The sequence below is a fragment of the Streptomyces sp. TRM68367 genome (genome assembly GCF_014495685.1).
Taxonomy (GTDB): domain Bacteria; phylum Actinomycetota; class Actinomycetes; order Streptomycetales; family Streptomycetaceae; genus Streptomyces.
The window spans coordinates 1-47,165 of record NZ_JACTVI010000064.1 but is presented as its reverse complement, the minus strand read 5'-3'; the positions used below and the strand labels follow the sequence as shown (position 1 = coordinate 47,165).

The window sequence follows — 47,165 nt, the reverse complement described above, 5'->3', positions numbered from 1 at the left end:
ATCACCGTGATGAGCTGCGCGAGCACCCCAACCACTCGTCACACCAGGACCGTTGACCTGCACGAATCACGATGGAACTTCCTCAGTGACCTCGGCGGCTGCTGTGGACGCGGCGGCCAGACCGCCCATGGTGAGCGAGCTAGAGAGCTCTTGGCTGAACCCCACATCGAACAGGAGGGTGGAGGCCAGACCGGCACCGGCCGACCGCGCCACTACCATGAGCCGTCGATGGGTGGCTGCCTCCTGGGTCCAGGAGCGGTCCTGATGGATTTCCGCCGCCATGTTTTCGCGGAGCCGGTTCAGCGCATCGGGCAGGTCGTGGCTCAGGAGCAGCCCTGAGGTCTTCGCTACGACCCTAGTGGCGAATAGGCGGGCGCGGCCATCTCCTGACGGAAATCTCGCGTAGTCCAGCGCCGCGTCGCCCTCGTCGGTCCTCGCGGCGGCTTCTGCCCAGACGCGTAGCCGCTCGTAATAGGTATGGCTATCCGGGCCCTGGTAACGGGGATAGCGGATTCCGTGGGTGATCTTCTCGCGGAACCAACGTGCCCACTTGTTGAGAAGTCCGCCCTGCACCTCCATGGGGATGTCGATCGTGTCGAGGATCTCGCACAGGCGCAGCGCTGCCTCGTTGACACGAGGTGGCGTCGGCTGGTCCATGTCGTCTTGGATCAGCAGGGCGCTCACCACGGCTTGATACCGCAAGTACTGGAACCAGCGGCGCTGTCTGAAGATCCGCCAGAGTAACCAACCGGTACGGGCCGTGCTTGAGCCTGCCCGGCTGATAGTGGTGATGTCAGTCACAACAGAAGGTTAGTGGCTCACTGGTTGCGGTAGTGGCCCACTTCGTCATCGCTGCGGACGCTGGCCGAAAACATCCGGCACATTGACAACGCTGGGGGCTCAGCGGAGGTCGGTGGAGCGGCTTTGGGCTGGAGCTGCTTTGGCGCGAGTGATCATGGCCCCGTAAGCTTCCGGCGCGTCGGGCAGTCTGTGGACCTGTCCGGTAAAGCACGACGTTGGGGCCATGATCTTCGAGGCTCGCGTCAAAGTGGCTGCGTAAAGCCGCGGAGCCGACCGCCCCAGCCACGGAGTAATTGTCAATACCTGTGGTTGCGGTTGCTCATGCTGCGAGGGCCTCGGACGCTCGATCGGCTGGCCGTGCTCGAGGCGGGCTCTCACTCGGCCGACGGCCATGAGGTGGGATGCGTTCACGATCCGCCGCCGTGGTGATCTTTCGGCCGCGTACATCCGCTCATGCCGAGTCTGGGATGTGGACGTGTGAGTCGTAGATCTGCCGGAGCAGGTGGTTGAGGTGTTCGCGATCGGGGTGGGTCAGGGCGCGGAGGAATTGGTCCTGCTCGGTGGCCGCTGTGGCGGCGATCGTGTCGATGAGGGCGTTTCCGACGTCGGTGAGGGCGACAATGCGGCGGCGACGGTCGGTGTCATGGTCCCGGCGCTCGATGAGCCCTCTGGCTGCCAGGGAGTCAAGTACCGCCACGATGTTGCGGGCGTCAATGGCGACAAGTTCGGCAAGGCGTCGTTGGCCCTGCGGTCCATGCTCCGCGATCGTCACCAAGACTACGTACTGGCCTTGGGTCAGGCCATGCCCGGTCAGGAACGCAGCCCAGGACCGCGCCGCCAGCGAACCAAGCCGCGCCAGCAGGAAGCCCGTTCCGCGCTCGAAAGCGGGCCTGTCATTGCCACCGGTCATGGCCGCCATGCTAGTGGATAGACATGTCTCATGTCGTTTGGTAGACATAAATCATGTCTACCGAGCCGCGTCACACGCACGTGCCTATTGCTGATCTCTCGCTTCACGTCGTGGAGACAGGGAATCCGCAGGGCAGGCCGTATCTGTTCCTGCACGGCTGGCCGGAATCGTGGCGGACCTGGGAGGGCGTGATCGGGGTCGCCCACGCCGACGCCCGAATCATCGCCGTCGACCTGCCCGGAATCGGCGAATCGACCGGATCTGTCACTGGCGGATCGAAGCTCCAGCTGGCGGAGGCGGTCCGCGGACTGGTGCAGAGCCTTGGGCTCAGCGATCTCACTCTCGTCGGTCACGACGTCGGCGGTATGGTCGCCTATTCCTATCTCCGGCAGTACGGCGACGTCGGCCGCGTAGTCATCATGAACACGGTCATCCCTGGCGTCGACCCGTGGAATGAGGTACTGCGGAACCCCTACATCTGGCACTTCGGCCTGCATTCCGTGGCGACGCTGCCGGAGACCCTGGTACAAGGCCGTCAGGCCGAATACTTCAACTACTTCTACGACGTACTCTCGGTGGACCCGGCACGGATCTCCCCCGGGTCGCGGGCCGCCCACGCCGCCGCCTACAGCAGCGATGCCGCACTCACCGCTGGGTTCGATCTCTATCGCGCATTTGCCCAAGACGCACAGGACAACACCGCGTTCGCCAAGACCGCACCTGTCGACACGCCACTCCTGTATCTGCGAGGAGACGGCGAAGGCGGCGACATTGCCACCTACGCGCAGGGATTCCGCGACGCCGGGATCCAGAACCTGACGACCGCTGTGTTGACCGACGCCGGCCACTTCGCCCAGGAAGAAGTACCCGCCCAAGTCTGGAAGCTTATCCACGGCTTCGCTGCAAATCCCTCAAAATAGGCTGCGCCATCGACGCAACCGGCGAGTAACTGTTAAGATTTGTAGATCAGTTATGCTCGGTCATGCCGCGGTGAGCTCGGGGCGCTCGACCAGGTGCCCGCGTTCGAAGCGGGCTCCGGCCCGGACGAGCGGGACGAGGTGCGCGCCGTTGACGGCCCGCCAGCGGGCCTGGGCGGCCTCGATCAGCTTGAAGACCATCGCGAGCCCGGCAGCGCGGGAGCCGGCACCCTTGGTGACCTTGGTCCTCAGACGGACGGTGGCGAAGGTCGACTCGATGGGGTTGGTGGTCCGTAGGTGGATCCAGTGCTCCGCCGGGTAGTCGTAGAAGGCCAGCAGTACGGCTTCGTCGTTGGTGATTTTCGCGACGGCCCTGGGGAACTTCATACCGTAGAGCTTGGCGAACGTCCTGATTGCCGTGCTCGCGTGCTCGCGGTCCTCGGCGTTGTAGATGTCCTGGATCGCCATCTTCGCCGCTGGCTGGGCGGACTTCGGCAGGGTGTCGAGGACGTTGGCGGTTTTGTGCACCCAGCACCTCTGTTCGCGTGTGTCGGGGAAGACCTCCCGCAGGGCCTTCCAGAAGCCCAGGGCGCCGTCGCCGACTGCGAGCACTGGGGCGCCAATGCCCCGGCGCGCGCAGTCGCGCATCAACGCCGCCCAGGACTCGGCCGACTCCCGGTAGCCGTCCGCCAGCGCGATGAGCTCCTTGGTGCCGTCGGCACGTACCCCGATCAGGACCAAGACGGCGGCCTTGGCCTCGTCCAGGCGTATGCGCAGGTGGACACCGTCGGCCCACACGTACACGTAGTCGGTGGCCGACAGGTCGCGGTCCATGAACGCGGTGTGGTCGGCTTGCCACTGCGCGGTCAGCCGGGTGACAGTGGCAGGCGACAGCCCGGCCGAGGAACCGAGGAACTGCTCCAGCGCAGGTACGAAGTCGCCGGTGGACAGGCCGTGCAGGTAGAGCAGAGGCAGCACCTCGGCGATCCTCGGGGACTTCCTGGCCCACGGCGGCAGGATCGCGGAGGAGAACCGCTTCCGCTCTCCGGTGACCTCGTCGACGCGCTTGTCGTTGACCCGTGGGGCCCTGACCTCGACCGACCCGGCGGCGGTGGTGACCCTCCGCGCCTGGTGGTAGCCGTTGCGGACCACCAGGCGCAAACCGTTCTCGTCCTTCTCGTCGGCCAAATCGGCGATGTAGGCGTTGACTTCGGCCTCCAGCGCGGCGGCCAGCATCCGGCGGGCGCCTTCCCGGACGATCTCGTCCAGCAGCGAGGCCCCGCCGCTGGTGGTGCCGTCGGCGTCGACTGTAGTGCGCACGAGGCGTGCCTTCCCGGCCGACGCGGCAACGTCGGCCATTCCGGGCTGATCCACAGGTTCTGAGCATTGCTCCCAGCCCCACGACGTACCCCATCTCTGACGGCCAGCGGCTGATTGCTGTGCCGCGCGCGGTGAGCGGAGCGAGCCGCCTTGATGACGTAGAGAAAGTCTGAGCCAACTCGAACTGTGCTACAGCCGGAACGACAGCTCCAGCTCGTCGCCGGGGAGGTGAAACTCCTCCAGGGCGAGAGGCCTCTCTGACTCAGTGAGGGTCACTCGAATGATGTGGAGCATGGGGACCCCGTCGGCAAGGCGTAGCGCTTGGGCCTGGTCCGGTAGGGGCATGCGGGTGCGGACGAACTCCGTGAAGTGGAGTTCGTGGCCCAGGTCCGTGAGTGCCGTGTAGAGCTCTGGCGCCGGCGGTGGGGCTTCCTCCTCGTACTTGGTGTCGATCAGTACCGAGAACGGGATGTATGTGCGGTGGAGTTGGCGGAGGTGGCCGTGATCCGCGGTCTGCAAGGCGTCGTACGTGAACATCGGCTCACCTGGCGGGATGCGGAGTAGGTCCGCCAAGGCTAGGGGGGCGTCGGTGCGGGTGGCTATCGGGGGCTCGGCGTCTGTCCAGCGGATGCCGTCAGCCTCGACGTAGCGACCGTCCGAGGTGCGGCGCACGCCGCGCGGGCGTGTGTGCCTGGGGCGGCTGTGGGGGGAGCGGGCGAAGGTGCCGCGGCCCATGATGGCCTCGACGAGACCGGATGCCCTTAGCTCGCTCAGGCCCTGACGGACTGTAGGGCGCGTCACGCCGAACTGCTTCGCCAACGTCTCCTCGGACGGCAGCGGTTGGCCGGCGGGGAAGGTGCCGTCCATGATGCCCTCGCGCAGGTAGTCGGCGATCTGCCGGTACTTCGGCTGCGTGTTCTTCGGTGGCATGCGGGCCCTCCACGGCCGTCATCACTGCTTCCAGTGCTGGAAGCACATTTTCCAGCACTGGAAGAAGACTCCCCTATGCCGGGCCGGTTGACAACCCGTACTACGGGTGGTCACTCTTGTCTCCGTCACCCGTAGTACGGGTGGTCTAGCAACCCGCAGGATTGGCCTGCGGGTGTCAGAGACGAGGAGATCCGAACAGTGGCAAGCCTTCCGATCGACACCGCGAAGTTCACGGGGATCATCTGTGCCGTTCCCCCGGCTCCGCGGGTCGCCAACCGTGAGACCGGTCAGCTCCGTGTGGATCGCGAGACCGGCAAGACCATGTACCAGGTCGGCCTCTGCCTGATGGCGGGCTCGTCGGCCGACGTCGTGAACGTGAGCGTGGCCGGTGAGCCCGCCGGTGTGCAGCTCGGTATGCCGGTGGCCGTGCGGGACCTGGTCGCCACGCCGTGGGAGAACGAGGGGCGGCACGGGATCGCGTTCCGTGCGGCGGAGATCCGGCCCCTGAGTGCTCCCGCTGGTGCGGCGGGTAAGGGGGCCGCGCAGTGATGGGACTGGCCTCCGCCTCCTCGGCCGGCGTGACCTGGCCGAGTTGGGTTCTGGTGGTGGCCGCAGTGCTGGTGTCGGGTCTGCTTCTGGCGGGCCCGGCCCTGCGCCGCGGTTACCCCGCGGCCTGGTGGCTGTTACTCGGCTTCCCGGTCGTGGCCTTCCGGGTCGTGCAGACCTGGCGGCCCCTGATGGCCGGGTGCGGGCTCGCCGTGAGCCGTCGGCCGGCGCTGACTGTAGTGTCCGGGCTTGTCGGCAGAGGGGCGCCTCCGCCTCAGCCGCGCGTGCCCCGGCGGGGCCTCATACGGCCAACCTCCGGCGGATTCCTCCTGCTCGTGCGGCTGCTGCCGGGCCAGGTTCCGGAGGATTTCGTCAAGGCTGCGCCCGCCATGGCGGAGAACTGGCAGGTGCACGCAGTGCGGGTGACTTCCTGTAGGCCGGGGGTCGTGCGGATCGTCGCCTCGGCGGCCGACCCGTTGGCTGACCCTCGGGTGCCGAAGCAGCGTGGGCCTGGCCAGCTCCTCCGGGTCACCGTGGGTGCCCTGGAGACGGGAGCCGCGTGGGCAGTCGACCTGCGGCGCGTTCCTCACTGGCTGATCGTGGGGGCCACCCGCTCCGGGAAGTCGACGCTCATCAACGCCCTCGTGGCCGGTCTCGCCTCGCAACGCGTCGCTCTCGTCGGGATCGACTGCAAGGGCGGCATGGAGCTGTCCCTCTACGAGCCTCGGTTGTCCGCCCTCGCCACCAACCGAGAGCAAGCGGTCCGGCTGCTGGCGGCCCTCGTGGACCTGACCCTTGACCGAATGACCCTCTGCCGGGCGGCTCGCGTCCGGAACATCTGGGGGCTGACGGACAAGGAACGCCCGGTGCCCGTCGTCGTGATTGTCGACGAGATCGCGGAGCTGTTCCTCGTCGCGAGCAGGAACGAGAAGGACGAAGCGCACGCGGCCGGCACGGCACTAATCCGGCTGGCCCAGCTGGGGGCGGCCCTCGGAGTGTTCCTGGTCGTCGCCGGCCAACGCGTCGGCTCCGACCTGGGGCCCGGAGTCACCGCGCTTCGCGCGCAGTTGGGCGGTCGGGTGTGTCACCGCGTGGCCGACCCCGGTACTGCCGAGATGGCGCTCGGTGATCTCAACCCCGACGCACTGAAGGCCGCACAGGCTATCGCCCCGGAGCAGGCCGGTACGGCCGTACTCGCGTCCGGCGACGGCTGGGAACGCGCCCGGTCCCACCTGGTCACGGAAGCGGAGGCGGAAGCCGTCGCCGCCGAGTACGCGCACCTGACTCCCGTTCTGTCCGAACTGCACGTCGAACCGTGAAAGGGGCCTGCCGTGCTGGTGTCCATGTCGGCCGTGCTGCTGCTCGGCCTGCTGATCTGGTTCCTTCTGCGCATCCGGTACCTCAGGTGGGCCGACGCGCTGATCTGCGGAGCCTTCGGCTTCCTGCTCGCCCGGACCGTGGCCGCGCCCGTGGTTCAGGCCCTCCTCGACGGAGTGAACGGCTTCCTCGGCCAACTCCGCTTCTGATCCGCCCCATCCACGAACAGAGAAGGGGACTCCCTGTGTCCGACTACGTCATCCGCTCCGGTGACCGTGCCGTCTTCCTGGCCGGCCTGCGGGAGCTGGTCGACTTCCTGACCGCCAATCCGGCCGCTGTCGTGCCGCGTCACGCGTCCGTCGTCGTCCTGGTCGACGCCTCCGACTCCGTCGCTCGCCTCGACGGTGTGCGGTCCGTCGCCGCTCCGCTTGGTGTGCCGACCGAGGACATCGGTCGCGGCTACTTCGACGCACGACGCGACTTCGGACCGATCTCGTACGGAGTTGTCGGGATCCCTCCCGAGGAACGGCAGTGATCGCCCGTACGACGGGCTCCCGACGGGGCGCGAAGTCGCCAAACCCGACCCCGCCAGGAACCCACTCCATCCGCCACGTGAGCAGTGAAAGGAGCACTCACACTTTGTCTACCGCGCATCATTCGCGCAAATCCTCGTCGCTCGACTGCGAACTCAGGCAGCGTGACGCGCAGGTCGCGACCTGCGCCGGACGGGAACAGATCGTCCTCGTCGAACTCGACGGAACCGAGCAGTGGCTCTGCCCCGCACATGCGGCGGCCGTCTGGCTCACAGACCCGACGCTTCGCTTCAGCGCCAAGACTCGACCGGAGGGGATCTCAGCCGTGATGGGGCAGGCGTTCGGCGGCGGGGGTGGTCGCCGATGACCACTGCGCTTCCGCAGGGCGTTGCCGCTCTCGTCGGCAGGGCATCGGATCCGGAGTTCACGGCCTGGCGCCGGAACATCATCCGCCTCGGTGGCTGTACCAACCCGATTCACTTGGTCGGCGCGGCAACCGTCTACGACACGACAACCGGCGCAGCCCTCCTCTCCTACGGCTCCGATGTCTATGGAGGGCGGCTGCTCACCGCGTGCGGCAACCGGCGTGCGACGGTCTGCCCGGCCTGTTCGGCTGTGTACCGGGCGGACACGTACCAACTTGTCCGAGCCGGTCTCGTGGGAGGTAAGGAGGTGCCGGAGGCGGTAGGCGGTCACCCCCAGGTGTTCGCCACGCTCACCGCTCCCGGCTTCGGCCCGGTCCACACCCGCCGGGAACGGGATGGGCATGTGCGGGTCTGCCGGCCTCGCCGGATCGAGGAGCGTTGTCCGCACGGGAACCCGGCCGGATGCCGAGACCGGCACCTGGCGGACGATCCCCGTCTCGGGGAACCGGTCTGCCCACGCTGCTACGACTACGCGGGAGCCGTGCTGTGGCATGCGCTCGCCGGTGGGCTCTGGCACCGGTTCGGGTTGGAGCTGCGGCGGGAGGTCGCCCGGCGGGCCGGTTTGACGCGCTCGGAGTTCGGGGACGTCGCCCGGCTCTCATACGCGAAAGTCGCCGAGTATCAGCGGCGGGGACTGATTCACTTCCATGCCGTCATCCGGCTCGACGGTCCGGACGGCCCTGGCTCGGCTCCGCCCGGCTGGGCGACCGTGCCGCTCCTGATGGCCGCGGTACGGGCTGTTGTCGGTCGGGTGCGGCTGAGCGCTCCCGGTGCGGGCGTGGTCGGTCCGCGAGTGCTGCGCTTCGGCACTCAGGTCGATGTACGGCCGGTCACCTCATACGGACGGAGCCCGGGGGAGCGGCCCGCTTTTGCGGGGGCCGTGGCAGGCTACATCGCCAAGTACGCGACCAAGGGGGCGGAGTCCGCCGGCGCGGTGGACGGCCGCATTCATCACGCGCGAGACATGGTCACGCTGCCCGTGCGCTCACACGTGCTGCGCATGATCAGCACGTGTTGGTGGCTCGGCGGCCTGCCGGAGTTCGAGCCGCTCGGGCTGCGCCGCTGGGCCCACATGCTCGGGTACGGCGGCCACTTCTCCACCAAGTCGCGTCGGTACTCGACGACGTTGACCGCGCTCCGGCAGGCCCGTGCCGACCATCGTGCGGAGCAACAGCGGGCCGCCCTCGGCCTGGCCGACTACCCCACGGTCACGATCGGCGAGTGGCGTTACGCCGGGCGCGGCTACTCACCGGAAGCGGCTGTCTTGGCTGCCTCGGTGCGGGAGGGCGGTGGTCTCCATGGCACGTGACAGCCGTGCGAAGTCGGCAGAGCTGCTCACGGTCCGCCAGGTGCTCGACGAACTGGGCGGCGTCTCCCGCCGCACCTTCTACCGCTGGCGGGAACTGCGCCTCGCTCCCGTCTGTATCCGGCTGCCGAACGGGGAGCTGAGAGTTCGCCGTGACGTGCTCGACGAGTGGCTGGAGGAGCGGGCAGAGGGGGCGGCGTCGTGAAGTCGTACAAGGCTTCCGTCTGGAAGCTGTCGGTCAACAAGACCACCAAGAAGCCGACCTACCTCGTGCGCTGGGCGGTCGACGGACAACCGTTCAGCGAGTCGTACAAGACCAAGACACTGGCCGACCGTTTCCGGGCCAAGCTGGTGCGCGCGCTCGACAAGGGCGAGCCGTTCGACACCGTCATCGGTCTGCCCGACTCGCTGCGCGGCGGCAAGGCGGCGCTGTCCTTCCTCGACCTGGCAGTGAGGTACGTGGATGCTCGGTGGGCGGAGGCGTCGGCCAAGCAGCGGGACAGCATGACCGATGCGCTGGCGACGGTCGTTCCCGTTCTGGTGAAGCCGGGGCGGGGGCGGCCCGGTCCCGAGGTGCTGCGGCGTGCGCTGCGGTCGTACATCCTGCCTGTGCCTCGTAGGGAGCGTGAGAGGCCAGAGGAGATCAGTGCGGCGGTGAAGTGGATCGAGAAGGCGTCGCTGCCGGTGGCGGAGTTGCAGGAGATCACCCGTGCGCACGACCTAATCGATGCGCTGAGTCGGCGGCTGGACGGCAAGCCTGCGGCGACGCAGACCTACCGGCGGCGGCGCGCCGTGGTCTTCAACGCGCTTGAGTACGCCATGGAACTGGAGTACCTGCCCTCCAACCCGTTGAGCAGGGTCCGGCGTAAGCGGGGCAAGCGCGCGTTGCAGGAGGTTGACCGCCGGGTGGTCGTCAACCCTCGGCAGGCACGGGAACTGCTGACCGCGCTCACGTACGTGGGTGGCTACGACCGAGCGAGCGGCCGGCGGCTACGGGCGTTCTTCGGGTGCTTGTACTACGCGGCCATGCGACCTGGGGAGGCCCTCGGCCTTCGCCGCTCCGACTGCACGCTTCCGGCGTCAGGCTGGGGCCGCATAGAGCTGGCGGAGACCCGCCCCACGGCAGGTAAGGCGTGGACGGACTCCGGGGAGGCGCACGATCGGCGCGGCCTGAAGCAGCGGTCCCACGGGGAGGTACGGACCGTGCCGATTCCGCCTCCGTTGGTGCGGCTGCTCCGCGAGCACCTGGAGGAGTTCGGCACGGCGAAGGACGGCCGGCTGTTCTCCAGTGAGCGGGGCAACGTGATCGCGGCGTCCTCGTACTCCCGAGCGTGGAAACAGGCGCGAGAACTGGCGCTCGTGCCCGATCAAGTGTCCTCGGTCCTGGCCTTCCGGCCGTACGACCTCCGGCACGCGGGCGTCTCCCAGTGGCTCAACTCCGGAGTGCCGGCGCCGGAAGTCGCCGCTCGTGCGGGCCACTCGGTGGACGTGCTGCTGAAGATCTACGCCAAGTGCATCGACGGCCAGGAGCAGGAGATGAACGACCGCATCATGCAAGGGCTGGGGGAGGGGGACGAACCTACGGACTGACAGCCGACCATGACCGACCGACCCAAGCCCCGGACCGTAAGAGGTCCGGGGCTTCGGCCTGTCCACGGGTGGTCCACAGGGCTACTCTCAAGGTCGGCGAAACGGCATGTGACCAGCGGCGAAGCCCTCCAAGATCAACACGCTATTACAACGTGATCACTGGCAAACATCTGCTTCCGGCGGCATTCGCCTGCACACACAACAAGACCCCGCACTCAGCAAACGCGCTGATGGCGGGGTCTTTAGGCACCTACTACAAGGTGCCCCCGGCAGGATTCGAACCTGCGCACACGGCTCCGGAGGCCGTTGCTCTATCCCCTGAGCTACGGGGGCGGTGTCGGCTGCGTGGTGTTCGCGGCGACGGGTAGAACCCTACCAGTTCCTTCGGGGTGGCCATGAACGGGTTTCCCGCAGGCCGGCTCGTCATATGGCGGGGGTGCGGGGCGCCCGCAGGGGGGAAGTGGGGAAAACCCGGACGCGGTGGCCGGGACGGACCTACTCTCAAGTTGTGCCAGGCGCGTCGGGCCGGGTGCTTGTTGTGGACGACAACAAGGTCATCCGGCAGCTGATCAGGGTCAACCTTGAGCTGGAGGGCATCGAGGTCGTGACCGCAGCCGATGGTGCCGAGTGTCTGGATGTCGTCCATCAGGTGCGGCCGGATGTCGTCACCCTCGATGTCGTCATGCCCCGGCTGGACGGGTTGCGCACCGCCGCCCGGCTGCGTGCGGACCCGCGGACCCGTGATCTTCCCCTCGCCATCGTCAGCGCCTGCACCCAGTACGAGGTCGAGACCGGTGTCGGCGTGGGTGTCGACGCCTTTCTCGCCAAGCCGTTCGAGCCTGCGGAACTCGTAGGGCTTGTGCGGCAGTTGCTGGAGCGGGGGAGCAGCGGGCGGAATGCCGCGGGGCGGGAGGGCGGTGCCAGTGTGTTCGAGGGTGGTGCCGTTGCGTTTGAGGGGGGCTCCAGTGGGGGTTCGGGGGTGTTCTCGGGGCCGGGGCCGGGGCCGGGTCTGGTGCTGGGGCCGAGGAGGCCGAGCGGGCCGGGCGAGCCGGTGGTTGATGGCTCGCGCCTCGGGTTGATGGACGACACCTCTCGTTGATCGCCGGTGCCTGCGGCCGGCCGTCGGCGTCGGCAACTGGTCGTCGGGCCTGCGGCCGGTCGTCGATCCGCCGATGGGGGTCGGCGCTGAGGGTGGAAGGGCCCCGGTCATCGCCGATGGCTGAAGGGCCTCCCGTCGTCCAGCGGATGGCTCTCCGGTCATCGAGCGGTTGAGAAGCAGTCGTACGTCTGCGTCCTGGTCGCCAGCCGCCGTACGGCCGTCCGGTCGAGCGTTCCGCCCGTCGGTCCGCCCCGCTGATCGACCGGCCCGTCTCTCCCCGGCCAGCCGTCCACATCCCGGAACCTCAGCCAAACCGGCTCGCCTACCCACCCCCCTCCTCCCATACGCTTGTCCCGTGACCCCCGTCGAGCTCTCCCGCACCGTGCTGCGCGCGGTGCGTCGTGCTGTCGATGAGGGGGAGCTGAACGTGACCGTGCCGGAGCGGGTCGTGGTCGCGCCGCCGGGGCCCGGGGGGTGCGGGGACTACGCGACCAGCGTCGCTCTTCAGCTCGCCCGCCCGGCCGGGCAGCCGCCGCTGCGTGTGGCCGAGATTCTGCGGCCGCATCTGTCCGGCGCCGACGGCATCAGCGATGTCGTGGTCACCGGACCGGGGTTCCTCAACATCAGCCTGCGTGACGCCGCGGGCGCCTCCGCCGCCCTCGTGGGGGAGATCCTGCGGCGCGGGGGGCGGTACGGCTACACCCAGCAGTTCAGCGGGCAGGTCCTGTGGCTGCGCTGTCCCCGTGAAGTCCGGGCCGTCGTCGTCACAGACGCCGTCGCCCGGATCCTCCGCTCCCAGGGTGCCTTCGTCCGCACCAGCTGCGAGGAGCGGCCTCCCCCGGAGTGGCGGGACGTGCTGGGGGTGCGCCTCGATGCCGACGGCCGGCCCGCCGCATCGGCCGCACCCGACGTCCCCCACGTCGGCGTCCGTCCCGTCCCCGCCCCCGCCGACCCCCTTCCCCTCGGCCGCGACGCCGCCCGCTGGGCCCTGCTCCAGCCCGCCGCGCACGACCGGCCCCGGATCACCGGCGAGCATCTCGTTCAGCGCGAAAGCAACCCCCTCTTCCGCGTCCGGTACGCCCACGCCCGCACCCGCGCCCTCACCCGCAACGCCGTCGACCTGGGCTTCACCGCCGAGCCCGGCGTCCTCGACGCCGGCGCCCTACCGGACGCAGGCGCACCTGAAGCCGCTCCCGCCGCGGCAAGGACCCTGGTCAGCCCTCTGGTCACCGCCCTGGCCGACCACCCCCGCATCCTCCGGTCCGCCGCCACGCACCACGCCCCGGACCGTCTCGCCCGGCACCTCGTCACCGTCGCCGATGCCGTCGTCCCCCTGCTGCCCACCGTCCTCCCGTCCGGGGAGGAGAAACCCTCGGCCGCCCACCGTGCCCGGCTCGCGCTCGCCGAAGCCGCCGGGGCGGTGCTGGCCGGCGGCCTGTCCCTGCTCGGTATCGACGCACCCGACCACCTCTGAGAGAACACAGACAGACCATGAGCCGTTCCGCACACCCCGCCGGGCCCCGTCACGCCGATGTCCTCCCGGAGGGGCGCTCCGCAGCAAGCACAGCCGTGCCCGCCGACCTCAACGCCCTCGACCCGAAGGTGTGGGCCCAGACCGTCGCCCGGAACGAGGACGGCGTCGTGACCGTCGGCGGTGTCGACGTCAAGACGCTCGCCGAGACCCACGGCACCCCGGCCTACTGCCTCGACGAGGCCGACTTCCGGGCCCGTGCCCGCGCCTGGCGCACCGCGTTCGGCGCCGACGCCGACGTGTTCTACGCCGGGAAGGCGTTCCTCTCCCGGGCCGTCGTGCGCTGGCTGCATGAGGAGGGGCTCAACCTCGATGTCTGCTCCGGGGGCGAGCTGGCCACCGCGCTCTCGGCCGGCATGCCGGCCGAGAGCATCGCCTTCCACGGCAACAACAAGTCCGTGGAGGAGATCACCCGGGCCATTGAGAACGGCGTCGGGCGGATCGTGCTCGACTCCTTCCAGGAGATCGTCCGCGTCGCCCACATCGCGCAGTCCCTCGGCAAGCGGCAGCGGGTGCAGATTCGTATCACCGTCGGCGTCGAAGCGCATACGCACGAGTTCATCGCCACCGCTCACGAAGACCAGAAGTTCGGCATCCCGCTCGCGGACGGACAGGCGGCCGAGGCCGTGCGGCGGGCCCTCCAGCTCGACGGGCTCGAACTGATCGGGATCCACTCCCACATCGGGTCGCAGATCTTCGACATGTCCGGGTTCGAGGTCGCCGCGCATCGCGTGGTCGGGCTGCTCAAGGACATCCGGGACGAGCACGGGGTCGAGCTGCCGGAGATCGACCTCGGGGGCGGCCTCGGTATCGCCTACACCAGCGACGACGATCCGCGCGAGCCGTACGAGATCGCCAAGGCCCTGACCGAGATCGTCGGCCGGGAGTGCGAGGCCGCCCGCCTCAGCACCCCGCGCATCTCCGTCGAGCCGGGGCGGGCCATCGTCGGGCCCACCGCCTTCACGCTGTACGAGGTCGGCACCATCAAGCCCCTCGACGGGCTGCGCACCTACGTCTCCGTCGACGGCGGCATGTCGGACAACATCCGCACCGCGCTGTACGACGCCGAGTACAGCGTCGCCCTCGTCTCCCGCACCTCCGACGCCGAGCCCGTGCTGTGCCGCGTCGTCGGCAAGCACTGCGAGAGCGGCGACATCGTCGTAAGGGACGCCTTCCTGCCCGGCGACCTGGCACCGGGTGACCTGATCGCCGTACCGGCGACCGGTGCGTACTGCCGGTCCATGGCCAGCAACTACAACCACGTGCTGCGCCCGCCCGTCGTCGCCGTGCGCGACGGCGAGGCGCGCGTCATCGTCCGCCGCGAGACGGAGGAGGACCTCCTGCGTCTCGACGTGGGGTGAGCAAAGCGAACGGGACGGGGTGGAAGATCTCCTGTCTGCCGCCCTTGAGCCCATGAAATAGATGTCTCACGATCCGGACGAAGGGCAGAAACTCCCGTCCGGTGAGTGAGACTGGTCCAACCGTAGACGGTATGAGGAAACGAGGTCGGATGATGCGTACGCGTCCGCTGAAGGTGGCGCTGCTGGGCTGTGGAGTGGTCGGCTCAGAGGTGGCGCGCATCATGACGACGCACGCCGACGACCTCGCCGCCCGCATCGGGGCCCCGGTGGAGCTGGCCGGGGTCGCCGTGCGGCGGCCCGACAAGGTGCGCGAGGGCATCCCGGCCGAGCTCGTCACCACCGACGCCACCGCCCTCGTCAAACGCGGTGACCTCGATGTCGTGGTGGAGGTCATCGGGGGGATCGAGCCCGCCCGGACCCTGATCACCACCGCCTTCGAGCACGGCGCCTCCGTCGTCTCCGCCAACAAGGCGCTGCTCGCCCAGGACGGGGCCGCCCTGCACGCCGCCGCCGAGGAGCACGACAAGGACCTCTACTACGAGGCCGCCGTCGCCGGTGCCATCCCGCTGATCCGGCCGCTGCGCGAATCTCTCGCCGGGGACAAGGTCAACCGGGTGCTGGGGATCGTCAACGGGACGACCAACTTCATCCTCGACAAGATGGACTCCACGGGGGCGGGGTATCAGGAGGCCCTCGACGAGGCCACCGCCCTGGGGTACGCCGAGGCCGACCCGACCGCCGACGTCGAGGGCTTCGACGCCGCCGCCAAGGCCGCCATCCTCGCGGGGATCGCCTTCCACACGCGCGTGCGGCTCGACGACGTCCACCGCGAGGGCATGACGGAGGTCACCGCCGCCGACTTCGCCTCCGCGAATGAGATGGGCTGCACCATCAAGCTGCTCGCCATCTGCGAGCGGGCCGCGGACGGCTGCTCCGTCACCGCGCGCGTGCATCCGGCCATGATCCCGCTCAGCCACCCGCTGGCCTCCGTGCGCGGCGCCTACAACGCCGTGTTCGTCGAGTCCGACGCCTCCGGGCAGCTGATGTTCTACGGCCCCGGCGCCGGCGGCTCCCCGACCGCCTCCGCCGTCCTCGGCGACCTCGTGGCCGTGTGCCGCAACCGGCTCAGCGGCGCGACCGGGCCCGGCGAGTCGGCGTACGCCGCGCTGCCCGTGTCGCCCATGGGCGACGTCGTGACGCGCTACCACATCAGCCTCGATGTGGCCGACAAACCGGGCGTTCTCGCCCAGGTCGCGACCGTCTTCGCCGAGCACGGTGTCTCGATCGATACGGTTCGCCAGCAGGGGAAGGACGGCGAGGCCTCCCTCGTCGTCGTCACCCACCGTGCGTCCGACGCGGCCCTCGGCGGGACCGTGGAGGCGTTGCGCAAGCTCGACACCGTGCGCGGTGTCGCCAGCATCATGCGGGTTGAAGGAGAGTAACCAGCAATGACCCACCAGTGGCGCGGAATCATAGAGGAGTACCGGGACCGGTTGCCGGTATCCGACACCACGCCGGTCGTGACGCTCCGCGAGGGCGGCACGCCCCTCGTGCCCGCGCAGGTGCTCTCCGAGCGCACGGGCTGCGAGGTGCACCTCAAGGTCGAGGGTGCCAACCCGACCGGGTCCTTCAAGGACCGCGGCATGACCATGGCCATCAGCAAGGCCAAGGAGGAGGGCGCGAAGGCGGTCATCTGCGCCTCCACCGGCAACACGTCGGCCTCGGCCGCCGCGTACGCCGTACGGGCCGGGATGGTCTCCGCCGTCCTCGTGCCGCAGGGCAAGATCGCGCTCGGCAAGATGGGTCAGGCCCTCGTGCACGGCGCGAAGATCCTCCAGGTCGACGGCAACTTCGACGACTGCCTCACGCTCGCGCGCGGGCTGAGCGAGAACTACCCCGTGGCACTGGTCAATTCGGTCAATCCGGTGCGCATCGAGGGGCAGAAGACCGCCTCGTTCGAGATCGTGGACATGCTCGGCGACGCGCCCGACATCCACGTCCTGCCGGTGGGCAACGCGGGCAACATCACCGCCTACTGGCGGGGCTACCAGGAGTACGCCGCCGACGGCGTCGCCACCAGGACCCCCCGCATGTGGGGCTTCCAGGCATCCGGCAGCGCCCCGATCGTGCGCGGCGAGGTCGTCAAGGACCCGTCGACCATCGCCACCGCCATCCGCATCGGCAACCCGGCCTCCTGGCAGTACGCGCTCCAGGCGCGGGACGAGTCCGGCGGCGCCATCGACGAGGTGACGGACCGTGAAATCCTGCGCGCCTACCGGCTGTTGGCCGCTCAGGAGGGCGTCTTCGTCGAGCCCGCCTCCGCCGCGTCCGTGGCCGGTCTGCTGAAGGCCGCCGAGCAGGGCAAGGTCGATCCCGGCCAGCGCATCGTGTGCACCGTCACCGGCAACGGCCTGAAGGACCCGGACTGGGCCGTCGCCGGCGCCCCGCAGCCGGTCACCGTGCCCGTCGACGCGGCCACGGCGGCCGAGCGCCTGGGGCTGGTCTGAGCAAGCCCCGGTCGGGCGCCGGACCAGCGCCGGTGTAACGCGCGCCACGGTCCGGCGTAAGACGGCGCTTACCCGGGGAAGTTCCCTACGGGGGGTGCACAGGGGGCTTACGACACGCATCGTGCGCCTCCTGTGCGCCCTATGTCGCCACTGAACCTTCCTTCGATAGGCTGTACCGAACCCGCCCGCCGCATATGCCGCGGTGCCGCGTCGTCTCCCGGACCGGAAGCGGCCGGGAGAGCGGCCGGGAAAGCGGTCGGCCACCCCGGTCGGCAGCGCCCCCAGGGTCCTCGTACACCATCGGATGTCCATCGAACGTCATTCGACAATCACGCAGCTCAAGGAGAGTCATCGAGCGATGGCCGGTCCAGCGTTCCGCGCCGCCGCCGTCCGGGTGCGCGTCCCCGCCACCAGCGCCAACCTCGGCCCGGGCTTCGACGCCCTCGGCCTCGCGCTGGGCTTGTACGACGACGTGGTCGTCCGGGTGGCCGACTCCGGGCTGCACATCGACATCGCGGGTGAGGGCGGCGAGACGCTCCCACGTGACGAAAACCACCTTCTCGTGCGCTCCCTGCGCACCGCCTTCGATCTGCTGGGCGGACAGCCGCGCGGCCTGGAGATCGTCTGTGCCAACCGCATTCCGCACGGCCGCGGCCTGGGCTCGTCCTCCGCCGCCATCTGCGCCGGAATCGTCGCCGCCCGAGCCGTGACCATAGGCGCCGAGGCGCGGTTCGACGACACCGCGCTGCTCGAACTCGCCACCGAGATCGAGGGCCACCCCGACAACGTCGCGGCCTGTCTGCTGGGCGGATTCACCCTGTCCTGGATGGAGGCCGGCGCCGCCCGGGCGATCAGGATGGAGCCCGCCGATTCCATCGTTCCGGTGGTTTTCGTGCCAGGAAAGCCGGTCCTCACCGAGACCGCGCGCGGCCTGCTCCCGCGCACCGTGCCGCACGTCGACGCCGCCACCAACGCCGGCCGCGCCGCGCTGCTCGTCGAGGCCCTCACCAGGCGCCCAGAGCTGCTGCTGCCGGCCACCGAGGACCGCCTCCACCAGGAGTACCGCGCCCCCGCCATGCCCGAGAGCGCGGCGCTGGTGGAGCGGCTGCGGGCGGACGGCATCCCCGCGGTGATCTCCGGCGCCGGACCCACGGTCATGGCGCTGGCCGACGAGGGCACCGCCGCCAAGGTCGAGGCGCTGGCCGGGGAGGACTGGGCCGCGAACCGGCTGAGCCTGGATGTGCGGGGCGCGAGCGTGCTGCCACTCGCGACCTGACACACGGTTGCCGGATTTGGAGAGGGGGAATGTTTGTTGGATCCGGTAGTGTTAACCTCAAGTCTGCACCCGACCCCACCATGGCGAGGTGCCTCGTGTCCCCGTCCGGGACAGACATTCTTCCGGGAGCTCCCCAAGTCGCACTGTGTTTTGTACGTCGTATGTGAGCAGTACGTCGTACGCCGACACTGAGCGGCCCACCGGGCACGCTCCGGAACAGGTGCGACCACGCCACGTGACACTGGGTGCCACGGCTCAAGGAAGCGCCATCACCAGATATCTCTTCCGCCGTTCAGGCGGACCACCGCCCCGGCGCGGTTCACAGAAAACGGACCGAAGCCGGACAGCACAACCGGTCGCCGAGCCAGACAGGCCGACGTCCGCTCCAGGGAAGGACCCTTCGTGAGCGACACCACCGATCTGATGGGCGCACGTGTCGAGGAGACCGCTGCCGCGCCCGCCACGGACGCCTCCGCGCCTGCCACCGGTGCCGGCTCCCGGCGGCGCCGCGGTACCGGCCTTGAGGGCATGGTGCTGGCCGAGCTGCAGCAGGTCGCATCCGGCCTCGGTATCAGGGGCACCGCGCGCATGCGCAAGAGCCAGCTGATCGAGGTCATCAAGGAGGCGCAGGCCGCCGGAGGCGCGGCCCCCGCCAAGAGCGAGGCCGAGGCCAAGCCGAAGCGCCGCGCCACCTCCCGGACCCGTACGGGCGAGGAGGCCGCCGAGAAGAAGGCGGACGCCGCCCCCGCGAAGGCGAAGGCCACGGCCCCCGCCGACAAGCGGGAGAAGGCCGACAAGGCCGACAGGGCCGCCCAGCAGCAGATCGAGATTCCGGGCCAGCCCGCCAGCGACGACGCGCCCGTCGAGCGCCGTCGGCGCCGCGCCACCGCCGACGCGGGCGCTCCCGCGGCGAGCAGCGCCGAGACGGCCGCCGCCGAGGCCAGGAGTGAGCCCAAGGCCGAGACGCCCGCCCCGCAGCAGGCCCAGCCACAGACGCAGCAGCCGCAGGGCGACGCCAAGTCCGAGGCCGGTGAGGGCGGCGGCGAGGGCCGCCGTCGCGACCGCCGCGAGCGCGGCCGGGACCGGGACCGCGGGGACCGCCGGGGCAAGGGCGAAGACCAGCAGGTCCAGCAGCAGGGTCAGGGCAACCAGCAGCAGGGCCGGCAGCAGGGCGGCCAGAGCGACGGCTACGACGACGAGGCGGGCGGCCGCCGGGGCCGTCGCGGGCGCTACCGCGACCGCCGTGGCCGTCGTGGCCGCGACGACGTGCAGGAGCCGCAGATCACCGAGGACGACGTCCTCATCCCGGTCGCGGGCATCCTGGACATCCTCGACAACTACGCCTTCATCCGCACCTCCGGCTACCTGCCGGGTCCGAACGACGTGTACGTCTCGCTCGCCCAGGTCCGCAAGAACGGCCTGCGCAAGGGTGACCACATCACCGGTGCGGTCCGTCAGCCCAAGGAAGGCGAGCGGCGCGAGAAGTTCAACGCGCTGGTCCGCCTGGACTCCGTCAACGGCATGGCGCCCGAACACGGCCGCGGCCGCCCGGAGTTCAACAAGCTGACGCCGCTGTACCCGCAGGACCGGCTCCGCCTGGAGACCGACCCCGGCGTCCTCACCACCCGCATCATCGACCTGGTCTCGCCGATCGGTAAGGGCCAGCGCGGTCTGATCGTGGCCCCGCCGAAGACCGGTAAGACCATGATCATGCAGGCGGTCGCCAACGCGATCACGCACAACAACCCCGAGTGCCACCTGATGGTCGTCCTGGTCGACGAGCGTCCGGAAGAGGTCACCGACATGCAGCGGTCGGTCAAGGGCGAGGTCATCTCCTCGACCTTCGACCGCCCGGCCGAGGACCACACGACGGTCGCCGAGCTGGCGATCGAGCGGGCGAAGCGGCTGGTGGAGCTCGGGCACGACGTGGTGGTTCTGCTGGACTCCATCACGCGTCTGGGCCGTGCGTACAACCTGGCGGCGCCTGCTTCCGGGCGCATTCTGTCCGGTGGTGTCGACTCGACGGCGCTGTATCCGCCGAAGCGCTTCTTCGGTGCGGCGCGGAACATCGAGGACGGCGGGTCGCTCACCATCCTGGCGACGGCGCTCGTGGACACCGGGTCCCGGATGGACGAGGTGATCTTCGAGGAGTTCAAGGGCACGGGTAACGCCGAGCTCAAGCTCGATCGGAAGCTCGCGGACAAGCGGATCTTCCCGGCGGTGGACGTGGATGCGTCCGGTACGCGTAAGGAAGAGATCCTGATGAGCGGTGAGGAGCTCAACATCGTCTGGAAGCTGCGGAGGGTGCTGCATGCGCTTGATCAGCAGCAGGCGATCGAGTTGCTGCTCGACAAGATGAAGCAGACGAAATCGAACGCCGAGTTCCTGTTGCAGATCCAGAAGACGACGCCGATGCCGGGTAACGGCGACTAAGGGTCGGGCCGGCCGGTTTGTTGTCGGCTGCGGGTTCGTTTGTGGCCTGTCGCGCCCACGCGGCGGAGCCGCAAATCGATACAGTCCCGCGCCCCTGACGGGGCGCTTCGGGGCCGCCTCCTTATCAAGGGGGCGGCCCTTTTCGTTCCCTCTGGGGAGACCTTTGCCACAGGTCGGACACAGAGCGTTGTGCAACCCTCGGCCGAGTTTCTCCGTCTGACAGGGGTAACCGGACGGAACGAGAGCTGAGGAGCACATGGCCGCCGAGAGCACGCCGGGGTCCGGCATATCGGAGGAGCGCGGCAGCAGCGGGCTGCGTCACCGCGGCAAGGGCCGCCGCCGCAAGCCCCGCGGCAAGCGCCGCAAGGGGCTGGTGGTCATGGCCTGGACGGCAGCGGGGATCGTGGTGCTCGGCGGCACCGGGGCCGGGTTCCTGTACTTCAAGCTCAACGGCAACATCAAGAGTGTCAACATCGACCAGGCCCTCGGCACCGACCGGCCCGAGAAGGCCGACAACGGCTCCGAGAACATCCTCGTCCTCGGCTCCGACACCCGTTCCGGCAAGAACAAGAAGCTCGGCGGCGGCATCGACGACGGCAGCGCCCGCTCCGACACGGCGATGATCGTGCACGTCTACGAGGGCCACAAGAAGGCCAGCGTGGTCTCCATCCCGCGTGACACCCTCATCGACCGCCCCGAGTGCACCGACACCAAGGGCGACACGTTCCCGGCCGCGAACGGCGTGATGTTCAACTCCGCGTACTCCACCGGCGGCGCCGCCTGCGCCGTGAAGACCGTGGAGTCCATCACCGACCTGCGCATGGACCACTACCTGGAGGTCGACTTCGCCGGCTTCCAGAGGCTCATCGACGAGCTCGGCGGCGTCCGGGTCACCACCACCAAGAACATCAACGACCCCGACAGCCACCTCGACCTCAAGGCCGGCACCCACCAGCTCGACGGCGAGCAGGCCCTCGGCCTGGTCCGCACCCGCCACGGCGTCGGCGACGGCTCCGACCTCGGCCGCATCCAGCTCCAGCAGGCGTTCATCAAAGCCCTGGTCAACCAGGTCAAGAACGTCGGCATCTTCACCAACCCGAAGAAGCTGTACGACCTCGCCGACACCGCCACCAAGACCGTCACCACCGACTCCGACCTGGGCTCGGTGAACTCCCTGATGTCCTTCGCGGGCGGCCTCAAGAGCATCAGCTCCGCCAACATGCACATGGTCACCATGCCGGTCCAGTACGACCCCGCCGACCCCAACCGGGTCCTGGTCCAGAAAGCCAAGGCCCAGCTGGTCTGGGACGCCCTGAAGAACGACAAACCGATCCCCAGGGCGGCAACAGAAGGTACGGCCACAGGTGAAGCCAACGGCGTGGTGAAGTAGTCAAGGGCGCGGGGCTGTATCGATATGCGGCTCCGCCGCGTGGGCGCGAACAACCCACGACAACCCGCAGTCGCCCACAATGATCAAGTGGCACCTCCTTGGGCGAACCCACCCCCGCCCCCAGGGAACAGACAACAGCAACCCCCGGTTTTGGGAGAAGGCCCCAGTCCTGGCAGACTGGTACGTCGGCCCCGGTTCACGCTCCGCATCCCGCGGCAGCGACCCGGCGCCCTCCCGAAACCTAGGAGACACCTTGAAGCGCGACATCCACCCCGCGTACGTCGAGACGCAGGTCAGCTGCACCTGCGGCGCGTCGTTCACCACCCGCAGCACCATCGAGTCCGGCACCATCCGGGCCGAGGTCTGCTCCGAGTGCCACCCGTTCTACACGGGCAAGCAGAAGATCCTCGACACCGGTGGCCGTGTGGCCCGCTTCGAGGCCCGCTTCGGCAAGGCTGCCGCCGGCTCCAAGAAGTAGCGAGCCCCATTTCGCCGGTCCACGGCCGCGCCCTTCCCAGGGTTGCGCCGGGACCGGCGTTTTTGGTCGCCCGCCTTCCCCCTCACCGCAGTACAGGAGCCCAAGATGTTCGAGGCCGTCGACGAACTGGTCGCTGAGCACGCCGATCTGGAGAAGAAGCTCGCCGACCCGGCGGTCCATGCCGACCAGGCGGGCGCGCGCACGCTGAACAAGCGCTACGCCGAGCTCACCCCGATCGTCGCCACGTACCGCTCCTGGAAGCAGCACGGCGACGACATCGAGACCGCGCGCGAGCTGGCCGCCGACGACCCCGACTATGCTGCTGAGTTCTCCGCAGAGATCAAGGAGCTGGAGAAGCAGCGCGAGGAGCTGACGGAGAAGCTCCGCTTCCTGCTGATCCCGCGCGACCCCAGCGACGACAAGGACGTCATCCTGGAGATCAAGGCGGGCGCGGGCGGCGACGAGTCCGCCCTGTTCGCGGGCGACCTGCTGCGCATGTACCTGCGGTACGCCGAGCGCGTCGGCTGGAAGACCGAGATCATCGACGCCACCGAGTCCGAGCTGGGCGGCTACAAGGACGTCCAGGTCGCGGTGAAGGCCAAGGGTCAGACGGAGCCGGGGCAGGGCGTCTGGGCCCGCATGAAGTACGAGGGCGGCGTGCACCGCGTCCAGCGCGTGCCGGCGACCGAGTCCCAGGGCCGTATCCACACCTCCGCGGCCGGTGTCCTCGTCACCCCCGAGGCCGAGGAGATCGACGTCGAGATCAACCCCAACGACCTTCGCGTCGACGTCTACCGGTCGTCGGGCCCGGGCGGACAGTCCGTCAACACCACCGACTCCGCGGTGCGCATCACGCACATTCCCACCGGAGTCGTCGCCTCCTGCCAGAACGAGAAGAGCCAGCTGCAGAACAAGGAGCAGGCACTGCGTATCCTGCGCTCGAGGCTGCTCGCCATAGCGCAGGAGGAGGCGGAGAGGAACGCCGCCGACGCCCGCCGCAGCCAGGTCCGCACCGTCGACCGCTCCGAGAAGATCCGTACGTACAACTTCCCGGAGAACCGCATCTCGGACCACCGCGTCGGCTTCAAGGCGTACAACCTGGACCAGGTCCTGGACGGCGACCTCGGCGCGGTGATCCAGGCATGCGTCGACGCGGACTCGGCGGCGAAGCTGGCAGCCACGTAGGGGTGTGTCATGGGGTCGGGCCGGAGGAGAGGTGCGGTACCTGATTAGCTGGCGACCCCGGCACAGCCCATGACACACCCCGTACGGCACGTAGGAGTACTGAGCACCGGAGGACTTAGGTGAACCTGCTGCTCGCGGAGGTGGCCCAGGCCACCCAGCGGCTGGCCGACGCCGGCGTGCCCTCGCCGCGCAACGACGCGGAGGAGCTCGCGGCGTTCGTGCACGGCGTCAAGCGGGGGGAGCTGCACTCCGTGAAGGACTCCGACTTCGACGCCCGCTACTGGGAGGCCGTGGCCCGCCGTGAGGCCCGCGAGCCGCTCCAGCACATCACCGGGCGCGCCTACTTCCGGTACCTGGAACTCCAGGTCGGGCCCGGGGTGTTCGTGCCGCGGCCCGAGACCGAGTCCGTGGTCGGCTGGGCCATAGACGCCGTACGGGCCATGGACGTCGTCGAGCCGTGCATCGTCGACCTGTGCACCGGCTCCGGCGCCATCGCGCTCGCCCTCGCCCAGGAGGTGCCGCGCTCCCGGGTGCACGCCGTGGAGCTGTCCGAGGAGGCCCTGGTGTGGACCCGTAAGAACGTGGCGGGCTCCAGGGTCGACCTGCGGCAGGGCGATGCCCGTACGGCCTTCCCCGACCTCGACGGCCAGGTCGACCTGGTCATCTCCAACCCGCCGTACATCCCGCTCACCGAATGGGAGTACGTCGCCCCCGAGGCGCGCGACCACGACCCCGGGCTGGCGCTGTTCTCCGGCGAGGACGGCCTCGACCTGATCCGCGGCCTCGAGCGCACCGCGCACCGGCTGCTGCGGCCCGGCGGTGTCGTCGTCATCGAGCACGCCGACACCCAGGGCGGCCAGGTGCCGTGGATCTTCGCAGAGGACCGCGGCTGGACCGACGCCGCCGACCACCCCGACCTCAACAACCGCCCGCGGTTCGCCACTGCCCGCAAGGCGCTGCCGTGAGCACCCACAGGACTTCACCAACGCAGTACGTGTACGAGGAGGCCCGCTAGACATGGCTCGGCGATACGACACCAATGACGCGACCGACCGTGCGACCGGCCTGCGCGAGGCCGCGTCCGCCGTCCGCCGTGGCGAGCTCGTGGTGCTGCCGACGGACACCGTGTACGGCATCGGCGCCGACGCGTTCTCCGCGGAGGCCGTCGCCGACCTCCTGGAGGCCAAGGGCCGGGGCCGCAATATGCCCACGCCCGTCCTCATCGGGTCCCCGAACACCCTGCACGGGCTCGTCACGGACTTCTCCGAACTGGCCTGGGAACTGGTCGACGCGTTCTGGCCGGGCGCGCTGACGCTGGTCGCCAAGCACCAGCCGTCGCTGCAGTGGGACCTGGGCGACACCCGGGGCACGGTTGCCGTGCGCATGCCGCTGCACCCGGTCGCCATCGAACTGCTCACCGAGGTCGGCCCCATGGCCGTGTCCTCGGCGAACCTCACCGGGCACCCGGCGCCGGAGGACTGCGACGCCGCGCAGGAGATGCTCGGCGACTCCGTCTCCGTGTACCTGGACGGCGGCCCCACCCCGGGCAACGTCCCCTCCTCGATCGTCGACGTGACCGGCCCCGTGCCGGTGCTGCTGCGCGAGGGCGCGCTCTCGCCGGAAGAGCTGCGCAAGGTCGTACCCGACCTCGAGGTGGCGAATTGACGGCCCCTGACGCGGGGCGTGGCATAGGCAACGGGGAGCGTGCTGCGGAGATCACGACCACATTTGTCGGGCTCCCGCGCGACACCTTCCGCATCCTCCACGTCAGCACCGGCAACGTGTGCCGCTCGCCCATCACCGAGCGGCTGACCCGCCATTTCGTGACGCAGCGGCTCGGTGTGCTGGGCGGCGGGCTCATCGTGGAGAGCGCGGGGACCTGGGGCCATGAGGGGGCGCCCATGGAGTCGCACGCGGAGACCGTGCTGGGCGACTTCGGTGCGGATGCGTCCGGCTTCGTGGGCCGGGAGCTGCTGGACGAGCATGTGATCCGGGCCGACCTTGTGCTGACCGCTACGCGGGATCACCGGGCGCAAGTGATCTCGATGGGGCACTCGGCGGGGTTGCGGACGTTCACGCTGAAGGAGTTCACGCGACTGGTGAAGGCCATAGATCCCACGACGCTGCCGCCGCTGGACGAGGGGCTGGTCATGCGCGCACGTGCGCTGGTGCGTGCGGCCGCGGCTCTACGCGGGTGGCTTCTTGCGCCTACGGCCGAGGCGGACGAGGTGTACGACCCGTACGGGGCGCCGCTGACGTTCTTCCGGTCGATCGGGGACGAGATACACCAGGCGCTGGATCCGGTGGTCACGGCGCTTACGGGGGTGCCGGCGCGGGCGTGAGCCGGTCCTACGTCGGTGCCGTGGACGTTTCTCGGGACGGCGCCCGGCGCTGGTGGCCGTGCCCACCCGTCCCGCCCCAGTGGGACGACTGCCAACGGCGGTCGGCTGGCTGCGGCGGGCGGTTGCGGGGTGGTGTAACAACTCGGGCGGTTGTGGGCTGCCGGGCCTACATTGGTCGTACGTCACCGTCGACGTCCGGAGTCCACCATGACGGTCACCCCTGCCATCGAGGCCGACGTCCTGCGGAGTCAGGACCCCGAGCTCGCCGAGATTCTGCTCGGTGAGCGGGAGCGGCAGTCGACGACGTTGCAGTTGATCGCGGCGGAGAACTTCACGTCGCCGGCGGTGCTGGCCGCGCTCGGGTCGCCGCTCGCCAACAAGTACGCGGAGGGGTATCCGGGCGCGCGGCACCACGCAGGGTGCGAGATCGTCGACGTGGCCGAGCGCATCGCCGTAGAGCGGGCCAGGAAGCTCTTCGGTGCCGAGCACGCCAACGTGCAGTCGCATTCGGGGTCTTCGGCCGTACTGGCCGCGTATGCCGCGCTGCTGCGGCCGGGGGACACCGTGCTGGCCCTCGGGCTGCCCTACGGCGGCCACCTCACGCACGGCTCGCCCGCGAACTTCTCCGGCCGCTGGTTCGACTTCGTCGGCTACGGCGTGGACGCGGAGACCGGGCTCATCGACTACGACCAGGTGCGCACCCTCGCCCGTACGCGCCGGCCCAAGGCGATCGTGTGCGGCTCGATCGCCTACCCCCGGCACATCGACCACGCCTTCTTCCGCGAGGTCGCCGACGAGGCCGGGGCGTATCTCATCGCCGACGCGGCCCATCCCATCGGCCTTGTCGCCGGGGGAGCGGCGCCGAACCCGGTGCCGTACGCCGACATCGTGTGCGCCACCACCCACAAGGTGCTGCGGGGGCCGCGCGGCGGCATGATCCTGTGCGGGAGCGAGCTGGCCGAGCGGGTCGACCGGGCGGTGTTCCCCTTCACGCAGGGCGGCGCCCAGATGCACACGATCGCGGCCAAGGCGGTCGCCTTCGGGGAGGCGGCCACCCCGGCGTTCGCCGCGTACGCCCATCAGGTGGTCGTCAACGCGCGGGCGCTGGCGGCCGGGCTGGCCGCCGAGGGGCTCGTGGTCACCACCGGCGGCACGGACACGCACCTGATCACCGCCGACCCGGCGCCGCTCGGCGTCGACGGCCGCACCGCCCGCGGCCGGCTCGCGGCGGCCGGTGTCGTCCTGGACTGCTGCGCACTGCCGCACGGCGACGCCCGCGGGCTGCGCCTGGGCACGGCTGCGGTCACCACCCAGGGGATGGGGGAGAGGGAGATGGCACGGATCGCGGCCCTCTTCGGGGAGGTGCTCAGGGGTGCGACCGAGGCGTCGAAGGCGCGTGAAGAGGTGCGGGAGCTGGCCGGTGGATTTCCGGCGTATCCGCGCTGAACCGGGGGAGGGGGACATCCGTACACAGCCACACGTGCAACCATCGTCGCTACCCGGAAGTCCCCAACCATATGCGCACCTCGCTAGGGTGTGGGGCTGTACTGGCCAGCGAGACCTGTGGGGAAGCCCGTGCGTGAATACCTGCTGACGCTCTGCATCACGGCCGCGGTGACGTACCTGCTGACAGGGCCGGTGCGAAAGTTCGCGATCGTGGCGGGGGCGATGCCGGAGATCCGGGCGCGTGACGTGCACCGGGAACCCACTCCGCGGCTCGGCGGGATCGCGATGTTCTTCGGCCTGTGCGCGGGCCTGCTGGTCGCCGACCACCTGACCAACCTCAACGAGGTCTTCGCGAAGTCCAACGAGCCGCGCGCCCTGCTCTCCGGGGCCGCCCTGATCTGGCTGATCGGTGTCCTGGACGACAAGTTCGAGATCGACGCCCTGATCAAGCTGGGCGGCCAGATGATCGCCGCCGGCGTGATGGTCATGCAGGGCCTGACGATCCTGTGGATCCCGGTGCCGGGCGTCGGCACGGTCGCGCTGACCCAGTGGCAGGGCACGCTGCTGACGGTGGCGCTGGTCGTCATCACCATCAACGCGGTCAACTTCGTGGACGGCCTGGACGGTCTCGCGGCCGGCATGGTGTGCATCGCGTCGGCGGCGTTCTTCATGTACGCCTACCGGATCTGGTATTCGTACGGCATCGAGGCCGCCGCCCCGGCCACCCTGTTCGCGGCGATTCTGATGGGCATGTGCCTGGGCTTCCTGCCGCACAACATGCACCCGGCGCGGATCTTCATGGGCGACTCGGGCTCGATGCTGATCGGCCTCGTGCTGGCCGCGGGCGCGATCTCGGTCACCGGCCAGGTCGACCCGGACCTGATGAACCTGTTCACCGGCTCCGAACGCAACTCCGTGCACCAGATGGTGCCGGTCTACATCCCGCTGGTCATGCCGCTGACGATCATCGCGATCCCGGCCGCCGACCTGATCCTGGCCATCGTCCGGCGCACCTGGCGCGGTCAGTCGCCGTTCGCGGCGGACCGGGGGCACCTGCACCACCGCCTGCTGGAGATCGGCCACTCGCACAGCCGGGCCGTGCTGATCATGTACTTCTGGTCGGCGCTGATCGCCTTCGGCGCGCTGGCCTACTCGGTCAACGCCGCGTCCATGTGGATCGTCCTGGGCGTGGTCTTCCTCAGCGCCATCGGCCTGGTCCTGCTCCTGCTGCCGCGCTTCACGCCGCGTGCCCCGCACTGGGCCGAGGGCTTCGTGCCGCCGCGGTACCGGCGGCGCCGGGCGGTGGCGGAAGAGGAGCCCGCTGCCGAGTGCCCGGCCGCGGAGGCCGCCCCGGCAACCGAGTCCGGCTCGCCCGCCTCGTCCGCCTCGCCCGCCGAGGAGCACCGCACCCCCGTGGTGAACGGGGTGCCCCGCGTCAACGGCGCGACCGCCCTCGGTGCCCGTTCGCGTCCGCTGGACCGGCGTAAGGCCGGAACGCCGCGCTGACCTCCCGTACTGACGCCAAGGTAAGAATCTGGCGAGAGCATTGCCAAGTCGTGGGCTGGGATGGGGCTGGGTTGGGAGGACGAAGCGCCCTATATCAGACAAGTCGACGCGGCTTTTGCACAAACGCGCAGCATCACTCTCATGTGTGACACCGAGCACACCGGGCAGGTAAAGACTGCATCAAATAGTTTGTGATACGGTTCACGAGAACCCCCCGGATAGAGCCGAAGGGCCGTGGTGCGACGGTCCATTGGTGTGAGGTCCCCCCTCGGCCCGGGACTACGCTCGTCCATGACGACACCCTGCCCCCTGCGAAAGCGGAGTTGCCGCCATGCCGTCCAATGACGTCCGGATCCTGGCCCAGGCTGCCGTGCCCACGGCTGCCGTCGGCGCTGTCGCCGCCGTCGTCAGTGGTGTCGTCGCCGGCGGCAAGGGGGCGACCGGAGCGGTCGTCGGAACGCTGGTCGTGATCCTCTTCATGGGACTCGGCCTCTACGTCCTGCAGCGCACTGCCAAATCGCTTCCGCACCTCTTCCAGGCCATGGGCCTGATGCTCTACGCGGCACAGATCCTGCTGCTGTTCATCTTCATGGCCGCGTTCAAGAACACGACGCTGTTCCACCCGAGGGCCTTCGCGTTCACGCTGCTCGCCACGACCCTGGTGTGGATCGCCGCCCAGACGCGGGCCCACATGAAGGCCAAGACCCTCTACGTCGAACCCGACTCCAGCGCCTCTCCGACGGGCGACAAGCCCGAAAAGACGGGGCACTCGTCGTGAGGGGTAGGGCCGGAATAAAGACGCATGAGAGATCCTGCTATCGTCCGGTGCCAACTGCGGCATCGCGGGCGCGGGCATCTGAGCTGACGCCTGCTCAATCGCGAGGCTTGATGCCCCACAGCCGCCCCCACATCCGTAACACCAGTCCCGTGCCGAACTGCGGCTGCTCGCCGCGCCGACACAACGAGGTTGCCGTACCTATGCGCCACGCTGAAGGAGCCCGCGGTGAGTGCTGACCCGACGCAGGTGCTCGCCTTCGACACCAACTGCCACCTCTTCGACGGGTGTGGCTTCACCGAAGTGTCCCCGGGCCTGCACTCGTTCCTGTTCCAGCCCCTGTTGGGTGATGGGGACAGCAACCTGTACTTCAACAAGACGATGCTGCTGGCGCTGCTCGGCTCGGTCATCATCGTCGGCTTCTTCTGGACCGCGTTCCGCCGGCCGCAGGTCGTCCCCGGCAAGCTCCAGATGGTCGCCGAGGCAGGCTACGACTTCATCCGGCGCGGTGTGGTCTACGAGACGATCGGCAAGAAGGAGGGCGAGAAGTACGTCCCGCTCGTCGTCTCGCTGTTCTTCTTCGTCTGGATGATGAACCTCTGGTCGATCATCCCGATCGCCCAGTTCCCGGTCACGGGGATCATCTCCTACCCGCTGGTCCTGGCCCTGATCGTCTACGTCACGTGGGTCTCGCTGACCTTCAAGCGGCAGGGGTTCGTCGGCTTCTGGAAGAACGTCACCGGCTACGACAAGACGCTCGGCCCGGTGCTGCCGCTGTCGATGACGATCGAGCTGTTCTCGAACCTGCTGATCCGCCCGTTCACGCACGCCGTGCGACTGTTCGCGAACATGTTCGCCGGGCACACCCTGCTGCTGCTGTTCACGATCGCCAGCTGGTACATGCTCAACGGGATCGGCATCGCCTACGCGGGTGTCTCGTTCGTCATGGTCATCGTGATGACCGCCTTCGAGCTGTTCATCCAGGCCCTGCAGGCGTACGTGTTCGTCCTGCTGACGTGCACCTACATTCAGGGCGCCATGGCCGAGCACCACTGAGCCACCGCCCCTGAAGACCCCCACAAGTCGTCCGGTGGCCAACCCCCACCGGTCCGTAAAGAGAAGGAAGAACTGGCATGTCTACCCTTGCCGCTGTCACCGGCTCGCTCGGCTCCATCGGTTACGGCCTCGCTGCCATCGGCCCCGGCGTCGGCGTCGGCATCATCTTCGGTAACGGCACCCAGGCCCTGGCCCGTCAGCCCGAGGCCGCCGGCCTGATCCGTGCCAACCAGATCCTCGGCTTCGCCTTCTGTGAGGCGCTTGCCCTGATCGGTCTGGTCATGCCCTTCGTCTACGGCTACAACTAAATCGCCCTCGGACCAGCCGACTAGACGAAAGGCACACACATGAGCCCGCTGCTCACGATCGCGGCGACCGGGGAGGCAGAAAACCCCCTGGTCCCGCCGATCCCCGAGCTCGTCATCGGCCTGATCGCCTTCGTCATCGTCTTCGGCTTCCTCGCCAAGAAGCTGCTCCCGAACATCAACAAGGTTCTGGAAGAGCGCCGCGAGGCCATCGAGGGCGGTATCGAGAAGGCCGAGGCCGCTCAGACCGAGGCCCAGAGCGTTCTGGAGCAGTACAAGGCCCAGCTCGCCGAGGCCCGGCACGAGGCCGCGCGTCTGCGCCAGGAGGCGCAGGAGCAGGGTGCCGCGCTCATCGCCGAGATGCGCGCGGAAGGCCAGCGGCAGCGTGAAGAGATCATCGCTGCCGGTCACTCGCAGATCGAGGCCGACCGCAAGGCCGCCGCGTCCTCGCTGCGGCAGGACGTCGGCAAGCTCGCCACGGAGCTGGCCGGCAAGCTCGTCGGCGAGTCCCTTGAGGACCACGCCCGGCAGAGCCGCGTGATCGACCGCTTCCTCGACGAACTCGACGAGAAGGCGACGAAGGCCGAGGCCACGCGATGACTGCCCACGGAGCGAGCCGCGAGGCCCTGGCAGCCGCCCGTGAGCGTGTCGACGCGCTGACCGACTCCACGTCCGTGGACGCGGGACGGCTCGCCGACGAGCTGGCCGCCGTCACCGCGCTGCTCGACCGCGAGGTCAGCTTGCGTCGGGTCCTGACCGACCCGGCGCAGGCCGGTGAGGCCAAGGCCGAGCTGGTCCAGCGCCTGCTCGCCGGCCAGGTCGGCGGCGAGGCGACCGACCTGCTGTCCGGCATGGTGCGCTCCCGCTGGTCGCAGTCCCGCGACCTGGTGGACGCGCTGGAGGAGCTGGCGAACATCGCCGACTTCACCGCCGCGCAGCGGTCGGGCACGCTCGACGACGTCGAGGACGAGCTGTTCCGGTTCGCCCGGATCGTCTCCTCCAGCATCGGGCTGCGCGCCGCGCTGACCGACCGCAAGGCCACCACCTCGGCCAAGAGCGAGCTGCTGCGCAGTCTGCTCGGCGGCAGGGCGGCCGTGGTGACCGAGCGTCTTGTGACGCGTCTTGTGACCGCGCCGCGGGGACGTAGCCTGGAAGCGGGACTGGAGTCGTTGTCGAGGCTCGCCGCCGAGCGCCGGGACCGGACGGTCGCCGTCGTCACCTCGGCGGTGCCGCTGAGCGACCCGCAGAAGCAGCGCCTGGGCGCCGCCCTCGCCAAGCTCTACGGGCGCAGGATGCACCTCAACCTCGACGTGGACCCCGAGGTCGTCGGCGGGATCCGGGTGCGGGTCGGTGACGAGCTCATCAACGGCTCCATCGCGGACCGCATCGAGGACGCCGGCCGCCGAATGGCGAGCTGACGACCACGGTCAGCCGCGGCAACTGAACACGCAAGTCGTACTTACGGCCCTGGTTGGGCCGTGCAGAGGATTCACCTCCTTTGGGGGGAGTCCCCCAACCCCCCAAGTGAAACTTCGGGCCCAACAAGGAGAGCAGGGAACCCAGATGGCGGAGCTCACGATCCGGCCGGAGGAGATCCGGGACGCGCTGGAGAACTTCGTCCAGGCGTACAAGCCGGACGCGGCCTCGCGCGAGGAGGTCGGTACGGTCACCTTTGCCGGCGACGGTATCGCGAAGGTCGAAGGCCTGCCCTCGACCATGGCCAACGAGTTGCTGAAGTTCGAGGACGGCACCCTCGGCCTCGCCCTCAACCTCGAGGAGCGGGAGATCGGTGCCATCATCCTCGGCGAGTTCAGCGGCATCGAGGAGGGCCAGCCGGTGCAGCGCACCGGTGAGGTCCTGTCCGTCCCCGTCGGCGAGGGCTACCTCGGCCGCGTGGTCGACCCCCTCGGCACCCCGATCGACGGCCTCGGCGAGATCGAGACCGACAGCCGTCGCGCCCTCGAGCTGCAGGCTCCGGGCGTCATGGCCCGTAAGTCGGTGCACGAGCCGATGGAGACGGGCTACAAGGCCGTCGACACCATGACCCCGATCGGCCGCGGACAGCGCCAGCTGATCATCGGCGACCGCCAGACCGGCAAGACCGCGCTGGCCGTCGACACGATCATCAACCAGCGCGACAACTGGCGCTCCGGCGACCCGAACAAGCAGGTCCGCTGCATCTACGTCGCCATCGGCCAGAAGGGCTCCACCATCGCGTCGGTCCGCCGCGCGCTGGAGGAGAACGGCGCCCTGGAGTACACGACCATCGTCGCCTCCCCGGCGTCCGACCCGGCCGGCTTCAAGTACCTCGCGCCGTACACCGGCTCGGCCATCGGCCAGCAGTGGATGTACCAGGGCAAGCACGTCCTGATCATCTTCGACGACCTGTCCAAGCAGGCCGACGCCTACCGCGCCGTCTCCCTGCTGCTGCGCCGCCCGCCGGGCCGTGAGGCCTACCCGGGTGACGTCTTCTACCTGCACTCCCGGCTGCTGGAGCGCTGCGCCAAGCTCTCCGACGACATGGGTGCCGGCTCGATGACCGGTCTGCCGATCGTCGAGACCAAGGCCAACGACGTCTCGGCGTTCATCCCGACCAACGTCATCTCCATCACCGACGGCCAGTGCTTCCTGGAGTCCGACCTGTTCAACGCCGGTCAGCGTCCGGCCCTGAACGTCGGTATCTCCGTCTCCCGAGTCGGTGGCTCCGCTCAGCACAAGGCGATCCGCCAGGTCTCCGGCCGCCTGCGTGTGGACCTCGCCCAGTTCCGTGAGCTGGAGGCGTTCGCCGCCTTCGGGTCCGACCTGGACGCCGCGTCCAAGGCGCAGCTGGAGCGCGGTCAGCGCATGGTCGAGCTGCTGAAGCAGGACCAGTACTCGCCGATGGCCACCGAGGACCAGGTCGTCTCCATCTGGGCCGGTACCACCGGCCGCATGGACGACGTGCCGGTCGTGGACATCCGCCGCTTCGAGCGGGAGCTCCTTGAGTACATGCACCGCAAGGAGCAGGGCCTCATGACCTCCATCCGCGAGGGCGGCAAGATGTCCGACGACACGATCCAGGCCATGTCCGACGCCGTCGTGGAGTTCAAGAAGCAGTTCGAGACGGCCGACGGCAAGCTGCTCGGCGAGGACGCCCCGGCCGCCGCCGGCAAGTGACGACGGAAGGGACCTGACTCATGGGAGCCCAGCTCCGGGTCTACAAGCGTCGCATCAAAACCGTCTCGGCGACCAAGAAGATCACCAAGGCGATGGAGATGATCGCCGCCTCGCGCGTCGTCAAGGCGCAGCGCAAGGTGGCGGCCTCCACGCCGTACGCGACCGAGCTCACCCGCGCGGTCACGGCGGTCGCCACCGGCTCGAACACCAAGCATCCGCTGACCACGGAGGCCGAGAACCCGACCCGCGCCGCGGTGCTGCTCCTGACGAGCGACCGTGGTCTGGCCGGGGCCTTCAACGCCAACGCGATCAAGACGGCGGAGCAGCTCACCGAGCGGCTCGAGCGCGAGGGCAAGGAGGTCGACATCTACATCGTCGGCCGCCGTGGTGTGGCCCACTACAACTTCCGCGAGCGCAAGATCGCGCAGTCGTTCACGGGCTTCACCGACGACCCTGCGTACGCGGACGCCAAGAAGGTCGCGGCGCCGCTGATCGAGGCGATCGAGACGGAGACGGCGGACGGCGGCGTGGACGAACTCCACATCGTCTACACCGAGTTCGTGTCGATGATGACGCAGACGGCGGTCGATACCCGGCTGCTGCCGCTGCGTCTCGACGAGGTCGCGGCCGAGGCGGCGCCCAAGGGCGAGATCCTGCCGCTGTTCGACTTCGAGCCGTCGGCGGAGGACGTCCTCGACGCACTGCTGCCGCGGTACGTGGAGAGCCGTATCTACAACGCGCTGCTCCAGTCGGCCGCTTCGAAGCACGCTGCCACGCGGCGCGCGATGAAGTCGGCCACGGACAACGCCGGTGAGCTCATCGACACGCTCACCCGGCTTGCCAACCAGGCCCGCCAGGCCGAAATCACCCAGGAAATCAGCGAGATCGTCGGTGGCGCCAGTGCTCTGGCCGACGCGACCGCGGGGAGTGACTACTAAATGACCACCACTGTTGAGACCGCGACGGCTACGGGCCGCGTCGCCCGGGTCATCGGCCCGGTCGTCGACGTGGAGTTCCCCGTCGACGCGATGCCGGACATGTACAACGCCCTCCACGTCGAGGTCGACGACCCGGCGAACGCCGGCGAGAAGAAGACCCTGACCCTGGAAGTCGCCCAGCACCTGGGCGAGGGCCTGGTCCGCACGATCTCCATGCAGCCCACCGACGGTCTGGTCCGCCAGGCCACGGTGACCGACACGGGCGCGGGCATCAGCGTCCCGGTCGGCGACTTCACCAAGGGCAAGGTGTTCAACACCCTCGGCGAGGTGCTGAACGTCGACGAGTCCTACGACGGCGAGCGCTGGTCCATCCACCGCAAGGCCCCGGACTTCGACCAGCTCGAGTCCAAGACCGAGATGTTCGAGACCGGTCTGAAGGTCGTCGACCTGCTCACCCCGTACGTCAAGGGCGGCAAGATCGGCCTGTTCGGCGGCGCCGGCGTCGGCAAGACCGTGCTGATCCAGGAAATGATCATGCGTGTCGCCAACCTCCACGAGGGCGTCTCCGTCTTCGCGGGCGTCGGCGAGCGCACCCGTGAGGGCAACGACCTCATCGCGGAGATGGAGGAGTCCGGCGTTCTCGACAAGACCGCGCTGGTCTTCGGTCAGATGGACGAGCCCCCGGGCACCCGTCTGCGCGTCGCCCTGGCCGGTCTGACCATGGCGGAGTACTTCCGCGATGTGCAGAAGCAGGACGTGCTGTTCTTCATCGACAACATCTTCCGCTTCACCCAGGCCGGTTCCGAGGTGTCGACCCTGCTCGGCCGTATGCCCTCCGCGGTGGGCTACCAGCCGAACCTGGCCGACGAGATGGGCACCCTGCAGGAGCGCATCACCTCGACCCGCGGTCACTCGATCACCTCGATGCAGGCGATCTACGTCCCCGCCGACGACCTGACCGACCCGGCCCCGGCCACCACCTTCGCCCACCTCGACGCGACGACGGTGCTCTCCCGTCCGATCTCCGAGAAGGGCATCTACCCGGCCGTGGACCCGCTGGACTCCACGTCCCGGATCCTGGACCCGCGCTACATCTCGCAGGACCACTACCACGCGGCCATGCGCGTGAAGAGCATCCTGCAGAAGTACAAGGACCTCCAGGACATCATCGCGATCCTCGGTATCGACGAGCTCAGCGAGGAGGACAAGCTGGTCGTCCAGCGTGCCCGCCGCGTGGAGCGCTTCCTGTCCCAGAACACCCACGCCGCCAAGCAGTTCACCGGCGTGGACGGTTCGGACGTGCCGCTGGACGAGTCGATCGCCGCGTTCAACGCGATCTGCGACGGTGAGTACGACCACTTCCCGGAGCAGGCGTTCTTCATGTGCGGTGGTCTCGAGGACCTGAAGAAGAACGCGAAGGAACTGGGCGTCTCCTGACCCGGTGTTCTCGAGCAGGGGGCGGGCGCGTCCCGCCCCCTCACTCACGCCTACTAGACTTGTAACCAACACCCGGCAGAACCGCCGGGTGGTGACCTGAGGAGCCACCCTTGGCTGCTGAGCTGCACGTCGCGCTGGTCGCCGCCGACCGTGAGGTCTGGTCGGGCCAGGCCACTCTGGTCGTCGCGCGCACCACGTCCGGCGACATCGGCGTCATGCCCGGTCACCAGCCGCTGCTCGGTGTGCTGGAGTCGGGCCCCGTGACCATCCGTACGAGTGACGGTGGAACGGTCGTCGCCGCGGTGCACGGCGGTTTCATCTCGTTCGCGGACGACAAGCTGTCCCTGCTGGCCGAGATCGCCGAGCTGTCGGACGAGATCGACGTCCAGCGCGCGGAGCGGGAGCTGGAGCTCGCGAAGGCGGAGGGCGACGCCACGGCCGAGCGCCGTGCGGACGTTCGACTGCGGGCGGCGACCGCCACGCGCTGACCGTGGGTGCGCCTCCCAGGCCTTAGGCTCTGGGAGCGTGCGATGACGTCACTCAGCCGCGGCTGGGACCGGAGCGATCCGGACCCAGCCGCGGCTGAGGCAGATGTGGGAGTCTTTTCCGTTCCGTTACCTAGGAGACGAGGAGGTCGGTGCCGATGGTCCTCGCTCTGACTGTGTGCGGAATTGTCGTCGCCCTCGTGGTGGTGGGACTGTTCGTCTTCGGTCTGCGCCGCAGGCTCATCCAGCGCTCCGGCGGCACGTTCGACTGCAGTCTGCGCTGGGACGCCCCGGAGAAGGGTGACGCCGGCGGCAAGGGCTGGGCCTACGGGGTGGCCCGTTACAACGGCGACCGCGTCGAATGGTTCCGCGTCTTCTCGTACTCGCCCCGCCCGCGCCGCGTCCTGGAGCGCTCCGCGATCGAGGTGGCCGGCCGTCGCGTCCCCGACGGTGAGGAGGAGCTGGCGCTGCTGTCCGACCATGTGGTCCTCGCCTGTCTGCACAGGGGCACGCGGCTGGAACTCGCCATGAGCGAGGACGCACTGACCGGTTTCCTCGCGTGGCTGGAAGCGGCCCCGCCCGGTCAGCGCGTGAACGTGGCGTAACGCTGTGATCGGGGAGGGCATCACCGAGCCTCATGCCCCTCATGGTGCGGCGAGGACAGGAAGGTCTGGACCATCGGCCAATAGGTCTGGACCAGTGCCGTGACTGACCCGCTCAGATCCCCAACTCTTGTGCCAGTACGGCGGCTTGGACCCGGCTGCGCAACTCCAGCTTCCCCAGCAGACGGCTGACGTGCGTCTTCACCGTCGCCTCGGCCATGTCGAGGCGGGCGGCGATACCGGCGTTGGACAGGCCCTCGCCGAGACAGGACAGCACCTCGCGCTCGCGCCGGGTGAGCCGGTCCAGGACGGCAGGGTCGGCGGTGGGCTCGCGCGCGGGCTTCGCCGCGAACTCGGCGATGAGCCGGCGCGTGACGGCCGGGGCGATCAGGCCCTCGCCGCGCGCCACGGTGCGGACGGCCTGCAGCAGGTCGTTCGCGTCGGTGTTCTTCAGCAGGAAACCGGCGGCGCCCGCGCGCAGACCGAACACGTACGCGTCGAGGTCGAACGTGGTCAGCACGAGCACGTCGGCGAGCTGCTCCCCGACGACCTGCCGGGTCGCCGACACCCCGTCGAGGCACGGCATCTGAACGTCCATCAGCACGGTGATCACGCCGATCAGCAACGCCTCCGGCTCGCGGATCACAGCGGAACGGCACCACCGTGGCGGTCACGGTGAGCAGCCCGGTGATCCACGGCAGGCGGCGGGTCGTGGCGGGCGGGCCGTACAGCGCGGCCGCGTACATGAGGTCCGTGAACATCAGGACCGTCGCCAGATTGCCCTGCGTGAGGGTGTCCAGGGCCAGCCAGGCCGTGCCGCACAGCAGTGCCGTGCGCGGAAGGGCGCGGCGCAGCACCTCGCAGCCGGCGGTCAGGACGAGCGGCAGCAGCACCGGCCAGCGGCCCGGCCACAGCACGTACGGCTCGGTGTGCGGGCGGGTGGCCAGACCCGTGCCCCACAGCACGAGCCCGCCGAGCAGGCCGGCGAGGCCGACGTACACGTCGAAGCGGTGCGGGCGGGGGAGCACGGATGCCATGTCCTCACTTCAGCATGACCGTCTTGAGAGAGCGCTCGGGAACGAGGATCAAGGTCTGGGTGCTGCTGGCCGCGGGGCTGGCCTTCCGCTACCTGCTCGGGATGCCCCGCACCGGCCTCGCCCTGCTGCTGTGCGAGCCGCTGCTGGAGGTCGTGCTGCTGGTCGTCACCGCGGTGGATCTGAAGAACGGCGCCGACCCGAGCTGGAAGCACGGTCTGGCCGCGCTGTACATCGGCTACACCGTCGGCCACGGCCACCGGACGGTGAAGTGGCTCGACGGCCACGCCGCGCACCGCCTCGCGGGGGCCCGCCGCCGCGGACGCCCCCGCGTCACGGCATGGCCCGGGCCCGGCACGAGGGCAAGGTGTGGCTGGGCACGGTGACGGCCGCCGCCGTGGCGAGCGGCCTGCTGCTGATCGCGATGTGGTACGTCGACGACCCGAGCCGCACCGGCTCCCTCCAGAGCTGGATGTACGCCGCCTGGCGCGCGGCCGGCATCCACGGCCTGATCGCCCTGAGCTATGCGATCTGGCCGAAGAAGGCGCCGGAGGGGGAGAAGACTCCGGAGACGACCCTCACGAGGTGAGCCCCCAGGGACGGGACTCCACGGCGCGAGCCCGGCCAGCGCCCCCCTCAGCGTTCGCCGCCGGGGACCCACAGGACGTCGCCCACCCCCCTGTTGGCCGAGCGCGCCAGGATGAACAGCAGGTCGGACAGCCGGTTGAGGTAGGTCGCGGTGAGGGGGTTCATCGTCTCGCCGTGGGCCTCCAGTGCGGCCCACGTCGAGCGTTCGGCGCGGCGCACGACCGTGCAGGCCTGGTGGAGGAGGGCCGCGCCCGGAGTTCCTCCCGGCAGGATGAACGAGCGGAGCTTCTCCAGGCCCTCCAGGAAGCGGTCGCAGTCCGCCTCCAGCTTGTCGATGTAGAACTGCTCGACCCGCAGCGGCGGGAACTCCGGGTTCTCCACCACCGGCGTCGACAGGTCCGCGCCCACATCGAACAGGTCGTTCTGGACGCGGGTGAGAACCTTGACGATCTCCTCGTCCAGGTTGCCCAACGCGATCGCCGTGCCGATCACGGCGTTGGCCTCGTTGGCATCGGCGTATGCGGCGATCCGCAGGTCGGTCTTGGGGACCCGGCTCATGTCGCCGAGGGCGGTGGTGCCCCGGTCGCCGGTCCTGGTGTAGATGCGCGTCAGGTTGACCATACGGCCAGCCTAATTACGCTCCGGCCGTCCGGAACACGCGTGTGCCCGCGATCACGGCCGGCGCGGCGAAGTCGGCGGAGCGGCATGAGGTCGGACAGGACGTCCAGCCGGCCCGGTCCCGGCCCCGTCACCCGATGGCGATGCGCGGGTGGGCGCCCGGCTGGAGCCAGGACATGATGAGGCGCCCCCCTCACCGTGCATCGAGTTGTATTTCGGGCGAATCGCCCTCGACTCAGCCCCGCTGCCCGCCGTCCCCGGCGGGCAGCGTGCCGGAGCACGTGGCCCGGCCGAACGTCCCCGTGGCGGTGGCGCTCTGCACGTGTCGGCCGCGGATGGCGAGGGTGCAGCGCGCGGTGCCGCCGCGTTCGTCGAGGACGATGCTGATGACGGGGTTCTGGCCGAGGGGGATGTCGACGGTTTTGCGCCAGGGCAGCTCGGCGGCGTCGACGGTGACGGCCTTTCCGGACTCGCTGTCGCCCTGGTAGGTGAGGTCGGCGGCGCCTTCGCCGATCACTTCGTAGGTGACGGCGGCGGTGGGGGTGCGGTGGCGTGACGCACCGCGGTCGTCATCGGTGCCGCTGTCGAGGACGCCGTACAGGACCAGGCCGCCGCACGCCGCCAGCATCGCGCCGGCGACGAGGAGGGCGGAGCGGTCGGGGCGCCGCGAAGGCGGCAGGCCGGCGGGGTCGGCTGTTTCCTCAGGGGGCGACATCTCGGAAGTCCTGGGTGTTTCCGCGGCCTCGGATTCGTCCGGGACGCTGGGTGTTTCCGCGGCAGTCTCCTCGCCCGTCTTCTCCACGCCCGTCTTCTCCTCGCCCATGAAATTCCTCTTTGATCGGACGGCCCAAAAGCGCGGGACCGTAAAACGAAGACTCGTGATCCGCGCACTCTGAGCCCGGAACCGCGGAACCGGCCCCTTATACACGACTCCGAACGACGGCCGCCAGCGTACGGACAAATCGGATGCCGATATCTGCGTATCGATGAATTGTCGGACATCGGACGTCACTTGACGTGCCGTCATCCGGCCGACTAGAACCGCGGCGCCGCTGCTTGTGACGTCCCGTACCAACAGGTGGAACGGGGCGTCGGCGGCATGTTTGGCCCGCAACGCAAGAGGAAAGGTTTGGCGTGAGACCCAGATTGGGCAGGCTCATAGCATGCCTTGCGGCAGCCGCGGTGACGAGTACCGCGCTGCCTCAGGTCGCTTATGCCGCGTCCGCCTCTGATGGTGACGGCGAGGGAATCGTCGACACGGTCAAGGGCTGGTTCGCGGATGACGACGAGAAGGATACGGACAAGCCGCCGTCGCATGACGGGTTGGGGATAGCCGACCGGCAGAAACTTCCCAAGGGCAAGGCGGCTGAAAAGCCGAAGCGTGTCGCGGAACTGACAAATAGGCGTACGGCGAACGCACGTTACTGGAAGCTTTCGGACGGCCGTGTGCAGGCCGAGGTGTCGGCGGTGCCGACGGCGTACCGGGCGGGGAAGTCGTGGAAGGACGTCGACCCGACGCTCACTCCGGCCAGGGCGAAGGGCTTCGATTTCGCCAACACCACCAATGTCGCCCGTAGCTGGTTCGGTTCGGACGCGAGCAGGCTGCTGCGGTTCGAGGCCGGGGACGGGCATGCGGTGACCGTGGGGCTTCAGGGTGCGGGCAGGCTCGTTCCGGTGGCCAAGGGCGACACCGTGACGTACAGGGACGCGGTGACGGGCGCGGATCTGTCGTATCAGGTGGGTCCGGGGCGGGTGAAGGAGAACATCGTTCTGGCCGAACGCCCGGCTGGGCCGGTGTCGTTCACGTTCACGCTGGATCCGGATGGGCTCACGCCGAAGGCGGGCAAGGACGGCTCGGTCCGCTTCTACGGTGAGGGTGCGGATCCGGTGCTGGTGATCCCGGCGCCGTTCATGACGGATGCGAAGAAGGACGCGCAGTCGCCGTACGGCACCCGCTACAGCACCGCTGTCGAGCAGAAGCTCACCCGGGCAGGCAGGGGCTGGAAGCTGACGGTCACCCCTGATGAGAAGTGGCTGGCGGCGAAGGAGCGGCAGTATCCGGTCACGGTCGATCCGACGATCGCGATCGCGCCGACGCCGTCCACGGCCCAGGATGTGATGATCTCCTCGGACGGTCCGGCGTCGAACTACGACGCCAACTGGCGGCTGTCGGTCGGCAACACCAGCACCGGTGCGGCCCGGGCGCTGCTGAGGTTCCCGTTGAGCGGTCTCCCGGCGGGGGCGCAGCTGGACTCGGCCGACCTCAAAATGTACTACGACCAGGTACACACCACAAACAACGATGAGGTGCGGCTTCAGGCGCACCGGGCCACCGGGGCGTGGGACGAGTCGACGGCGACGTGGGACAGCGCGAACGCGATCACGGGTGAGCTGTCGGGCACGTCGGTCGTGGTCGACGACGGTGACTCGGGCACCACGGCCGCGGTGGGGTCCTGGCCGGCCTCGGGTTCATCGCTGACGCAGTACGCGGTCGGGCAGGACTACCACTACAACAAGGACTCGGTGTCCGGGGACACCTACACCTGGCAGCCGAGCCTTCCGGAGGACGGCACCTACCAGGTCGAGGCGCATTACGTGCCGGAGTTCGACCGGGCCACCGCGGCGCCGTACACGGTCACTCATGACGGCGGGTCGACGACGTACACGGTCGACCAGAGTGCCGGCAGCGGCGGCGAGTGGAAGACGCTGGGCTCTCACCCGTTCAAGGCGGGCACGCTCGGCAAGGTCGTGCTGGGTGACGGTCCCGCCTCGACGAGCACTGCGGTGATCGCGGATGCGGTCCGGTTCACCAAGGGCGGTGTGGTCACCAAGAAGCCGGGTGAGCTGAACACCTGGCACTCGTTCCCGGTGACGAAGACCGTGCAGTCGTGGATCGACGGCACGTACGCCAACCACGGGTTCGTGGTCAAGGCCGGTGACGAGAGCGCCGATGGTCCCAAGGGTGGCCCGCGCTACGAGGCCAGTGAGTACGCCTACGACGGGGAGACGGCCAACTACCCGCGGCTGGTGCTGACCTTCGGCCGTCAGGGTGCGGATCTCGCGCCCCCGACGACGATCCACGACACGGGCGCGGAGCTGAAGTGGTCCGCCTACCAGGACCCGGACCCGGCCGCCACGGGCGACGACATCGTCGAGTACCAGGTCCACCGCAGCGTGTTCCAGGCGTTCACTCCGTCGGCCGCCACGCTCGTCGCGCCGGTCGAGCCCGCCACGACGGCGTTCACGGACACCACGGCGGTCCCGACCAGGGCGGACGATCCGGATCCGTTCGGGCGAGCGTACTACTACATGGTCGCCGTCAAGACGAAGGACGGGCAGGTCATCGGTGCGCCGACGCAGCTGGTGCGGCTGCCGAAGGCCGGCCGGACCACAAGGGTGCTGACAGCCTCGCAGGACACCACTCTGTCCTCGACGCAGTCCACGACCGCGCTCGACACCTTCGACGACGGCGGCCCGAAGCACTGGGTCGTCGTCGGCAACAACTCACCGACGTACGGCGATACGCGCACCTTGCTGAAGTTCCCGGATCTCGGTATCCCCGACACGGCGCGGGTGCTGGATGCGACGGTGCGGTTGTGGGGTACGCAGACCGTCAAGTCGGTGTCCGGCGCGCTCTACGAGTTGCGGCCGCTGACGCGTGACTTCGACGAGGCCACCGCCACCTGGGTGAAGGCGGACGCGACCACCAACTGGGCGAGTGCGGGTGGCGACTTCGGCGCTTCGGTGGCCGACACCGGGGAGATGACCAACGATCCGGCTCGTCACGATTGGAGCGTCACCTCGCTCGCGCAGTCCTGGGTGTCCACTCCGTCCTCGCAGAAGGGCGTGGCCATCAAGATGGCCGACGAGGCCGCCTCGCAGGAGCGGACCTTGTTCCTGTCCTCGGAGGGTGCCGAGCAGCGGCTCCACCCGAAGATCGTGGTCACCTATATCGACTCCACGACGGAGTCGACGTACTACGCGCCGAAGACACCGTCGCGGATGACGCCGAACACCACCTACACGGTGGACTTCACGGTCACCAACACCACGTCCTCGGCGTGGGCCGCGGGTGAGCGGGAGCTGTCCTACACCTGGAAGCTGCCCGACGGCACGGATGTGACCACCGGCGGCAACCAGCTGGCCACCGCCGTCCCGCCCCTGGCGCCGGGCGATTCGGCGACGATCCAGGCGCAGGTGAAGACGCCGATCAACTCCGACTCCGGCAACAAGCGCACCGAGTATGTGCTGGGCTGGGACGTCCGCAAGGTCTCCGACGGCAGCTGGCTGTCGGCGGGCACCGGCGGGATCCCGGCGCTGAAGCAGAACGTCGCGGTGGAGGACCCGACCTCCAACCAGCTGGGTCTGGAGAAGTTCTACTCCTACACCGGCAAGAACACCGGCGCCGGCTCGACCGTGATGAACAACACCGCGGCGGGCAACAGCGTCTGGTCGTACAACGCGATCAACAACCCGGGCCGCGGACTGAACACCTTCTTCCGCGTCGCCTACAACTCCCTCGACACCTCGGACACCGTCCTCGGCCACGGCTGGTCGGCCCAGGCGGCGGGCCCGCTGCGCCTGGGCGCGCCGCTGGACTTCCATCCCAACCCGAACCCGACCGAGGTCAAGCTCCCGGACGGGGACGGCACCACACATGTCTTCCGCTGGGACGACACTGCGGGTGAGTGGAAGGCCCCGGCGGGAGTCCACTTCAGGCTGGAGGCCAAGCCGGGGTCGGACTGCACCCCGGCCAAGGATGCGATCCCCGACGCCTGGACGCTCATGCGCCCGGACGGCACGCGCTTCCTCTTCGGCTGTGACGGCTATCTGACGTCGGTCGTCGACAACGACGGCAACACGCAGACGTTCACGTACGAGGAGCGCAAGTCCAACAACAAGCCGGTCAAGTTCCTGCGCTACATCACGGATCCGGCCGGCCGTCAGTCCCTGACCGTCGACTACTACAAGAAGGGCGACGCGTCGTACGACTACATCGACGACACGGGCGCCAAGGCCAGCGGCACCAACCTGACCAACTCCAAGATCTACGACCACATCAAGTCCGTCACGGACATCTCCGGTCGCGAGATCACTTTCTACTACACGACCAAGGGCCTGATGGGCCGCATGGTCGACGGCGAGGACTCGTCCCAGCCGAAGGTCTTCAAGTTCACCTACGACGCCACCCAGGGCAACAAGAACGTCAAGCTGGTCACCGCCACCGACCCGCGCGGCAACGGCACCGACCTGGCGTACTACGCCCCGCAGACGGGTGACGATCCCAAGTACCACTGGTGGACCAAGACCATCACCGACCGCCGAGGCGGCACCACGGACTTCGCGTACGGGGCCAACGCCACGAACACGAAGTTCACCGACACCACGGTCACCGATGCCGAGAACCATGCGACGAAGTACGTCACCGACGACTTCGCCCGCCCGGTGCAGCTCACCAACGCCAAGTCGCAGACCACCAAGCTGGCCTGGGACGCGGACAACAACGTCACGTACCTGGAGGAGAACAACGGCGCCAGGGCCGCCTTCTGCTACGACCAGAAGACCGGCTACCCGCTGCGCCAGTGGGATCCGGAGACCACCAAGTCGTGGACGGTCTTCAACCCGACCGACTACTGCGACCCGGCCTCCTACCCGTCGGGTGCCACGGCGTTCGAGTACCAGACCCGCGCGGACGGCTACTCGGCGAACTTGTTCCACAAGACGTCCCCGCTGGGCAACACCTGGCAGTTCGGGTACGACGACTTCGGCAACCCGACGTCGGTCACCGACCCGGAAGGCGTCGCGACGACGTCGGTACCGGACGACTACATGTCGACGACCACGTACGACGTGTACGGCCAGCCGCTGACGGAGACCGACGCAGGCGGCCACACCACGAAGTACGACCAGTACGGTCCGACCGGTTACCCGGAGAAGATCACCGACGCGAAGACCAACACGACCACGTTCGTCTACGACGAGCGCGGCAACACCCTTCAGGTCGTCAACGCCAAGAAGGACGCAGCCGGCCAGGGCGCCAAGGTCACCCAGAGCTACGACTACTTCGGCCGCCCGCTGGAGCAGAAGTCGCCGAAGGACCAGGCCGCCGGTGTCTTCATCACCACTCCGGCCCCGGTGTACGACGCCAACAACAACATCCTGACGGCGTACGCCCCGAACGGCGCCGAGACCTCCTCGGTGTACGACGCGGCCGACCAGGTCACCGACTCGTTGGCCCCGGTGGACCAGGCGGGAGACCCGGAGCGCCGCACGAGGACCACGTACGACAAGGTCGGCAACGTCCTGACCGTCACCGAGCCCAAGGGCAACCTGACGGCGACGGCGGGCGACTACACGACCACGTACTCGTACGACGAAATCTATCAGCCGGTCTCGGTGGTCAACGCCAGGGGCGACAAGGTCACCAGTGAGTACGACAACGTCGGCAACCTGGTCACCGTCATCGACCCGAAGAAGAACGCGACCGCGGACACGACGGACTTCACCACGAAGTACGCGTACGACCTGAACCACCGGGTCGTGAAGACGACCGACGCCGCGGGCAAGTTCACATCCGTCCACTACGACCTCGATGGCCGCGTCGACCAGGCGACGGACGCCGAGAACAACACCACCGAGTACACCTTCGACCGGCGCGGTCTGACCAAGCAGGTCAAGGTCCCTTACTCCAAGGACGCCTCGGGTGTCATCACCCACCGGACGACCCGGTACGAGTACGACAAGGTCGGCAACCGGACCAAGGTGATCAGCCCGCGGGGCGTCGCGACCACGGACGACACCACCGACTACACGACGGAGACGATCTATGACGAGCTGAACCGGGTCAAGGAGCAGCTCACGGCGTTCGACAAGGACGACACGCGCTACTCCGCGCCCGACCGGACGTACTACTTCTACGACGAGGTGGGCCAGCTCAAGCAGGTCTCGGCCCCGCCGTCGCAGGGCCAGAGCGTCCGCAACGTCACGTCGTACGAGTACTACGACAACGGCTGGGTGAAGTC

The 47,165-nt window shown here is 68.9% G+C and carries 41 protein-coding genes, 1 tRNA gene and 3 pseudogenes; 36 read left to right on the top strand and 9 right to left on the bottom strand.

Annotation, left to right across the window (positions count from 1 at the left end; genetic code table 11):
• Window positions 1–66 precede the first annotated feature (66 nt).
• Together H8R17_RS30995 and H8R17_RS30990 are read right to left on the bottom strand one after the other, a co-directional pair.
• Window positions 67–801, bottom strand: coding sequence for a hypothetical protein (locus tag H8R17_RS30995; protein WP_187826526.1), 735 nt, complete (start codon window positions 799–801; stop codon window positions 67–69).
• Between the two features lie 451 nt (window positions 802–1,252).
• Entirely contained in the window at window positions 1,253–1,711 is a 459-nt protein-coding gene (locus H8R17_RS30990; RefSeq protein ID WP_187826525.1) for a MarR family winged helix-turn-helix transcriptional regulator, read from the bottom strand.
• A 53-nt stretch (window positions 1,712–1,764) separates the two neighbouring features.
• On the opposite strand from H8R17_RS30990, the gene H8R17_RS30985 reads away from it, so the two are divergent.
• A complete protein-coding gene (locus H8R17_RS30985; protein WP_187826524.1) occupies window positions 1,765–2,631 on the top strand; it encodes an alpha/beta fold hydrolase in 867 nt (288 codons plus the stop codon).
• 60 nt (window positions 2,632–2,691) lie between these two features.
• Here the strand turns inward: H8R17_RS30985 and H8R17_RS30980 are convergent, their stop codons facing one another.
• Window positions 2,692–3,948: an IS256 family transposase gene (locus tag H8R17_RS30980; RefSeq protein WP_187826523.1), complete on the bottom strand. Its 1,257-nt coding sequence runs from the start codon at window positions 3,946–3,948 to the stop codon at window positions 2,692–2,694.
• A 189-nt stretch (window positions 3,949–4,137) separates the two neighbouring features.
• Window positions 4,138–4,878, bottom strand: coding sequence for a GntR family transcriptional regulator (locus tag H8R17_RS30975; protein WP_187826522.1), 741 nt, complete (start codon window positions 4,876–4,878; stop codon window positions 4,138–4,140).
• Between the two features lie 198 nt (window positions 4,879–5,076).
• Between H8R17_RS30975 and H8R17_RS30970 the strand changes: the two genes are divergently transcribed.
• The 8 genes from H8R17_RS30970 to H8R17_RS30935 all read left to right on the top strand — a co-directional run bounded on the left by H8R17_RS30970 (window position 5,077) and on the right by H8R17_RS30935 (window position 10,595).
• A complete protein-coding gene (locus tag H8R17_RS30970) occupies window positions 5,077–5,427 on the top strand; it encodes a hypothetical protein (RefSeq protein ID WP_187826521.1) in 351 nt (116 codons plus the stop codon).
• Window positions 5,427–6,743, top strand: coding sequence for an FtsK/SpoIIIE domain-containing protein (locus tag H8R17_RS30965; protein ID WP_187826520.1), 1,317 nt, complete (start codon window positions 5,427–5,429; stop codon window positions 6,741–6,743). The genes H8R17_RS30970 and H8R17_RS30965 overlap by 1 nt, the downstream gene beginning before the upstream one ends.
• Before the next feature lie 12 nt (window positions 6,744–6,755).
• The gene (locus tag H8R17_RS30960; RefSeq protein WP_187826519.1) at window positions 6,756–6,950 is read left to right on the top strand and encodes a hypothetical protein; all 195 of its coding nucleotides are present in this window, start codon (window positions 6,756–6,758) and stop codon (window positions 6,948–6,950) included.
• A 35-nt stretch (window positions 6,951–6,985) separates the two neighbouring features.
• Complete coding sequence (locus H8R17_RS30955; RefSeq protein ID WP_187826518.1) at window positions 6,986–7,276, top strand: hypothetical protein; 291 nt, start codon at window positions 6,986–6,988, stop codon at window positions 7,274–7,276.
• 104 nt (window positions 7,277–7,380) lie between these two features.
• Window positions 7,381–7,641, top strand: coding sequence for a hypothetical protein (locus tag H8R17_RS30950; protein WP_187826517.1), 261 nt, complete (start codon window positions 7,381–7,383; stop codon window positions 7,639–7,641).
• Window positions 7,638–9,008: a replication initiator gene (locus H8R17_RS30945; protein WP_187826516.1), complete on the top strand. Its 1,371-nt coding sequence runs from the start codon at window positions 7,638–7,640 to the stop codon at window positions 9,006–9,008. The genes H8R17_RS30950 and H8R17_RS30945 overlap by 4 nt, the downstream gene beginning before the upstream one ends.
• Window positions 8,998–9,210 carry an AlpA family transcriptional regulator gene (locus H8R17_RS30940; protein ID WP_052840685.1) on the top strand — a complete coding sequence of 71 codons (213 nt, stop codon included), beginning with the start codon at window positions 8,998–9,000 and terminating at the stop codon, window positions 9,208–9,210. Before H8R17_RS30945 ends, H8R17_RS30940 begins: the two co-directional genes overlap by 11 nt.
• Window positions 9,207–10,595 carry a tyrosine-type recombinase/integrase gene (locus tag H8R17_RS30935; protein WP_187826515.1) on the top strand — a complete coding sequence of 463 codons (1,389 nt, stop codon included), beginning with the start codon at window positions 9,207–9,209 and terminating at the stop codon, window positions 10,593–10,595. The genes H8R17_RS30940 and H8R17_RS30935 overlap by 4 nt, the downstream gene beginning before the upstream one ends.
• A gap of 261 nt (window positions 10,596–10,856) precedes the next feature.
• On the opposite strand, the gene H8R17_RS30930 is transcribed toward H8R17_RS30935, so the two are convergent.
• Window positions 10,857–10,928: transfer RNA gene (locus H8R17_RS30930), tRNA-Arg, on the bottom strand.
• A 205-nt stretch (window positions 10,929–11,133) separates the two neighbouring features.
• Here H8R17_RS30930 and H8R17_RS30925 point away from each other — a divergent pair.
• The 25 genes from H8R17_RS30925 (at window position 11,134) to H8R17_RS30805 (ending at window position 37,906) form a co-directional block, all read left to right on the top strand.
• Window positions 11,134–11,694, top strand: a complete 561-nt coding sequence (locus H8R17_RS30925) for a response regulator (RefSeq protein WP_399477498.1) — start codon at window positions 11,134–11,136, stop codon at window positions 11,692–11,694.
• 355 nt (window positions 11,695–12,049) lie between these two features.
• The gene (gene nrtL, locus H8R17_RS30920; RefSeq protein ID WP_187826514.1) at window positions 12,050–13,168 is read left to right on the top strand and encodes an ArgS-related anticodon-binding protein NrtL; all 1,119 of its coding nucleotides are present in this window, start codon (window positions 12,050–12,052) and stop codon (window positions 13,166–13,168) included.
• Between the two features lie 17 nt (window positions 13,169–13,185).
• Window positions 13,186–14,586: a diaminopimelate decarboxylase gene (gene lysA / locus H8R17_RS30915; protein WP_187826513.1), complete on the top strand. Its 1,401-nt coding sequence runs from the start codon at window positions 13,186–13,188 to the stop codon at window positions 14,584–14,586.
• Between the two features lie 149 nt (window positions 14,587–14,735).
• The gene (locus H8R17_RS30910; protein ID WP_187826512.1) at window positions 14,736–16,028 is read left to right on the top strand and encodes a homoserine dehydrogenase; all 1,293 of its coding nucleotides are present in this window, start codon (window positions 14,736–14,738) and stop codon (window positions 16,026–16,028) included.
• A 6-nt stretch (window positions 16,029–16,034) separates the two neighbouring features.
• Window positions 16,035–17,093: a threonine synthase gene (thrC, locus tag H8R17_RS30905; protein WP_187826511.1), complete on the top strand. Its 1,059-nt coding sequence runs from the start codon at window positions 16,035–16,037 to the stop codon at window positions 17,091–17,093.
• Between the two features lie 358 nt (window positions 17,094–17,451).
• Window positions 17,452–18,369, top strand: coding sequence for a homoserine kinase (gene thrB / locus H8R17_RS30900; RefSeq protein WP_187826510.1), 918 nt, complete (start codon window positions 17,452–17,454; stop codon window positions 18,367–18,369).
• A 402-nt stretch (window positions 18,370–18,771) separates the two neighbouring features.
• A complete protein-coding gene (gene rho / locus H8R17_RS30895; protein WP_187826509.1) occupies window positions 18,772–20,802 on the top strand; it encodes a transcription termination factor Rho in 2,031 nt (676 codons plus the stop codon).
• Window positions 20,803–21,058: 256 nt separating this feature from the next.
• A complete protein-coding gene (locus H8R17_RS30890) occupies window positions 21,059–22,192 on the top strand; it encodes an LCP family protein (protein WP_187826508.1) in 1,134 nt (377 codons plus the stop codon).
• A 253-nt stretch (window positions 22,193–22,445) separates the two neighbouring features.
• Window positions 22,446–22,670 carry a 50S ribosomal protein L31 gene (gene rpmE, locus H8R17_RS30885; protein WP_014675000.1) on the top strand — a complete coding sequence of 75 codons (225 nt, stop codon included), beginning with the start codon at window positions 22,446–22,448 and terminating at the stop codon, window positions 22,668–22,670.
• 105 nt (window positions 22,671–22,775) lie between these two features.
• Complete coding sequence (prfA, locus tag H8R17_RS30880; protein ID WP_187826507.1) at window positions 22,776–23,855, top strand: peptide chain release factor 1; 1,080 nt, start codon at window positions 22,776–22,778, stop codon at window positions 23,853–23,855.
• A 119-nt stretch (window positions 23,856–23,974) separates the two neighbouring features.
• Complete coding sequence (prmC, locus tag H8R17_RS30875; RefSeq protein WP_187826506.1) at window positions 23,975–24,820, top strand: peptide chain release factor N(5)-glutamine methyltransferase; 846 nt, start codon at window positions 23,975–23,977, stop codon at window positions 24,818–24,820.
• A gap of 52 nt (window positions 24,821–24,872) precedes the next feature.
• Window positions 24,873–25,520 carry an L-threonylcarbamoyladenylate synthase gene (locus H8R17_RS30870; RefSeq protein ID WP_187826505.1) on the top strand — a complete coding sequence of 216 codons (648 nt, stop codon included), beginning with the start codon at window positions 24,873–24,875 and terminating at the stop codon, window positions 25,518–25,520.
• Window positions 25,517–26,197, top strand: coding sequence for a protein-tyrosine-phosphatase (locus H8R17_RS30865; protein ID WP_187826504.1), 681 nt, complete (start codon window positions 25,517–25,519; stop codon window positions 26,195–26,197). The genes H8R17_RS30870 and H8R17_RS30865 overlap by 4 nt, the downstream gene beginning before the upstream one ends.
• Before the next feature lie 207 nt (window positions 26,198–26,404).
• A complete protein-coding gene (gene glyA, locus H8R17_RS30860; protein WP_187826503.1) occupies window positions 26,405–27,643 on the top strand; it encodes a serine hydroxymethyltransferase in 1,239 nt (412 codons plus the stop codon).
• A gap of 129 nt (window positions 27,644–27,772) precedes the next feature.
• Window positions 27,773–29,149, top strand: coding sequence for an MraY family glycosyltransferase (locus tag H8R17_RS30855; protein ID WP_187826502.1), 1,377 nt, complete (start codon window positions 27,773–27,775; stop codon window positions 29,147–29,149).
• A 331-nt stretch (window positions 29,150–29,480) separates the two neighbouring features.
• On the top strand, window positions 29,481–29,927 hold the full coding sequence (locus H8R17_RS30850; protein ID WP_187826501.1) for a hypothetical protein: 447 nt from the start codon (window positions 29,481–29,483) through the stop codon (window positions 29,925–29,927).
• Window positions 29,928–30,152: 225 nt separating this feature from the next.
• Window positions 30,153–30,980 carry a F0F1 ATP synthase subunit A gene (gene atpB, locus H8R17_RS30845; RefSeq protein WP_187826500.1) on the top strand — a complete coding sequence of 276 codons (828 nt, stop codon included), beginning with the start codon at window positions 30,153–30,155 and terminating at the stop codon, window positions 30,978–30,980.
• A 77-nt stretch (window positions 30,981–31,057) separates the two neighbouring features.
• Window positions 31,058–31,288, top strand: coding sequence for an ATP synthase F0 subunit C (gene atpE / locus H8R17_RS30840; RefSeq protein WP_187826499.1), 231 nt, complete (start codon window positions 31,058–31,060; stop codon window positions 31,286–31,288).
• 39 nt (window positions 31,289–31,327) lie between these two features.
• Window positions 31,328–31,885, top strand: coding sequence for a F0F1 ATP synthase subunit B (locus H8R17_RS30835; protein WP_187826498.1), 558 nt, complete (start codon window positions 31,328–31,330; stop codon window positions 31,883–31,885).
• Window positions 31,882–32,703 (top strand): F0F1 ATP synthase subunit delta, encoded by an 822-nt coding sequence (locus H8R17_RS30830; protein WP_187826497.1) that lies wholly within the window; start codon window positions 31,882–31,884, stop codon window positions 32,701–32,703. Before H8R17_RS30835 ends, H8R17_RS30830 begins: the two co-directional genes overlap by 4 nt.
• A 145-nt stretch (window positions 32,704–32,848) precedes the next feature.
• Window positions 32,849–34,441: a F0F1 ATP synthase subunit alpha gene (gene atpA / locus H8R17_RS30825; RefSeq protein WP_187826496.1), complete on the top strand. Its 1,593-nt coding sequence runs from the start codon at window positions 32,849–32,851 to the stop codon at window positions 34,439–34,441.
• Window positions 34,442–34,461: 20 nt separating this feature from the next.
• Complete coding sequence (locus tag H8R17_RS30820; RefSeq protein WP_187826495.1) at window positions 34,462–35,379, top strand: F0F1 ATP synthase subunit gamma; 918 nt, start codon at window positions 34,462–34,464, stop codon at window positions 35,377–35,379.
• Entirely contained in the window at window positions 35,380–36,816 is a 1,437-nt protein-coding gene (gene atpD / locus H8R17_RS30815; RefSeq protein ID WP_187826494.1) for a F0F1 ATP synthase subunit beta, read from the top strand.
• 110 nt (window positions 36,817–36,926) lie between these two features.
• Window positions 36,927–37,304, top strand: coding sequence for a F0F1 ATP synthase subunit epsilon (locus tag H8R17_RS30810; RefSeq protein WP_187826493.1), 378 nt, complete (start codon window positions 36,927–36,929; stop codon window positions 37,302–37,304).
• Window positions 37,305–37,459: 155 nt separating this feature from the next.
• Window positions 37,460–37,906, top strand: coding sequence for a DUF2550 domain-containing protein (locus H8R17_RS30805; RefSeq protein ID WP_187826492.1), 447 nt, complete (start codon window positions 37,460–37,462; stop codon window positions 37,904–37,906).
• 112 nt (window positions 37,907–38,018) lie between these two features.
• On the opposite strand, the pseudogene H8R17_RS30800 reads toward H8R17_RS30805, so the two are convergent.
• Both H8R17_RS30800 and H8R17_RS30795 read right to left on the bottom strand, forming a co-directional pair.
• Window positions 38,019–38,507, bottom strand: a pseudogene (locus H8R17_RS30800) (LuxR C-terminal-related transcriptional regulator); the annotation flags it as partial.
• A 3-nt stretch (window positions 38,508–38,510) separates the two neighbouring features.
• A pseudogene (locus tag H8R17_RS30795) lies at window positions 38,511–38,940 on the bottom strand (two-component sensor histidine kinase); the annotation flags it as partial.
• 14 nt (window positions 38,941–38,954) lie between these two features.
• Between H8R17_RS30795 and H8R17_RS30790 the strand changes: the two are divergent.
• Window positions 38,955–39,526, top strand: a pseudogene (locus tag H8R17_RS30790) (hypothetical protein).
• A 47-nt stretch (window positions 39,527–39,573) separates the two neighbouring features.
• On the opposite strand, the gene H8R17_RS30785 reads toward H8R17_RS30790, so the two are convergent.
• On the bottom strand, window positions 39,574–40,146 hold the full coding sequence (locus tag H8R17_RS30785; RefSeq protein WP_187826491.1) for a cob(I)yrinic acid a,c-diamide adenosyltransferase: 573 nt from the start codon (window positions 40,144–40,146) through the stop codon (window positions 39,574–39,576).
• Window positions 40,147–40,378: 232 nt separating this feature from the next.
• Window positions 40,379–40,966 (bottom strand): hypothetical protein, encoded by a 588-nt coding sequence (locus tag H8R17_RS47555; protein ID WP_262505629.1) that lies wholly within the window; start codon window positions 40,964–40,966, stop codon window positions 40,379–40,381.
• 359 nt (window positions 40,967–41,325) lie between these two features.
• On the opposite strand from H8R17_RS47555, the gene H8R17_RS30775 reads away from it, so the two are divergent.
• On the top strand, window positions 41,326–47,165 hold a 5,840-nt coding region (locus tag H8R17_RS30775), incomplete at its 3' end, for a DNRLRE domain-containing protein (RefSeq protein WP_316959574.1).

Excerpts from the sequence above, each read along its gene's own strand:
- H8R17_RS30990 (WP_187826525.1), bottom strand. The coding sequence starts at position 1,711 with ATGACCGGTGGCAATGACAGGCCCGCTTTCGAGCGCGGAACGGGCTTC.
- H8R17_RS30985 (WP_187826524.1), top strand. The coding sequence starts at position 1,765 with ATGTCTACCGAGCCGCGTCACACGCACGTGCCTATTGCTGATCTCTCG.
- H8R17_RS30975 (WP_187826522.1), bottom strand. The coding sequence starts at position 4,878 with ATGCCACCGAAGAACACGCAGCCGAAGTACCGGCAGATCGCCGACTAC.
- H8R17_RS30965 (WP_187826520.1), top strand. The coding sequence starts at position 5,427 with ATGGGACTGGCCTCCGCCTCCTCGGCCGGCGTGACCTGGCCGAGTTGG.
- H8R17_RS30945 (WP_187826516.1), top strand. The coding sequence starts at position 7,638 with ATGACCACTGCGCTTCCGCAGGGCGTTGCCGCTCTCGTCGGCAGGGCA.
- H8R17_RS30940 (WP_052840685.1), top strand. The coding sequence starts at position 8,998 with ATGGCACGTGACAGCCGTGCGAAGTCGGCAGAGCTGCTCACGGTCCGC.
- lysA (WP_187826513.1), top strand. The coding sequence starts at position 13,186 with ATGAGCCGTTCCGCACACCCCGCCGGGCCCCGTCACGCCGATGTCCTC.
- H8R17_RS30910 (WP_187826512.1), top strand. The coding sequence starts at position 14,736 with ATGATGCGTACGCGTCCGCTGAAGGTGGCGCTGCTGGGCTGTGGAGTG.
- thrC (WP_187826511.1), top strand. The coding sequence starts at position 16,035 with ATGACCCACCAGTGGCGCGGAATCATAGAGGAGTACCGGGACCGGTTG.
- thrB (WP_187826510.1), top strand. The coding sequence starts at position 17,452 with ATGGCCGGTCCAGCGTTCCGCGCCGCCGCCGTCCGGGTGCGCGTCCCC.
- H8R17_RS30890 (WP_187826508.1), top strand. The coding sequence starts at position 21,059 with ATGGCCGCCGAGAGCACGCCGGGGTCCGGCATATCGGAGGAGCGCGGC.
- prfA (WP_187826507.1), top strand. The coding sequence starts at position 22,776 with ATGTTCGAGGCCGTCGACGAACTGGTCGCTGAGCACGCCGATCTGGAG.
- H8R17_RS30870 (WP_187826505.1), top strand. The coding sequence starts at position 24,873 with ATGGCTCGGCGATACGACACCAATGACGCGACCGACCGTGCGACCGGC.
- glyA (WP_187826503.1), top strand. The coding sequence starts at position 26,405 with ATGACGGTCACCCCTGCCATCGAGGCCGACGTCCTGCGGAGTCAGGAC.
- H8R17_RS30850 (WP_187826501.1), top strand. The coding sequence starts at position 29,481 with ATGCCGTCCAATGACGTCCGGATCCTGGCCCAGGCTGCCGTGCCCACG.
- atpE (WP_187826499.1), top strand. The coding sequence starts at position 31,058 with ATGTCTACCCTTGCCGCTGTCACCGGCTCGCTCGGCTCCATCGGTTAC.
- H8R17_RS30835 (WP_187826498.1), top strand. The coding sequence starts at position 31,328 with ATGAGCCCGCTGCTCACGATCGCGGCGACCGGGGAGGCAGAAAACCCC.
- H8R17_RS30830 (WP_187826497.1), top strand. The coding sequence starts at position 31,882 with ATGACTGCCCACGGAGCGAGCCGCGAGGCCCTGGCAGCCGCCCGTGAG.
- atpA (WP_187826496.1), top strand. The coding sequence starts at position 32,849 with ATGGCGGAGCTCACGATCCGGCCGGAGGAGATCCGGGACGCGCTGGAG.
- H8R17_RS30820 (WP_187826495.1), top strand. The coding sequence starts at position 34,462 with ATGGGAGCCCAGCTCCGGGTCTACAAGCGTCGCATCAAAACCGTCTCG.
- atpD (WP_187826494.1), top strand. The coding sequence starts at position 35,380 with ATGACCACCACTGTTGAGACCGCGACGGCTACGGGCCGCGTCGCCCGG.
- H8R17_RS30805 (WP_187826492.1), top strand. The coding sequence starts at position 37,460 with ATGGTCCTCGCTCTGACTGTGTGCGGAATTGTCGTCGCCCTCGTGGTG.
- H8R17_RS30785 (WP_187826491.1), bottom strand. The coding sequence starts at position 40,146 with ATGGTCAACCTGACGCGCATCTACACCAGGACCGGCGACCGGGGCACC.
- H8R17_RS47555 (WP_262505629.1), bottom strand. The coding sequence starts at position 40,966 with ATGGGCGAGGAGAAGACGGGCGTGGAGAAGACGGGCGAGGAGACTGCC.